At 71.7% G+C, this 57,671-nt stretch carries 46 protein-coding genes, 1 tRNA gene and 3 pseudogenes (2 of these 50 only partly in view); 33 read left to right on the top strand and 17 right to left on the bottom strand.

The features are described 5' to 3' along the window. Positions 1-273: the 5' portion of a S8 family serine peptidase gene (locus ACSU6L_RS06425; protein WP_437054412.1), read on the bottom strand. It extends 1,152 nt beyond the left edge of the window; the window shows 273 of its 1,425 coding nt (coding positions 1-273); its start codon is at positions 271-273; the stop codon falls past the left edge of the window. 282 nt (positions 274-555) lie between these two features. Continuing rightward, on the bottom strand, positions 556-1,419 hold the full coding sequence (locus ACSU6L_RS06420) for a helix-turn-helix domain-containing protein (RefSeq protein WP_437054410.1): 864 nt from the start codon (positions 1,417-1,419) through the stop codon (positions 556-558). A gap of 298 nt (positions 1,420-1,717) precedes the next feature. Between ACSU6L_RS06420 and ACSU6L_RS06415 the strand changes: the two genes are divergently transcribed. Continuing rightward, the gene (locus tag ACSU6L_RS06415; protein ID WP_437054408.1) at positions 1,718-2,140 is read left to right on the top strand and encodes a hypothetical protein; all 423 of its coding nucleotides are present in this window, start codon (positions 1,718-1,720) and stop codon (positions 2,138-2,140) included. A 1-nt stretch (position 2,141) separates the two neighbouring features. On the opposite strand, the gene ACSU6L_RS06410 is transcribed toward ACSU6L_RS06415, so the two are convergent. Then, a complete protein-coding gene (locus ACSU6L_RS06410) occupies positions 2,142-2,972 on the bottom strand; it encodes a helix-turn-helix domain-containing protein (RefSeq protein ID WP_437054406.1) in 831 nt (276 codons plus the stop codon). A 29-nt stretch (positions 2,973-3,001) separates the two neighbouring features. Here ACSU6L_RS06410 and ACSU6L_RS06405 point away from each other — a divergent pair, with 29 nt between their 5' ends. The 5 genes from ACSU6L_RS06405 to ACSU6L_RS06385 all read left to right on the top strand — a co-directional run bounded on the left by ACSU6L_RS06405 (position 3,002) and on the right by ACSU6L_RS06385 (position 8,088). Beyond that, positions 3,002-4,093, top strand: a complete 1,092-nt coding sequence (locus ACSU6L_RS06405; RefSeq protein WP_437054404.1) for an ADP-ribosylglycohydrolase family protein — start codon at positions 3,002-3,004, stop codon at positions 4,091-4,093. A gap of 87 nt (positions 4,094-4,180) precedes the next feature. Beyond that, on the top strand, positions 4,181-4,486 hold the full coding sequence (locus ACSU6L_RS06400) for a 4a-hydroxytetrahydrobiopterin dehydratase (RefSeq protein ID WP_437054402.1): 306 nt from the start codon (positions 4,181-4,183) through the stop codon (positions 4,484-4,486). A 7-nt stretch (positions 4,487-4,493) separates the two neighbouring features. After that, positions 4,494-5,249 carry a class I SAM-dependent methyltransferase gene (locus ACSU6L_RS06395; RefSeq protein WP_437054400.1) on the top strand — a complete coding sequence of 252 codons (756 nt, stop codon included), beginning with the start codon at positions 4,494-4,496 and terminating at the stop codon, positions 5,247-5,249. A gap of 59 nt (positions 5,250-5,308) precedes the next feature. Next, a complete protein-coding gene (locus ACSU6L_RS06390; RefSeq protein WP_437054398.1) occupies positions 5,309-7,273 on the top strand; it encodes a rhamnogalacturonan lyase in 1,965 nt (654 codons plus the stop codon). 146 nt (positions 7,274-7,419) lie between these two features. Then, positions 7,420-8,088: a hypothetical protein gene (locus ACSU6L_RS06385; RefSeq protein WP_437054396.1), complete on the top strand. Its 669-nt coding sequence runs from the start codon at positions 7,420-7,422 to the stop codon at positions 8,086-8,088. A 42-nt stretch (positions 8,089-8,130) separates the two neighbouring features. On the opposite strand, the gene ACSU6L_RS06380 is transcribed toward ACSU6L_RS06385, so the two are convergent. Both ACSU6L_RS06380 and ACSU6L_RS06375 read right to left on the bottom strand, forming a co-directional pair. Next, positions 8,131-10,809: a cellulose binding domain-containing protein gene (locus ACSU6L_RS06380; protein WP_437054394.1), complete on the bottom strand. Its 2,679-nt coding sequence runs from the start codon at positions 10,807-10,809 to the stop codon at positions 8,131-8,133. A gap of 201 nt (positions 10,810-11,010) precedes the next feature. Beyond that, positions 11,011-13,926 carry a glycoside hydrolase family 48 protein gene (locus ACSU6L_RS06375; RefSeq protein ID WP_437054392.1) on the bottom strand — a complete coding sequence of 972 codons (2,916 nt, stop codon included), beginning with the start codon at positions 13,924-13,926 and terminating at the stop codon, positions 11,011-11,013. A 497-nt stretch (positions 13,927-14,423) separates the two neighbouring features. Here ACSU6L_RS06375 and ACSU6L_RS06370 point away from each other — a divergent pair, with 497 nt between their 5' ends. Beyond that, the gene (locus ACSU6L_RS06370; RefSeq protein ID WP_437054390.1) at positions 14,424-16,157 is read left to right on the top strand and encodes a glycoside hydrolase family 6 protein; all 1,734 of its coding nucleotides are present in this window, start codon (positions 14,424-14,426) and stop codon (positions 16,155-16,157) included. A gap of 207 nt (positions 16,158-16,364) precedes the next feature. After that, positions 16,365-17,393 carry a class I SAM-dependent methyltransferase gene (locus ACSU6L_RS06365; protein ID WP_437054388.1) on the top strand — a complete coding sequence of 343 codons (1,029 nt, stop codon included), beginning with the start codon at positions 16,365-16,367 and terminating at the stop codon, positions 17,391-17,393. Between the two features lie 98 nt (positions 17,394-17,491). On the opposite strand, the gene ACSU6L_RS06360 is transcribed toward ACSU6L_RS06365, so the two are convergent. From ACSU6L_RS06360 to ACSU6L_RS06350, 3 genes are all read right to left on the bottom strand, one after another. Next, positions 17,492-18,328: an aldo/keto reductase gene (locus ACSU6L_RS06360; RefSeq protein ID WP_437054386.1), complete on the bottom strand. Its 837-nt coding sequence runs from the start codon at positions 18,326-18,328 to the stop codon at positions 17,492-17,494. A 105-nt stretch (positions 18,329-18,433) separates the two neighbouring features. Next, a complete protein-coding gene (locus ACSU6L_RS06355; protein ID WP_437054384.1) occupies positions 18,434-20,260 on the bottom strand; it encodes an AMP-dependent synthetase/ligase in 1,827 nt (608 codons plus the stop codon). Positions 20,261-20,615: 355 nt separating this feature from the next. Continuing rightward, positions 20,616-21,479, bottom strand: a complete 864-nt coding sequence (locus tag ACSU6L_RS06350; protein WP_073942643.1) for a LysR substrate-binding domain-containing protein — start codon at positions 21,477-21,479, stop codon at positions 20,616-20,618. A gap of 233 nt (positions 21,480-21,712) precedes the next feature. Here ACSU6L_RS06350 and ACSU6L_RS06345 point away from each other — a divergent pair, with 233 nt between their 5' ends. Next, positions 21,713-22,798, top strand: a complete 1,086-nt coding sequence (locus ACSU6L_RS06345; protein WP_437054381.1) for a bile acid:sodium symporter family protein — start codon at positions 21,713-21,715, stop codon at positions 22,796-22,798. Here the strand turns inward: ACSU6L_RS06345 and ACSU6L_RS06340 are convergent. The 8 genes and pseudogenes from ACSU6L_RS06340 to ACSU6L_RS06305 form a co-directional block, all read right to left on the bottom strand. Then, positions 22,734-23,912, bottom strand: a complete 1,179-nt coding sequence (locus tag ACSU6L_RS06340) for a DUF4185 domain-containing protein (RefSeq protein WP_437054379.1) — start codon at positions 23,910-23,912, stop codon at positions 22,734-22,736. The genes ACSU6L_RS06345 and ACSU6L_RS06340 overlap by 65 nt on opposite strands. 121 nt (positions 23,913-24,033) lie before the next feature. After that, positions 24,034-24,351 (bottom strand): LamG domain-containing protein, encoded by a 318-nt coding sequence (locus ACSU6L_RS06335; protein ID WP_437054377.1) that lies wholly within the window; start codon positions 24,349-24,351, stop codon positions 24,034-24,036. 259 nt (positions 24,352-24,610) lie between these two features. Next, positions 24,611-25,459, bottom strand: a complete 849-nt coding sequence (gene fdhD / locus ACSU6L_RS06330) for a formate dehydrogenase accessory sulfurtransferase FdhD (protein ID WP_437054375.1) — start codon at positions 25,457-25,459, stop codon at positions 24,611-24,613. 7 nt (positions 25,460-25,466) lie between these two features. Beyond that, positions 25,467-25,784, bottom strand: a pseudogene (locus tag ACSU6L_RS06325) (4Fe-4S binding protein); the annotation flags it as partial. After that, a complete protein-coding gene (locus tag ACSU6L_RS06320; protein ID WP_437064789.1) occupies positions 25,754-26,098 on the bottom strand; it encodes a hypothetical protein in 345 nt (114 codons plus the stop codon). The pseudogene ACSU6L_RS06325 and the gene ACSU6L_RS06320, both read right to left, overlap by 31 nt. 297 nt (positions 26,099-26,395) lie before the next feature. After that, positions 26,396-26,617, bottom strand: a complete 222-nt coding sequence (locus tag ACSU6L_RS06315) for a hypothetical protein (protein ID WP_437054373.1) — start codon at positions 26,615-26,617, stop codon at positions 26,396-26,398. A gap of 5 nt (positions 26,618-26,622) precedes the next feature. Beyond that, positions 26,623-26,802: a molybdopterin-dependent oxidoreductase gene (locus ACSU6L_RS06310; RefSeq protein WP_437054371.1), complete on the bottom strand. Its 180-nt coding sequence runs from the start codon at positions 26,800-26,802 to the stop codon at positions 26,623-26,625. Next, positions 26,799-27,624: pseudogene (locus tag ACSU6L_RS06305) on the bottom strand (2-dehydropantoate 2-reductase). The gene ACSU6L_RS06310 and the pseudogene ACSU6L_RS06305 overlap by 4 nt, the downstream one beginning before the upstream one ends. Before the next feature lie 233 nt (positions 27,625-27,857). Here ACSU6L_RS06305 and ACSU6L_RS06300 point away from each other — a divergent pair. The 5 genes from ACSU6L_RS06300 to ACSU6L_RS06280 all read left to right on the top strand — a co-directional run bounded on the left by ACSU6L_RS06300 (position 27,858) and on the right by ACSU6L_RS06280 (position 31,322). Beyond that, on the top strand, positions 27,858-29,063 hold the full coding sequence (locus tag ACSU6L_RS06300) for an OFA family MFS transporter (RefSeq protein WP_437054369.1): 1,206 nt from the start codon (positions 27,858-27,860) through the stop codon (positions 29,061-29,063). Next, a complete protein-coding gene (locus ACSU6L_RS06295) occupies positions 29,048-29,266 on the top strand; it encodes a hypothetical protein (protein ID WP_437054367.1) in 219 nt (72 codons plus the stop codon). Before ACSU6L_RS06300 ends, ACSU6L_RS06295 begins: the two co-directional genes overlap by 16 nt. Then, positions 29,235-29,369 (top strand): MFS transporter small subunit, encoded by a 135-nt coding sequence (locus ACSU6L_RS06290; protein ID WP_437054365.1) that lies wholly within the window; start codon positions 29,235-29,237, stop codon positions 29,367-29,369. Before ACSU6L_RS06295 ends, ACSU6L_RS06290 begins: the two co-directional genes overlap by 32 nt. Positions 29,370-29,508: 139 nt before the next feature. Next, positions 29,509-30,456: a beta-ketoacyl-ACP synthase III gene (locus ACSU6L_RS06285; RefSeq protein WP_437054363.1), complete on the top strand. Its 948-nt coding sequence runs from the start codon at positions 29,509-29,511 to the stop codon at positions 30,454-30,456. Between the two features lie 182 nt (positions 30,457-30,638). Beyond that, positions 30,639-31,322, top strand: coding sequence for a GntR family transcriptional regulator (locus tag ACSU6L_RS06280; protein WP_437054361.1), 684 nt, complete (start codon positions 30,639-30,641; stop codon positions 31,320-31,322). A 39-nt stretch (positions 31,323-31,361) separates the two neighbouring features. Here the strand turns inward: ACSU6L_RS06280 and ACSU6L_RS06275 are convergent, their stop codons facing one another. Beyond that, on the bottom strand, positions 31,362-32,204 hold the full coding sequence (locus ACSU6L_RS06275) for an NAD(P)H-binding protein (protein WP_437054359.1): 843 nt from the start codon (positions 32,202-32,204) through the stop codon (positions 31,362-31,364). 281 nt (positions 32,205-32,485) lie between these two features. Between ACSU6L_RS06275 and ACSU6L_RS06270 the strand changes: the two genes are divergently transcribed. The 19 genes and pseudogenes from ACSU6L_RS06270 to ACSU6L_RS06180 form a co-directional block, all read left to right on the top strand. Next, positions 32,486-32,905, top strand: a complete 420-nt coding sequence (locus ACSU6L_RS06270) for a hypothetical protein (protein ID WP_437054357.1) — start codon at positions 32,486-32,488, stop codon at positions 32,903-32,905. After that, on the top strand, positions 32,902-36,747 hold the full coding sequence (locus tag ACSU6L_RS06265; RefSeq protein ID WP_437054355.1) for an nSTAND1 domain-containing NTPase: 3,846 nt from the start codon (positions 32,902-32,904) through the stop codon (positions 36,745-36,747). Before ACSU6L_RS06270 ends, ACSU6L_RS06265 begins: the two co-directional genes overlap by 4 nt. A gap of 260 nt (positions 36,748-37,007) precedes the next feature. Continuing rightward, positions 37,008-38,189, top strand: coding sequence for an ROK family transcriptional regulator (locus tag ACSU6L_RS06260; protein WP_073942651.1), 1,182 nt, complete (start codon positions 37,008-37,010; stop codon positions 38,187-38,189). 172 nt (positions 38,190-38,361) lie between these two features. Further along, a complete protein-coding gene (locus tag ACSU6L_RS06255) occupies positions 38,362-39,879 on the top strand; it encodes a sugar ABC transporter ATP-binding protein (RefSeq protein WP_437054353.1) in 1,518 nt (505 codons plus the stop codon). Further along, positions 39,876-40,895, top strand: a complete 1,020-nt coding sequence (locus ACSU6L_RS06250) for an ABC transporter permease (RefSeq protein WP_437054351.1) — start codon at positions 39,876-39,878, stop codon at positions 40,893-40,895. Before ACSU6L_RS06255 ends, ACSU6L_RS06250 begins: the two co-directional genes overlap by 4 nt. A 17-nt stretch (positions 40,896-40,912) precedes the next feature. Then, the gene (locus ACSU6L_RS06245; RefSeq protein ID WP_073942654.1) at positions 40,913-41,953 is read left to right on the top strand and encodes a substrate-binding domain-containing protein; all 1,041 of its coding nucleotides are present in this window, start codon (positions 40,913-40,915) and stop codon (positions 41,951-41,953) included. Between the two features lie 70 nt (positions 41,954-42,023). Next, positions 42,024-43,238: a Gfo/Idh/MocA family protein gene (locus tag ACSU6L_RS06240; RefSeq protein ID WP_437054348.1), complete on the top strand. Its 1,215-nt coding sequence runs from the start codon at positions 42,024-42,026 to the stop codon at positions 43,236-43,238. Between the two features lie 15 nt (positions 43,239-43,253). After that, entirely contained in the window at positions 43,254-44,252 is a 999-nt protein-coding gene (locus ACSU6L_RS06235) for a sugar phosphate isomerase/epimerase family protein (RefSeq protein ID WP_437054346.1), read from the top strand. Positions 44,253-44,516: 264 nt separating this feature from the next. Continuing rightward, positions 44,517-48,239: a ThuA domain-containing protein gene (locus tag ACSU6L_RS06230; protein WP_437054344.1), complete on the top strand. Its 3,723-nt coding sequence runs from the start codon at positions 44,517-44,519 to the stop codon at positions 48,237-48,239. Positions 48,240-48,337: 98 nt separating this feature from the next. Continuing rightward, entirely contained in the window at positions 48,338-49,504 is a 1,167-nt protein-coding gene (locus ACSU6L_RS06225; RefSeq protein ID WP_437054342.1) for an inositol-3-phosphate synthase, read from the top strand. Positions 49,505-49,788: 284 nt separating this feature from the next. After that, positions 49,789-50,763 (top strand): SCO3242 family prenyltransferase, encoded by a 975-nt coding sequence (locus ACSU6L_RS06220; RefSeq protein WP_437064787.1) that lies wholly within the window; start codon positions 49,789-49,791, stop codon positions 50,761-50,763. Further along, on the top strand, positions 50,760-51,653 hold the full coding sequence (locus tag ACSU6L_RS06215) for a sugar phosphate isomerase/epimerase family protein (RefSeq protein ID WP_437054340.1): 894 nt from the start codon (positions 50,760-50,762) through the stop codon (positions 51,651-51,653). Before ACSU6L_RS06220 ends, ACSU6L_RS06215 begins: the two co-directional genes overlap by 4 nt. Continuing rightward, the gene (locus tag ACSU6L_RS06210) at positions 51,650-52,354 is read left to right on the top strand and encodes an EboA domain-containing protein (RefSeq protein WP_437054338.1); all 705 of its coding nucleotides are present in this window, start codon (positions 51,650-51,652) and stop codon (positions 52,352-52,354) included. Before ACSU6L_RS06215 ends, ACSU6L_RS06210 begins: the two co-directional genes overlap by 4 nt. Further along, entirely contained in the window at positions 52,354-53,202 is an 849-nt protein-coding gene (locus ACSU6L_RS06205; RefSeq protein ID WP_437054336.1) for a TatD family hydrolase, read from the top strand. The genes ACSU6L_RS06210 and ACSU6L_RS06205 overlap by 1 nt, the downstream gene beginning before the upstream one ends. Positions 53,203-53,205: 3 nt before the next feature. Then, entirely contained in the window at positions 53,206-54,375 is a 1,170-nt protein-coding gene (gene eboE, locus ACSU6L_RS06200) for a metabolite traffic protein EboE (protein WP_437054334.1), read from the top strand. Beyond that, complete coding sequence (locus tag ACSU6L_RS06195) at positions 54,372-55,766, top strand: nucleotide pyrophosphatase/phosphodiesterase family protein (protein WP_437054332.1); 1,395 nt, start codon at positions 54,372-54,374, stop codon at positions 55,764-55,766. The genes eboE and ACSU6L_RS06195 overlap by 4 nt, the downstream gene beginning before the upstream one ends. A gap of 60 nt (positions 55,767-55,826) precedes the next feature. Next, positions 55,827-56,867, top strand: a complete 1,041-nt coding sequence (locus tag ACSU6L_RS06190) for a sugar phosphate isomerase/epimerase family protein (RefSeq protein ID WP_437054330.1) — start codon at positions 55,827-55,829, stop codon at positions 56,865-56,867. 104 nt (positions 56,868-56,971) lie between these two features. After that, positions 56,972-57,322: pseudogene (locus ACSU6L_RS06185) on the top strand (aldehyde dehydrogenase family protein); the annotation flags it as partial. A 270-nt stretch (positions 57,323-57,592) separates the two neighbouring features. Further along, positions 57,593-57,671, top strand: a tRNA-Leu gene (locus ACSU6L_RS06180); it runs 6 nt beyond the window's last position.

The following is a 57,671-nucleotide window of genomic DNA, read 5'->3' as shown; positions in this document are numbered from 1 at the left end:
CATGTCGGGGTTGGTCTCCGGGACCGCGAACTCCCGCAGGGCGCGCAGCGGCTCGTGAGCTTCGGCCGCTTCCTGGCGGGGCGTGCTGAACATGGGGACGGGCACGAAGTTCTCGTCCGGTTCGACGCCGAGCCCGGCCACCTGGTCGAGGCCGGGCAGGGCCTGGTCGAACGCCGACGTCTCGGAGGCCACGGCTTCCCGGAAGGCACCGAATCCCTCGGGCTGTTCGGCACGCGACGGTTCGACTTCCAGCAGCACTTTGATCTTGGCCATGGTTCGGCCTTCCTCTCCGTCCGCCGGTGGCCGTGCCGTTGCCCCGGCAGCGGACCGCGCGTCGGACGGTTGTCTGGAGCCCCCCTGCGAATCCCGTCACCGCGACGCGGTGACTACCACAAATCTATGAATATCGCCTGTCCTGCGCAAACGGGTCAGGTGGTTGACGGAGAAACAGTTGATCGGGAGAGCAACCCCGTCGCTCACGGCTTGCGAGCGACCCCCGTGTACCCGTGTACCCGGGCACGATCCCCTCCCGCCCGCGTCGCCACGTCCTCCGGCTCAGAACGCCCCGCGGCACTCCTGAAGGATCTTCTTCGTGCGCCGCGCCGACGCGGCCAGCGCCGTCATGTGGTCCAGCACCTCCAGATGCGCCGAGACCTCCTTGCGGGAGTCCAGGTACAGCGCGCCCGTCAGATACTCGGTGAACACCATGTCCGGCAGCTCCGGCTCCGCGAACCGGAACAGCGCGAACGGCGCGTACGTCCCGGGATGCGGGCCGGTCGTGAACTCGGCGATCTGCAAGGTGATCCGGTCGCTCTCGACGGCCTCCAGCAGCCGGTCCAGCTGGCCGCGCATCACCTCCGGCCGGGTGCTCACCGGGCGCCGCAGCACCGTCTCGTCCATGATCACCCACAGGTGCGGCGGGTTCGGGCGGCGCAGCAGCTCCTGCCGGGCCATCCGCAGCGACACGTGCCGCTCCAGCGACGGCCGGTCCGTCTGCCCGATCGTCCCGGCCTCCAGCACGGCCCGCGCGTACTCCTCGGTCTGCAGCAGACCGGGCACGAAGTGCGGCTCGTAGGAGCGGATCATCCGGGCCGCGCCCTCCAGGCTCACGAACAGGCTGAACCAGTCCGGCAGCACGTCGTGGAACCGCTGCCACCAGCCCGGCTGGTTAGCCTCCTCGGCCAGCGAGACGAACGCGTCCACCTCGTCCTCGGGCACCCCGTACTCGGTCAGCAGCAGCTGTACGTACGGGATCTTCAGCGCGACCTCGGCCATCTCCATCCGGCGTACGGTCGCCGGGGCCACCCGCAGCACCCGCGCGGCGTCCTCCCGGCTGAGACCGGCCGCCTCCCGCAGCTCCTGCAGCCGCTTGCCCAGCACCACCTGGCCCACGGTGGGCGCGGGCCGCCGTTCACTCACGCCACGCCTCCCCTACGCGCCGAAAGTCCCCGAGCAGTCTGTCATGTTCGGGCCGCACTCTCACGGGGTCGGAACGAGACGTTCACCTTGTGAGACACGGCGCGGGCGTCAGCGAGGCGCCGGCGCGTCCCGGGCACCGCCCGCCCGCCCCCCACATGACGTCGCCTTACCTCCCGGGTAATCGACCCGGGCCCGGCTCCGACGCCATGGTGGTCCCACCGGGTCCCGGCGCGGCGCACTCCGCGCCGGAACCCGGCCCTGAAGGCCGTACCCCGACCTCGCCGGAGGATGATCCGCCATGTCCGCCACCCAGCTCGCCGCGCTCGCCCGCACCGCCGACCCGCGCACCATGCTGCGCCGCTTCCTCGCCCTCGACGCGGTCGTCACCGGCACCAACGCCATCGCCTACCTCGCCGCGTCCGGCCCGCTCGGCGACCTGCTCGGCGCAGACCCCGGGCTGCTGCTCGCCCTCGGCGCGTTCCTCGCCGTCTACGCCGCCGCGGTCGGCCTCGTCGCCTCCCGCCCGCACCCGGCCACCCTGCACGTCCGCGTGGTGGTGGAGGCCAACCTCGCCTGGACGGCGGTCAGTTTCGTCGCCCTCGCCCTGTGGCTGACCCCGACCACGACGGGCGCGGTGTGGACCGTGCTCCAGGCGGTCACCGTGGCCGGGTTCGCCGCCCTCCAGCACATGGCGCTGAAGGCGCGTCAGGGCATGAGCTGAGTCAGGGCACGAGTTCCTGAAGGTACTTGACCGTCGCCGGGTCGGCCGGGAGCAACGTCTCGATGGCCAGCTCGGCGACGGTCACGTCCATCGGCGTGTTGAAGGTGGAGATCGACGAGATGAACGACAGGATCCGCCCCCGGTACTCGAGCTGCATCGGCAGCGCGAAGTACGGGACGGGCTCCTCCGGTTCGGCCTCCGGCGCCGTCTCCGGCACCGGGTACGCCGCCACCTCCTCGTACAGCTTCCGCAGCGGCGCCGACCGGTGCAGCGCGATCTGCCGCTGCATCTGCGCCAGCAGATGCCCCCGCCACTCCCGCAGATTGCGGATCCGCGGCGCCAGCCCCTGCGGGTGCAGCGTCAGCCGCATCGCGTTCAGCGGCGGCCCGAGCAGCGACTCGGGCATCTCGTCCAGCAGCATGACGATGCCCCGGTTGGCGGCGACCACGTTGTACAGCGCGTCCACCACCAGCGCCGGATACGGCTCGTAGCCGCGGATCAGCCGCTCCATGCCCGCCCGCAGCGCGCCCATCGCCGGATCGTCCAGCGGGGTCTCCGGGTACCGCGGCGCGTAACCCGCCGCCAGCAGCAGCGCGTTGCGCTCCCGCACCGGCACGTCCAGGTGCTCCGCCAGCCGCAGCACCATCTCCTCGCTCGGCCGGGAACGGCCCGTCTCGACGAAGCTGACGTGCCGCGCCGAGGAACCGGCCTGCAGCGCAAGCTCCAGCTGGCTGATCCGCCGCCGCTCCCGCCAGGCCCGCAGCAGCGGGCCGACACCCTGGTCGGCGGGGGCGGTGGCGGACCCGTCGGACGCGGACATGAGAATGCTCATGGGTACGACCGTAATCCAGGAGGCACCGCGTGAACGAGCCGTGGCAGCAGGCGAACCGGCAGGCGCAGGCACTGTACCGGGCCAGAGTGCGCGGCTGCCTGCTCGGCGGCGCACTCGGCGACGCGCTCGGATACCCGGTCGAGTTCAGCTCCCTGGACGCCATCCGCGCCGCCCACGGCCCGCGCGGCGTGACCTCCCTCGTCCCCGACGGCACCGGCGTCACCGGACGGATCAGCGACGACACCCAGATGACCCTGTTCACCGTCGAAGGCGTCCTCGCCGCCCACCGCCGCGAACGCGAGAAGGGCATCGGCGGCGCCGCCCACCAGCTGCTGCGCGAGGCGTACGACCGCTGGCTCGTCACCCAGCAGCAGCCCGGCCCCGACCCGCGGACGGCGGCGTACACCGGATTCGACCGCCCGCTGCTCGCCGAGCCCTGGCTGTACGCCCGCCGCGCCCCCGGCAACGCCTGCCTGTCCGGCCTGCAGCAGCCCTACACCCCCGACACCGGCACCCCGCTCGGCGTGCCCGGCCCGGTCAACCCCGGCTCCAAGGGCTGCGGCACCGTCATGCGCTCGGCGCCCTTCGGTCTCACCGGCGCCCCCGCCGACCGCGCCTTCGACCTCGCCGCCCGCTGCGCCCGGCTCACCCACGGGCACCCCACCGGCGCCTACGCCGCCGGCGCGCTCGCCGCGATCGTCGCCCGCCTGATCGCCGGGGAGTCCCTGGAGGGCGCCGTCCTGCGCGCCCTGCGGCAGCTCGCCGGCCACCCCGGCCACGAGGAGACCACCGCCGCCCTGGAACACGCCCTCGCGCTGGCCGCCGAGGGCGCGCCGAGCGCCGAGAAGGTGGAGAAGCTGGGCGCCGGCTGGGTCGCCGAGGAGGCCCTGGCGATCGGCGTGTACTGCGCGCTCGCCGAACCGCGCCGCGTGCCGGAGGCGCTGCTGCTGTCCGTCAACCACTCCGGCGACAGCGACTCCACCGGCTCCGTCTGCGGAAACCTCCTCGGCGCCCGGCACGGCGACGTGGGCCTGCCGCACTCCTGGCTCCGGCGGGTCGAGGGCCGCGACCGGATCGCCGCGCTGGCCGACGACCTCGCGGCCGAATGTGTCCGTACATGAACCTCCGGGGGCCCTCCGACCAGGACCGCGGCGGCCCTCCTGTGGCAGGCTGGACGGGGACGTGACACCCCGGGAAGGAGCGCGGTCATGGCCGTCGAACCGCTGTCGCAGAAGGAGATCGAGGACCGGCTGGCCGAACTGCCGGGCTGGTCCGTCGACGAGGACCGCCTCACCCGCTCCTACCGGCTCGGCTCGCATCTCGCGGCCGCCGCGCTGGTCATCCACATCGCCCAGGTGCAGGAGGAGCTGAACCACCACTCCGACCTCACCCTCGGGTACAACACCGTGTCGCTTTCGGTGGCCACGCACAGCGCGGACGGCAAGCTCACCGCCCTCGACTTCGAGCTCGCCCGCAAGGTCCAGGACCTGGCCCCGGCCCACGGCGCGAGCTGAGCGCCCGGTGCTGGACTACGGACAGGAGGCCGAGCGCTACGACGTCTCACGCGGCGGCGAACCCCGCGCCGAGGCCGCCGCCGAAGGCGTCCTCGCATTCGTCCCGGACGGCACCCGCACCCTGCTCGACCTGGCCTGCGGCACCGGCATCGTCACCCGCCGGCTCGCCGCGGCCCGCACCGGGACACGGGTGGTCGGCGTCGACCTCACCGACGAGATGGTCCACCTGGCCGCCGCCCGCCTCCCCGGCGCGGTGCTGCGCGCCGACGCCCGTCGGCTGCCCTTCCCCGACGGCCGGTTCGACGCCGTCACCAGCGTCTGGCTGCTCCACCTGCTCCCGGACACGGACGCCGTCCGCGCCGTCGTCGCCGAGTGCGCGCGCGTCCTGCGCCCCGGCGGCGTCTACGTCACCACCGTCGACAAGGCCGCCGCCCACAACGTCGGCAGCGACATCGACGCCGTCCTCGCCACCCGGCCCCGCGCCCACGCCGTCGACGAGGCCGCCGCCGTCGAGACGTACGCCGCCGAACACGGCCTGCGCGCCGCCGGCCAGGCCCGCTTCCCCGGCCGTGGCCAGGGCCGCAGCCCCCGCCGCACCATCGCCGACCTGCGCCGCGGCTGGTTCGGTACGCTGCCGCCCGGCGACCCCCGGGCCGACGGCTTCGCCGAACGCCTGGCCGCCCTCCCCGACCAGGACCGGCCCCGCCCGGACCCCTGGTTCACCCTGCGCGCGTTCAGAAAAACGGCGGAGGCGGCAACGTAACGCCGACCGGCGGCGACGGACGGGCACAACCCGTCCGTCCTCCCCGGGAGGCACGTCACGTGAAGCACCCGCACCCACAACCGCACGCACAGGCGCGCTCACACGCGCGGCCTCGCCTTCGCCCGCACACGCATCGCAGACGCCGCCGGGCCGTCCTGTCCGGTCTCGCCACCGCCGCCGCGCTGCTCGGCGCCGGGATCGGCGGCCTCGCCCCGGCCACCTCCCCCACGCTCGAACTCACTCGCGCGGGAGGGACCCCCAGGGCGGCGACCGCTCGGCAGGTCGAGGCCCTGGACCGGGGCGTCGTCAGCGTCCACACCGGCAGTGGCAACCTGGTCGGCTGGCGCTGGCTGGGCACCGATCCGGACAATGTCGCCTTCAACGTCTACCGGGCCGGCACGAAGGTCAACGCGACCCCGATCACCGGCTCGACGAACTACTTCCACGCCGGCGCCCCGTCGCACGCCGACTACACGGTCCGCGCGATCGTGAACGGCGTCGAACAGGCCGACTCCGTGCACGCCGTGCAGTTCCGCACCGGCTACAAGGACGTCCCGATCAGCCCCCCGCCCGGCGGCACCACTCCCGACGGCGTCGCCTACGCCTACGAGGCCAACGACGCCTCCGTCGGCGACCTCGACGGCGACGGCGCCCTCGAGTTCGTCCTCAAATGGCAGCCGACCAACGCCAAGGACAACTCGCAGTCGGGATACACCGGACCGACGATCGTCGACGGTATACGGCTGGACGGATCCCGTATGTGGCGCGTCGACCTCGGCCGCAACATCCGCTCCGGCGCCCACTACACCCAGTTCCAGGTGTACGACTACGACGGCGACGGCGAGGCCGAGGTCGCCATGAAGACCGCCGACGGCACCAAGGACGGCACCGGCGCGGTCATCGGCAACGCCTCCGCCGACCACCGCAACTCGAGCGGCTACGTACTGTCCGGCCCCGAGTACCTGACCATGTTCGACGGCCGGACCGGCAAGGCGATGGGCACCGTCGACTACGTCCCGGCCCGCGGCACCGTCTCCTCGTGGGGCGACTCCTACGGCAACCGCGTCGACCGCTTCCTCGCCGGCACGGCCTACCTGGACGGCTCCCGCCCGTCACTGATCATGGCGCGCGGCTACTACACCCGCACGGTCATCGCGGCCTGGGACTGGCGAGGCGGCGCCTTCACCCGCCGCTGGACCTTCGACACCACCTCGTCCACCAACAGCGGCAAGGGCTACGACGGCCAGGGCTCGCACAGCCTCTCCGTGGGCGACGTCGACAACGACGGCAAGGACGAGATCGTCTACGGTTCGATGGCCGTCGACGACAACGGGAACGGACTGTGGACCGCGAAGACCGGCCACGGCGACGCCCAGCACCTCGGCGATCTCGACCCGTCCACCGCGGGCCTGGAGTACTTCAAGGTCTCCGAGTCCACCTCCCAGCCCGCCGAGCTGTACCTGAACCCCGCGAACGGACAGGTCCGCTGGAAGCTCGCCGCCTGCTGCGACAACGGCCGCGGCGTCGCCGGCGACGTCTACGCCGGCAACGACGGCGCCGAGATGTGGTCCGCCTCCGACAGCTCCATCCGCGACGAGGCCGGCGCCGCCAAGGGCCGCGAGCCGTCCTCCGTCAACTTCCTCGCCTGGTGGGACGGCGACACCGTCCGCGAACTCCTGGACGGCACCCGCGTCGACAAGTACGGCACCTCCGCCGACACCCGCCTGCTGACCGGCTCCGGCGTGTCCGCCAACAACGGCACCAAGGCCACCCCGGTCCTCTCCGGCGACATCCTCGGCGACTGGCGCGAGGAGGTCGTCTGGCGCACCAGCGACAACACCGCCCTACGGATCCACTCCACCCCGCACGAGACCGGCACCCGCATCACGACCCTGCTCCACGACACCATGTACCGCACGGGCCTGGCCTGGCAGAACACCGGCTACAACCAGCCCCCGCACCCGAGCTTCTTCCTGGGCAACGGCATGCCGACGGCACCGCGGCCGGTGGTCTACGCACCCTGACGGGCAACCGCGCCCTGCATGCCGTCCCGACGGTCAGCAGGGCGCACTCATCAATGCACCGTCAGCACATTTTGGTCACGCCATCTCCACGTTTCACGGTGCGCCAAGGAAGATTGACCCCTCAACGACGCTTCCCTGGGGGGATCATGAGTCAGCAATTCACGCCGCCGCCCATGCCCGGATACGGGCCGCCGGTCGCGCCCCCGCCGCCGAAGGGGCCTCGCACGGCACTGATCGCCGCGGGCGCCGCCGTGGCCGCGGCGGTGGTCGCCTCCCTCGTCACGGTGGGTGTCAGCGGCGACAGCGAGGCCAAGCCCGCGCCCACGGTCACCGTCACCATGACGGCTCCGGCCGCCGGTGCCGAAGAGGACGCCGGGTCCGGAGCGGACACTGAGTCCGAGCCTGCCACCGACGAGGCCGGCAGCGGCGACGCCTACGGCCTGGCCGACACGGTGGCCTACGAGAACGACGTCGAGGTCAGTCTGTCCGGGTTCACCCGCGGAGTGTCGAACGACTACGCGGCTCCGGAGAACACGCCGTACGTGAAATTCACCATCAAGGTGGTCAACGGGTCCGACGCGACCATCGACGCCAACGAGATGACCGTCAACTGCGCCTACGGCGACGAAGGCAAGGAGGGCGAGGCCATCTACGACGACGGCCTCGACGGCCTCCCCGACACCCGCATCCTGGCCGGCCGCTCCCTCTCCGTCCCCTGGGCCTGCGAGCTGCCGAAGAACGACACCTTCGTCCAGGTGGAGGTGGCGCCCGACTGGGAGTCGGAGGAGGCCGTCTTCGCCGGCGACGTAAAGTGACGTAGCGGGCGCGCGCCGATTACGGCGCGCGCCCCTCCGGGTTCAGAGCACGGTGCAGGACTGGTCACCGACCTTGAACGCGGTCGGTTTGCCGTTCGTACCCGTCCAACTGCCGGTGAAGCCGAAGCTCACCGACGAGCCCGCGGCCACGTTCCCGTTCCAGCCGATGTTCCTCGCCGTCACCGACCCGCCCGACGAGGTGTGTTCGGCGTTCCACATCTGGGACACCGACTGACCGTCGGGGAAGGACCAGTTCAGCGACCAGCCGTTCCACGCGCCGCTCCCGGTGTTGGCGAGCCGCACATCCGCCTGGAAGCCGCCCGACCACTGGTTGGTGACCTTGTACGTCACGGCGCAGGCACCCGTGGGCGTCGGCCCCGGGTCCGTACCGCCACCGCCGTCGTCACCGCCACCGGCGTCGGAGGTGTCGCCGTAGATCACCCCGCGGCCGTTGGTCGCGATGTACACCCGCCCGTACACCCGCGGGTCACCGGTGATCGCCGCGCCGGTCCAGCCCCACTGGTGGGCGTCGTCGTTGATCCGGGTCCAGGTGGCGCCCTTGTCGGTGGAGCGGAAGATGCCGCGGACCCCGCCGATCTCGGCGCTGGTGTACAGCGTCTGGTACGAGGCGCCGGCCGCCGCCTTGCCGAAGCCGATGGTGTCGGCCTGCCCGACGCCGGACAGCTTGGTGAACGTCGCGCCGCCGTCCGTGGAATGCCACAGCCCGTACGCCCCGTCGCTCGCGCCGCCCGCCAGCCACACGTCGCCCTTCGTGCCGGGCAGCGCCTTGAAGCGGACGCTGTCCCCGCTCGGCAGGCCGGTCGCGGCGGACGCGGTGAAGGTGGCGCCGCCGTCCGTGCTGACGTAGAAATTCCCGGACTTGAAGCCGTAGAACCTCTTCGGGTCCACCCGGTCCGACTCCACGATCGCCCCCGCCGGGATACCGCTGGACGCCGACCAGGACGAGCCGAAGCCGGTCGCGTGGTGCACCCCGGCGCCCTGCGGGCTCCACACGAACCGGCTGCCGTCGGCCGCCGCCGCGACCGTGCCGCCGCCGCTCACGCCCGACGGGTCGGTCCCCGCGAACCAGTTGGCGCCGTTGTCCGTCGAGAACGCGATGTGCGGGCCGGAGTCCAGGTTGCCGACCCGGACCACCGTGTCCGGGTTCGACTCGGCGAAGTCCAGGCTGGTGGTGGAGGTGAAGTTGGGGGAGGTGTACATCATCGGCGGGACCTTCGTCAGGTCCGTGTGCCGGAAGCCGCCGATGTCGCCGAGCGCGCTGAGCAGCGGGGCGCCCGACGGGGGAGAGGCGAGGTCGTTGACGGCCGTCTCCTCCAGGCCCCGCACCATCGGCTTGACGGTGAACTTGCCGCCGCCGTCCCAGTCGGTGAGGTTCTCGGTGCCGTAGACCGTCGCGCCCGTGCCGTACATCATCCGGTCGGAGTCGAACGGGTCGATCTCCAGCGCCTCGGTCATCCAGCCCAGCTTCGGCGTCTGCTCGGGCGGCGACGGGTTGGCGCCCCAGGTCAGCCACGGCGACGATGAGACGTCCATCGTGTACCGGTTCTCGCGGTTGGGATACGACGTGTAGTCCCACGCCTTCGTCCAGGTGGCTCCGCTGTCGGTGGAGCGGAAGATCTGGGTGTCCGGCCACCAGGAACTGTATGCGGTAGCCATGACGGTGCCGGGCTTCTGCCGGTCGACCGTCAGTCCGCTGAAGCCGTAGTAGGTGTCGGCCTCGGCGACGGGACTGATGTCCGTCCAGGCGCCGGTCGCGGTGGTGTACCGCCACAGGCGGCCCTTGCCGCCGTCGTACGGGCCGCCCTTGTCGCTGTATGCGATGTACAGATGACCGTTGACGGTGTCCAGTACACCCTTGTGGGCGAGGTGTCCCGTCGGCTGCCCGGCCAGCCGCTGCCAGGTGGCGCCGGCATCCGTCGAGCGGTATACCGCATTCTCCTTGTCGGCCACCCCCACGTAGATCGTCCTCGTCGCGCTCCCGGACGTGCCGGTCGACTCGTCGAAGGTGACCCAGACGATGCCCTGGTTGTCACTGGCGTAGCCCGAGGTGTCGCTCGGATCCTGTACGTAGTCGCCGACGTTGGGGAAGTTCGCCACCTGCGACCAGGTCGCCCCGGAGTCCGTCGACCGCCACAGGCCCTTGCCGCTGGGCGCGCCCAGGTACAGCACGCTGTTCTTGTTCGGGTCGACCGCCAGCCGCTCGCCCATGCCGCGGCCCGGCATGTTGCCGCCCAGCTTGAACGGCAGGTCCGCCTTCTGCCAGCTGGCGCCCCGGTCGACGGAGCGCAGCACCGCCCCGTTCCCGGGATCCCAGCTGTTGGTGTACGTGCCGACGGCCGCGTACACCTTGTCCGGATCCACGCTGTCGGAGGCCAGGCTGACCACGCCCGTGTGCCCCCAGTCGTCCCAGCCGACGTGGTCCAGCAGCGGCGTCCACGTCTTCGTCGGCTCCTGCCAGCGGTAGGCGCCGCCGATGTCGGTGCGGGCGTAGGCGAGGTCCTTCTCCTTGCGGTTGAAGACGATGCCGGGGACGAAACCGCCGCCGTCGATCCGGGCGTTCTTCCAGGTGTAGGTGTCGGCGGCGATCGACACCTCTCGCTCGACGGGCTCGGCGGGCTCGGCGGCCAGCGCGGGCGGGGTGCCCGCGAGCAGTCCGGCCGCGAGCGCCAGCACGGCCGTGAGGATGCGGGTTCTTCGCACGGTGGGGATGTCCTTCCTGCTGCGGAGGTGCTGCGGAGATGCTGCGAAAGCGATCCGGAGGTGCTGCGCCTTGCTGCGGAGTCGCCGTGGGGGGAACACGCGACGGCCGGACGGCCCCCCGTGCGGGTGGGGACCGCCCGGCCTGGACGGGGCCCCGCCGTCAGGTGACGGGGCCCGTGCACGCGGAGCGTTCAGCGGGGACTATTCGAGGAGCTCCGCGTACGAACCCATGGCGAGGGCGATGTCCGCCTGCGCCCAGAACCGGTGGTACGTGAAGACGGGCGCGGCACCGCCCGCGAGGTAGCTCTCGATCTTCGACCAGGCCGGGTCGTCCTCGTAGAACGAGCGGATCGAGTCGAAGGTCGAGGAGGAGTTGATCGCGTCGCCGTTCGGCATGGTGCCGGTCCAGCCGCTCGGGACGTACACGGCGTCGTCGAAGCGGTTGTAGTCGGCGCGGGTCTCCGGGACGGCGATGCCGAGCGCGTCCTGGTGGTTCTCCCACATGCCGTCCAGCAGAGCCTTCGCCACCCGGGCCGCCTCGGTGTCACCGGAGCGGTCGGCGTAGTACGTCAGGGTCTTGGCGTAGGCGGCGGCCACGCCGACGTCGTTGGTGTAGTCGGCGACGGTGACGTGCAGCCCGTTGTTGGCACCCGGGCTCGACGCGTTCCAGGTGTCCGGCTGGCCGGACCACTGGAGGGTGGACGGGATCCGGAAGGTGCCGTCCGGGTTGACGGTGGTCTCGGACAGCGCCCAGTCGACCCACTTGTCGAGGACGACCTTGGCGTCCGCGTCACCGGTCTGCTGGTAGTACTCGGCGACCCGCTCCATCGACCACGCCTGGAAGCCGAACCACTGGTTGGACGGCGGGTCGTGGTAGACGGGCTTCTCGTCGTAGTACATGCCGTAGAACGTCGACTTGCCGGCCGGCGGGGTCGCGTAACGGCCCTGCCAGCTGTTGGTCGCGCCGCCGGCGATGGCGCCCTCCGCCGACTGCAGCCAGCGGTAGAACTCCAGCTGCCGGTCGAGGGACTTCGCCCAGTCCGCCTGGCCCGTCGCCGACTTCGGCTTCAGGTCCGGGTAGTTGGCCAGGGCGTGCGCGGCGAGCGGGTTCTGGTAGCCGCCGTGCGCGTGACTGGAGCCGATGCGCCAGGCCCAGCCCGCCGAGGTGTCGGTGGCGCCGCCCCAGGCGTAGTACCAGGACAGCAGGTAGTGCGAGGAGTCCTTGCCGGTGCCCGCCGGGCAGGCGGTGGTCCCCACGCAGTTGCCGACCTTCTTGAAGTACTTGTCGTACATCGCATACCGCAGGTAGTCGCCCATCTTCGCCGCCTTGGCGACGGTGGCCGACACCTGCGAGCCCTTGCCCTGCTCCTCGGCCCAGATGTCCGCCCAGTACGCGGCCTGCACGGCGCGCGCGTCCGCGTCCGGGGCGTTGGTGAACTTCCACTGCTTGGCGTAGGAGGAGTCCCCGGTGAACAGGTCCAGGTAGCCGTTCCTGCCGCCGTACTTGAAGGCGTCGCAGGTCGGCTGCGGGACTGTCTCCCAGACCGACTCCTGGGCGCCGCGCTGGAAGGTGTTGATGTACGACGGGCCGGTGTCCGCGGGGCCGGCCTCGCACTTGCCGGGGGAGTTGCCGTAGCCGTAGACGTTGTCGACGTCCTGCAGCCAGTGCATACCGTAGACATCGTCCGTACCGTATGCAGTCTTCAGTTCACCGGCGATCGGATCCGGTCCGACCGAGACCGTCCCGTCCAGCTTCGCCGGGTACTCGTTCGGCGTGTCCAGCTCCGGTGCGTACGTCGCCGGCTTGGACGCGTTGTAGAAGGAGTTCGTCGGCTGGTCGGCGTGGGTGGGGATCATGTACTTCTCCATGATCTCCCAGGCGCCGTTGAACTTGGTCCAGTCGCCGGTCACCTTGCCGTACATGGCCTGGAGCCACAGCAGATAGCTGTACGCCTCCGAGGTGGTCTCGTGGCCGTGGTCCGGGGCCTCGACGATCAGCGTCTCCACCGAGTGGTAAGGGATCCCCTCGGGGGAGAAGTAGCCGTTCGCCGGGTCGGTGATCTTCCCGTACAGCTCCAGGAAGCGGGCGTCGTACTCCTTGCTCGCCGCGATCTGGGTGACCGTCACCGACGCCTTGGCGTGCCCGGTCGCGGTCGACTCGAAGGTGGCCGCGCCGGTCCCGGAGGAGTCGGCGGTGACGGTCACCTTCTGCGGGGTGTTCCAGTTCGACGGGGTGAACGTCAGCGAGCCGCCGCCGGTCACGGACAGACCCGAGTTCCCGGAGGCGCGCGCGGTGGTGACGGTGACGTTGCCGGACGGCTGCGTCGACAGCCGCAGCTCGTACGTGCCCGTCTTGCCCTGCTGCACCGGCAGCTGGGTCGGGGTGGCGACCACGGCCGGTCCCGAGGCGACCGTGATGCCGACCGGCGTCGAGGACGCCGAGGCGCCCAGGCTGTCGTACGCCTTCGCCACCAGAGAATGACTGCCCACGGTCAAACCAGAGGCGGAGTGCGTGTAGGGCGCCGTGGTGTCGGTGCCCAGCAGGGTCGTGTCGTCGTAGAACTCGACCTTGGTGATGCTCGCGTCGCCGGCCGCCGCGGCGGTGGCCGCGAGCGGCACCGCGTCGCCCTGCGTGTAGACCGCGCCCGGGGCGGGGCTGGTCAGCACGGTGATCGGCGGCTGGTGGGCGCCGGTGCAGGTGGTGCCGTTCACCGCGAAGGCGGTGGGGGCGGTGTTGGCGCCGCTGTAGGTGAACTGGGCACCGGTCGACACGGCCGCGCCGGCGGCGATCCGGCCGTTGTACGAGGCGTTCTTCACCGTGACCGACTGCCCGGACTGCGACCAGGTGCCGTTCCAGCCGTTGGTCAGCTTCTGGTTGCCGCCGTAGGAATACGTCAGTGTCCAGCCGTCGATCGGATCCGTGCCGCGGTTGGTGAGCGTCAGGTCCGCGGTGAAGCCGGAACCCCAGTCGTTGGTCTTGTAGTCGACGCTGCACTGGACCGCCGCGGCGTGCGCCGGGGCCGGGTTCGCGGCCAGCATCGACAGGGGTACCGCGAGGGCCGCCACCACGGCGGTCCATAGACGCCGCGCGGTGCGGCGTCTGGTTCTGGGGGGCATGAGCTGGTTCCTCCTTGCGGCAACTGAAGGGTTGGAAAAGTCAAGGCTTGAACCAGTGGGAGCGCTCCCATAGTGGGGACGGGCCTAGTGGCGGTCAAGATGTTTGAAGAGTCGAAAAGATTCGACGAACGTGCCGACCGAAAACTCAAGCAACTCCTCTGTTCTTTACGGTCACTTGGCGCTACCTTCGCCATCACCAGTGGGAGCGATTCCGCCAGTCGACGTGTCCGTCAGGGCACGCCCGAGCTGCAAGGAGTCGCTCATGCGACACCCCCCGCGTTCAGGTCTTTTACTCGTCGGCGCAGCCCTCCCCGCCCTCGTCGGGGACCCGGGGCGCCCGCTGCCCTCTGCCCGCGCCGACCTGATGCGGCCCACGCGATTCCCTGCCGCCCGGCCGGACGGACACCCCCGTCGTCCGGCGCCTGGCCGCGCCCTCGCCTGTGCTCCCTGAGGGACCCGCACCTGTCAGAGCAGTCAGAGAAGAGGAACCCGCACTGATGAGCCGTACCCGAACGAGAACCGCACTCTTCGCCGCACTGGCGCTGGTGGGCGGCGCGACCGGCACCGCCATGGCGGCGATCCCCGGCGACATCGGCGCCGCCGCCGTCCCCTGCACCGTGGACTACAAGGTGCAGAACCAGTGGGACACCGGCTTCACCGCCTCCGTCACGGTCACCAACAACGGCGCCGCCAAGTCGGGGTGGTCGGTGAAGTGGTCGTACGCCGGCAACCAGAAGGTCACCAACGCCTGGAACGCCAAGGTCACCCAGAGCGGGGCCGCCGTCACCGCCGCCAACGAGAGCTACAACGGTCAGCTCGCCACCGGCGGTTCGGCCACCTTCGGATTCCAGGGCACCTACAGCGGCACCAACGCGGTCCCCGCCACGTTCACCCTCGACGGCGTCACCTGCAACGTCGACGGTGGTGGCGGCCCGACCGACCCGCCGGACCCGACGGACCCGCCGACCGACCCGGACGGCAAGGCCGACAACCCGTACCAGGGCGCCAAGGTGTACGTGAACCCGGAGTGGTCGGCGAAGGCCGCCGCCGAGCCGGGCGGAAGCCGCATCGCGAACCAGCCCACCGGCGTCTGGCTGGACCGGATCGCCGCGATCAACGGCGTGAACGGCGGCATGGGGCTGCGCGACCACCTCGACGAGGCGCTGGAGCAGAAGGGCTCCGGCGAACTCGTCGTCCAGCTGGTCATCTACAACCTGCCCGGCCGTGACTGTTCCGCCCTCGCCTCCAACGGCGAACTCGGCCCGACGGAGATCGACAAGTACAAGACGCAGTACATCGACCCGATCGCCGCGATCCTCGACGACCCGAAGTACGCGGACCTCAGGATCGTCACCACGGTCGAGATCGACTCGCTGCCCAACCTGGTCACCAACGTCACGCCGCGGCCCACCGCCACCCCCAACTGCGACGTGATGAAGGCCAACGGCAACTACCAGAAGGGCGTCGGCTACGCCCTGAACAAGCTTGGCGACATCGACAACGTCTACAACTACATCGACGCCGGCCACCACGGCTGGCTCGGCTGGGACGACAACTTCGGCCCCTCCGCCGACATGTTCAAGACGGCCGCCACCACCGAGGGCGCGACCGTCGCCGACGTGCACGGCTTCATCGTCAACACCGCCAACTACAGCGCCCTGAAGGAGGACCACTTCAAGATCACGGACACCGTGAACGGGACGTCCGTCCGCCAGTCCAAGTGGGTCGACTGGAACCGCTACACCGACGAGCTGTCCTACGCCCAGGCCATGCGCGACAAGCTGGTCTCGATCGGCTTCGACCAGAACCTCGGCATGCTCATCGACACCTCCCGCAACGGCTGGGGCGGCACGAAGCGGCCCACCGGCCCGGGCGCCACGACCGACGTCAACACCTACGTCGACGGCGGCCGTTACGACCGCCGCATCCACCTCGGCAACTGGTGCAACCAGGACGGAGCCGGCCTCGGCGAGCGTCCGCAGGCCGCACCCGAGCCGGGCATCGACGCCTACGTCTGGATGAAGCCGCCGGGTGAGTCCGACGGCGCCAGCAAGGAGATCCCGAACACCGAGGGCAAGGGCTTCGACCGGATGTGCGACCCGACGTACACCGGCAACCCGCGCAACAACAACAGCATGTCCGGTGCCCTGCCGGACGCCCCGATCTCCGGGCACTGGTTCTCCGCGCAGTTCCAGCAGCTGATGCAGAACGCCTACCCGCCGCTGTCCTGACGGAGGCGGAGCACCGCGGCCTCCGGCGACCGCGGTGACGGGTACCTGATGATCCGCCGGGTCCGGATCCGGTCCGGACCCGGCGGATCGTCCCGCACACCCCCACCGGTTTCCGTTCCACCGCGCTTTGCCGTCCCGGCAACCCGGCTGGCTCGCCCGCGGTGCGTCGGCGCACGCTGACCGCACCCGGAGGAGAGGCTGAGCAGCATGGCGCACCACCACGACCACCAGCAACACCACGAGCGCGAGCGCGAAGACGAGCACACGCACGAGCATGAGCCGCAGCACGAGCATGAACCGCAGCAAGGGCACGAGCCGCAGCAAGGGCACGATTCGCAGCACGGGCACGGGCTGCATCCAAGCGACCAGCACGCGCATTTCCACCACGACCACGGGGACGTCGACTGGGCGGAGATGGGCCCGCTGCTGGAGGCGCAGGCCGAGCTGTTCACACCGCTGTTCGAGCGGGCCCTGGCCTGGCTGGCCAAGCAGCAGACCGACCCGGGCCTGGTCGTCGACGCGGGCAGCGGGCCCGGCGTCGTCTCCTGTCTGCTCGCCGAGACCTTCCCCGGCGCCCGGGTGGTCGCCGTCGACGGCGCCGAGCCGCTGCTGGAGCGGGCCCGCGCCCGCGCCGGCCGACTCGGTGTCGCCGACCGGTTCGGCACCCTCACCGGCGAGCTGCCCGGTGTCCTCGACGACCTCGACTACCCCGCCGACCTGCTGTGGGCCAGCCGCAGCCTGCACCATGTCGGTGACCAGCGGGCCGCCCTCGCCGCCTTCGCCGACCGGCTCGCGCCCGGCGGCACCCTCGCGATCCTGGAGGGCGGACTGCCCGCCCGGTTCCTGCCGCGCGACCTCGGCTTCGGCCGCCCCGGACTGCAGGCCCGGCTGGACGCGCTGCAGGAGGAGTGGTTCGCGGGGATGCGGGCCGGGCTGCCCGGCAGCGTCGCGGAGACGGAGGACTGGCCGGCGCTGCTGGCCGCCGCGGGCCTCGGCCACCCGCACACCCGCAGCTTCCTGCTCGACCTGCCCGCCCCCACCACCGGCCGGGCCCGCGCCTACGTCGCCGCCACCCTGTCCCGCGTGCGCGAGGGCCTCGGAGACCGGCTCGACGCCGACGACCGCGCCACCCTCGACCGGCTGCTCGACCCGGACGACCGGGCGAGCGTGCACCACCGCCCGGACGTGTTCGTCCTGACCGCCCACACCGTGCACACGGCGACCAAGTCCCTCTGAGACCGGCGCCCCGGCAGACGCCGCGGAGCCGTCCCGGCAGACGCCGCGCCCCGGGACCTGGGCGGTCGCGGGGCGCGGTCGCGGAGTCGCGGGGCGGGTCAGACCATGTCGAAGGCGGCCGGGTCGGGACCGATCCGCCGGTCCTCGTTCAGCGCGCTGATCGCGGCCAGGTCCTCGTCGTCCAGGCTGAAGTCGAAGACGTCGATGTTCTCCTTGATCCGGGACGGGGTCACCGACTTCGGGATGACCACGTTGCCCAGCTGGATGTGCCAGCGCAGCACGACCTGGGCCGGGCTGCGGCCGTGCTTCTGCGCGATGGCGACGATCGCCGGCACCTCCAGCAGGCCCTTGCCCTGGCCGAGCGGCGACCAGGCCTCGGTGGCGATGCCCTGCTCCGCGTGGATCTCACGCGAGGCGTGCTGCTGCAGATGCGGGTGCAGCTCGATCTGGTTGACCGCCGGGACGACCGAGGTCTCGCCGATCAGCCGCCGCAGGTGCTCCGGCAGGAAGTTGGAGACGCCGATCGCCTTGATCCGGCCGTCGGCGTACAGCTTCTCGAACGCCCTGTAGGTGTCGACGTACGTGTCCCGGGACGGCAGCGGCCAGTGGATGAGGTACAGGTCCACGTAGTCCAGGCCGAGCTTGGACAGCGAGAGGTCGAAGGCGCGCAGCGTGGAGTCGTACCCCTGGTCGCTGTTCCAGAGCTTGGTGGTGACGAAGAGTTCCTCGCGGGGGACGCCGGAGGCGGCGATGGCCTTGCCGGTGCCCTCCTCGTTGCCGTAGATCGCCGCTGTGTCGATGCTGCGGTACCCGGCCTCCAGCGCGGTGGAGACCGCCTGCTCCGCCTCGTCGTCCGGCACCTGCCAGACGCCGAAGCCCAGCTGGGGCATCTCGACGCCGTTGTTGAGGATGATCGGGGGGACCTTGCTGCTCACGAGCTCTTGATCCTTCGGTTGTCGTCAGGTGGTACTCCCATCGTCAACGATCACGGGCCGCGATGCATTCCTGACGGGAGAATCCGCGTGCGGGGCGCAGGCCCGTCACGTCCGGTACAGGGCCTCCACCTCGTTCACGTACGCCTTCTCGATGGCCTTGCGCTTCAGCTTCAGCGACGGGGTGAGCAGGCCGTGCTCCTCGGTGAACGGCTGGGCGAGGATGCGGAACGTGCGGATCGACTCGGCCTGCGAGACCAGGGTGTTCGCGGCGACCACGGCCCGCCGGATCTCCGTCTCCAGATCCGCGTCGTGCACCAGCTCCGCCGCGGTCATCGACGGCTTGTTGCGCATCTTCAGCCAGTGCTCCACGGCCTCCTGGTCGAGGGTGATCAGCGCGGCGACGTACGGGCGGTCGTTGCCGACGACGATGCACTGCGCCACCAGCGGATGGTCCCGGACGCGTTCCTCCAGCGGCCCCGGCGAAACACTCTTGCCGCCCGACGTGACCAGGATCTCCTTCTTGCGGCCGGTGATGGTGAGATAGCCGTCCTCGTCGAGGACGCCGAGGTCGCCGGTGGCGAGCCAGCCGTCGCGCAGCGTCTCGTCGGTGGCCTTCGGGTTGTTGAGGTAGCCCTGGAAGACGTTGCCGCCGTGCAGCCAGATCTCGCCGTCGTCGGCGATGTGCACGGTCACCCCGGGAATGGGCTGCCCGACCGTGCCGTAGCGGGTGCGCTCCGGCGGGTTCGCGGTGGCGGCCGCCGTGGACTCGGTCAGGCCGTACCCCTCGTAGATGTGCACGCCCGCGCCCGCGAAAAACAGGCCGAGCCGCCGGTCCATCGCCGAACCGCCCGACATCGCGTGCCGCACCCGGCCGCCCATCGCCTCGCGCACCTTGGCGTACACGAGCTTGTCGAAGAACTGGTGCTGCATCCGCAGCCCCGCCGACGGTCCCGGCCCGATGCCCCAGGCCTTCTCCTCCATCGCGTCCGCGTACCGTACGGCGACGTCCACCGCCTTCTCGAACGGCCCCGAGCGGCCCTCGAGCTCCGCCTTGCGGCGGGCGGCGCCGAACACCTTCTCGAAGATGTACGGCACCGCCAGGAAGAAGGTCGGCTTGAAGGCGGCCAGGTCGGGCAGCAGGGCGGCGGCGTTCAGCTGCGGCTGGTGGCCGAAGCGGACCCGGCCGCGGATCGCCGCGACCTGCACCATCCGGCCGAACACGTGCGCGAGCGGCAGGAAGAGCAGGGTGGCCGCCTCGTCGCCCTTGCGGGAGTGGAACACCGGCTCCCAGCGTTCGATGACCGTGTCCGCCTCGAACATGAAGTTGCCGTGCGAGATCACACAGCCCTTGGGGCGGCCCGTGGTGCCCGAGGTGTAGATGACCGTCGCCACGGCCTCCGGGGTGACCGCGTTGCGATGCCGGTGCACCACCTCGTCGTCCAGGTGCGCCCCCGCGTCGTACAGCTCCCGCACCGCCCCGGCGTCCAGCTGCCACAGCTGCCGCAGCCGGGGCAGCCGGTCGATGACGGTGGCGATCGTCATCGCGTGGTCCTCGTGCTCCACGACCGCGGCCGTGACCTCCGCGTCGTACAGCATCCAGAAGCACTGCTCGGCCGAGGAGGTCGGGTAGACCGGCACCACCTGCGCGCCGATTGACCACAGCGCGAAATCGAACAGCGTCCATTCGTAGCGGGTGCGGGACATCACGGCGACCCGGTCGCCGAACCGGACGCCTTGCGCGAGCAGGCCCTTGGCGAGGGCGAGGACCTCGTCGCGGAACTCTGCGGCGGTCACGTCCCGCCACTGCCCCGCCTCGTCCTTGCGGCCGAGCGCGATGTGCCGCGGGTCCTCCTCGGCGTTGCGGTAGACGACATCGGCCAGACCGCCCACCGGGGGTGCCAGTGCGGACGGAGGGTTGGTGAACTCGCGCAAACCCGCTCCCCCGATCTCCGTGACGGCTCCCGGTGACGCCTGGCGCCCCGCACAGGCCGTGAAAGCTACCCCACGCAGAGTCCGGACGGGAGGGGTGCGAAAGCCGAGCGATGTTCAGGTCCGCGCTGGTCAGTGGGGGAAAATGGGCGCACATGGGGAAGGGTCGGACACATTCCTGACGGTGGAGTAAGTTTCGGCGCCGTAATCTCCACGGAATCTGTACGACCCGAACATCGGGCCACGGACGCGCACAGCGTCGCTTCTCTCAGCGTGAATGCCGTGCGATTCGTCACTCCGGTCGGCGCGGGATCATCCGTCACGTGGCCCGGCTGAGCCTGGCTGGGGGCTCGGCTCTTCAGCGGCGGTGCAGCCGGTCCCCGCCCGCCAGGATCGCTGCGGCCAGCGCGTCCGCCGCACCGGCCGCGGACGTACGACGACGCCCGTGCACCAGCACGAAGTCGACCCGGCCGAGCACCGGCAGGCCGAACCGGTCCGGCACCCGGACCAGCCCCGGCGGAACCAGACCCCGCGAGTGCGCCATCACCCCGAGCCCCGCACGGGCCGCCGCGATCAGCCCGTTCAGGCTGCCGCTCGTGCACACGATCCGCCAGGACCGCCCCTGCCGCTCCAGCGCCTCCAGCGCCAGCGCGCGGGTGATGCCCGGCGGGGGATAGACGATCAGCGGCACCGGCCGCTCCGGATCGAGCCGCAGCCGGTCGGCGCCGATCCACACCAGCCGGTCGTGCCAGACCAGCTCCCCGCGCGGATCCTCCGGCCGCCGCTTGGCCAGCACCAGGTCCAGCTTCCCGGCCGCCAACTGCTCGTGCAGCGTGCCCGACAGCTCGACCGTCAGCTCCAGATCGACCTCGGGATGGTCGTGCCGAAACCCCTCCAGGATCTCCGGCAACCGGGTCAGCACGAAGTCCTCCGACGCGCCGAACCTGAGCCGGCCCCGCAGCCGGGTGCCGGCGAAGAACGCCGACGCCTGCTCGTGCACCTCCAGGATGCGCCGGGCGAAACCGAGCATCGCCTCGCCGTCCTCGGTCAGCTCCACCGAGTGCGTGTCCCGGGAGAACAGCGTCCGCGCGGTGGCGTCCTCCAGCCGCCGCACATGCTGGCTGACCGTCGACTGACGCAGCCCCAGCCGCCGCGCGGCCTGCGTGAAGCTCAGGGTCTGCGCGACCGCCAGGAACGTGCGCAGGTGGGAGGGGTCGTACATGGTTCGAGGGTAGCCCGGTCATCGTGATTCGTGATGACAGTCAGAGTGGTATGCCGGATTCCCGATCGCTTGGCGGAGGAGCACGATGGAGAGGGGCCTCCTGGCCCTCTAGTCGTACGACTCGTACGACTCCGCAGGACTCGTACGGCTCCGCAGGATTCGTACAACCGTTCCTGTAACGACTCTCTGTACCGACTTCTCGTACCGACTGTTCACAACCCGTGTGGAGCACCGTGAGACGCCTGCGATGGCCGAGTCGGCCACCGATCGACCCGTACATCCTGCTGCTGCTCGGGACCGTGGGCCTCGCGGCCCTGCTGCCCGCCCGCGGCACGGCCGCTGACGTGGTCTCCGGCGCCTCCACCGCCGCCATCGCCTTCCTCTTCTTCCTCTACGGCGCCCGCCTGTCCACCCGCGAGGCACTCGACGGACTCAGGCACTGGCGGCTCCACATCACCGTCCTGGCCTGCACCTTCGCCGTCTTCCCGCTGCTCGGACTGGCCGCCCGCGGCCTCGTGCCGGTCGTCCTGACCCACTCCCTGTGGCAGGGCCTGCTGTTCCTCACCCTGGTCCCGTCGACGATCCAGTCCTCCATCGCCTTCACCTCGATCGCCCGCGGCAACGTGCCCGCGGCGATCTGCGCCGGATCCTTCTCCTCGCTCGCCGGCATCCTCGTCACCCCGCTGCTCGCCGCATCCCTGCTCGGCGGCGGCACCGGCGGCTTCTCGGCCGACTCGCTGCTGAAGATCGTCCTCCAGCTGCTCGTGCCGTTCCTCGCGGGACAGGTGCTGCGCCCCTGGATCGGCGGCTTCGTCGCCCGCCACAAGAAGATCCTCGGGTACGTCGACCGCGGCTCAATCCTTCTCGTCGTCTACACCGCGTTCAGCGAGGGCATGGTCCAGGGCATCTGGCACCAGGTCAGCCCCGCCCGGCTCGCCGGGCTGCTCGGCGTGGAGGCCGTACTGCTGGCCGTGATGCTCGCGCTGACCTGGTACGGCGCCAAGGCGCTCGGCTTCGGCCGGGCGGACCGGATCACCATCCAGTTCGCCGGGTCGAAGAAGTCCCTCGCCTCCGGCCTGCCCATGGCGAGCGTCCTGTTCGGCGCGCACGCCGCGCTGGCGGTGCTGCCGCTGATGCTCTTCCACCAGATGCAGCTCATGGTCTGCGCGGTGATCGCCAAACGCCGCTCCCACGACCCCGAGGAAGGGGAGGCGGGCGCGGAGGAGGGCGCGGACGACGGTGCGGAGGAGCAGGTCAGCGGGCCGTCCGCAGACGCAGGGTCACGAACCGCGGCCGGTACAGGCCCACGTTCCCGCTGAGGTGCGCGGACGCGTCCGTGGTGCGCAGCCAGTTGACGTCGTAGCTGAGGACGAGCCGCCCGTCCCCGCCCAGCTCCGGATGGGCCTGTGGGTTGTACGCGGCCACCTCGCCCGGCGGCAGCGGCGCGGTGAAGGCGCGCGCCGGGCCGTGCCAGGGTCCGGTGGGCGAGCACGCCCAGTACGACGACACCGTGGACAGGCCTTCGGCGCCTGCCGCCATGGTGAAGAGCACGTACGTGCCGCCCCGCCGTACGACCGAGAACGCGCTGCCCACCCCGGTGTGCCGCTCGTCCCCGAGGACCGCGCCGGGCCGTGCGCCGGCGGCCCATGCCGAGCCCGTCCAGTACTGCCAGGCGGCCGGGTCGGCGAGGGCGCCCTCCGGCACCCTCGCCACGAACGCCGAGGAGGTCGGCCGGGAGGCCGCCTGCCCGTCGTTCCCGCCGAACACATAACTCCAGCCGTCCCGCTCGACCAGCGTCGTCCCGAACAGCACCCGACGGGACGGATCGGCGACCGTCTGCTGACTCAGGACTTGCACGATGCTCTCGACCCGGAAGTCCGGCAGCGACAGTGTGGCGACCTCGGTGGCCAGCGGCACCCCGTAGATCCACGGTGCCTGGCCGGCCGCCCGGGTCCACAGCAGCACCCGCACCACCTGCTCGGCGGAGCCGGGCGAGCGAGGCTCGACCCGGGCGGCGACCGGCCACCTCCACTGCTGCGGCGCCGGGTCGGGGAAGAGCGGGGCGGGCAGGGTGGCGGCCAGCCGGCCGCCCTCGGTCATCACGACCCCGGAGTTGCGGACCATGGGTGCGGTGGCGTCACGCCAGGGGTGCGGCTCACCGGCAGGATTGGGCGGGGCGTGGACGGGGCCGAGGTAGGTGTCGGAGAACAGCCAGAGGAGACGGCCGTCGGGGAGGCGGAGGGAGTGGGTGCCGTCGCCGCCGGTCCAGTCGTCGGTGCGGGTGCCGTCGTTGCCGTAGCGGGTGAACTCGGTGGTGAGGCGGGTGGCGGTCGACCAGGAAGCGACGGTATGCGGTATACAGTCGGCGCTTTTTTGTCGACGGCCGTCCGTATCCCGTACGACGGTCAGCACTATGGCGATGAGTGTCGACACCAGCAGCAGGCCCAAGCCGACGCGGATCGCCGTCCGGCGCCGTGCTCGCGCGTCGCGTCGCCGATCTCCCGGATCCTGTATGCCGTCTCCGTCGCGTCCATCATCGGGCACCCCCGGGACGTTAGCGGGCGGCGCTCCCCCGGTCCATGGGCAGCCACAGCGCCGTGCCCTCGCACGGCGCCCCCAGCGCGCGCACCTCCGCGTCGCTCAGCGCCCGGTTCCACACCTGGACCTCGTCGATCGCGCCGGTGAAGAACGCCCTGCTGTCCATCCGCTGCCCGATGTGCACGCCGAAAGGGGAGTCGCGGCTGAGCGAGCCGGATACGTCGGCCGTGGTCGTCGCCGTACCGTCGACGACCAGGCTCAACCGTCCTCCGCCACGCCGCGGCACCACATGGTGCCAACGGCCGTCGGCGCGGGCGCCGGCCGCGTCCACCATGGCCGTACGGACGGTCCTGGGCCCCTCCCGCACGGTGATCAGGCCGAGCAGCCGGTCGTGCGCTGGCTCGGCGTAGACCCGGATCTGCGGCTGGAAACCGCCGATGCCGCCCAGCGAGAACCTGATGCCGTGTCAACAATGCGCGTATGCGGTATGCCGTATGCGGTATGCGGTGTACGGCGGACTGAGGCGGGGCCCCTGCGGGGCAGGGGGCGCTTCGCGCCGGTCGGGGCCCCACCGCCGTGTCGCGGCGAGCCGGTCAGCCCTGGGCGGCCGCGGCCCGCAGGGCGAGCCGGTGTTCGCCCGCGTACACGTTCATCGAACCGCCCCGCAGGAAGCCGACCAGAGTCAGCCCCGTCTCCGCCGCCAGGTCGACGGCGAGCGAGGACGGCGCGGAGACCGCCGCCAGCACCGGGATGCCCGCCATGACCGCCTTCTGCGCCAGCTCGAAGGAGGCCCGGCCCGAGACGAGGAGGATCGTGCGGGACAGGGGCAGGTCGCCGTTCTGCAGGGCGCGGCCGACCAGCTTGTCGACCGCGTTGTGCCGGCCCACGTCCTCCCGTATGTCAAGGAGCTCGCCGTGCTCGTCGAACAGGGCCGCCGCGTGCAGACCGCCGGTGCGGTCGAAGACACGCTGGGCCGCGCGCAGCCGGTCGGGGAGGCTCACCAGCAGTTCCGGGGTGATCCGCAGCGGGGGAGTGTCGGCGATCGGCCAGCGGGCCGTCGTACGGACCGCGTCGAGGCTCGCCTTCCCGCAGAGCCCGCAGGACGAGGTCGTGTACACGTTGCGTTCGAGAGTGATGTCGGGGACGGACACGCCGGGGGCCGTCTTCACGTCGACGACGTTGTAGGTGTTGGAACCGTCGACGGTCGCCCCCGCGCAGTACACGATGTTCTGCAGATCGTATGCAGTCGCCAGCACACCCTCGCTCACCAGAAAGCCGGCGGCCAGCGCGAAGTCGTCGCCCGGCGTCCGCATCGTGATCGCCAGCGGCTTGCCGTTCAGTCGGATCTCCATGGGCTCCTCGGCGACGAGCGTGTCCGGGCGGGACGAGACCGCCCCGTCGCGGATGCGGATCACCTTGCGTCGTTCCGTGACTCGTCCCATGTCCTGATCAGCCCCGGTTCTGTACGTGCTGGTAGCCGAATCGGCCCTTGATGCAGAGGTTGCCGTGGGTCACCGGGTTGTCGTGCGGGGAGGTGACCTTCACGATCTCATTGTCCCGCACGTGGAGGGTGAGGTTGCAGCCCACTCCGCAGTACGCGCATACCGTCGTCGTAGTGGTCTGTGCTGATTCATCCCGTGTGCCCGCCGCTCGCATGTCGAACTCCGACTTGAACGACAGCGCGCCGGTCGGGCACACCTCGATGCAATTGCCGCAATACGCACACGCCGAATCGGTCAGCGGCGCGTCGTGCTCCACCGCGATGCGCAGCAGCAGCCGGGGCAGCGGCACGGTGTCGTCGAAGGCCATGACGACCCCGGAGACGAGGGTCGTGCCCGCTTCCCGGGTCCCTTCGAAGGTGAGCGGGATGTCCAGTTCCTCGGCGCGGAGGAAACCGCCTGCCGCGCCGCCCAGCAACACCGCGCGCAACCCGTCCCACACTTCGGCGAGCCGCAGCAGGTCGCCCAGGGTCGCGTCGTCGTGCCGTCGGTCTCCGCCCAGCCGGCCGTGGCGGGCAGGACCACGTGCGCCAGCTCGGCCGTCCTGGTGAGGAAGATGTCCTGCATGACCAGGAAATCCAGGGCCGGGAGTCGTCGTACGGCCTGCTCGCTGTCCGCCTCCGACTGCGCGGGGACTCGCCGACGCAGTAGACGGCCTGAGGGTGCCCTCCTCCATCGCCTCGAACATCTCGGTCAGGTTCAGTCCGTCGTGCGGCTGGATGACGGTGTCCCAGGCCGGGTCGAGGATGTCCTGGAAGCCGGGCAGCAGGTTGGGGATGGCGCCCATGTCGCCGCCGCCCTGCACATTGTTCTGGCCGCGCAGCGGCTGGAGTCCGGAGCCGTAGCGGCCCACGTGGCCGGTCAGCAGGGCCAGGTTGATCAGGCGCGGACGTTGTCGGTGCCGTTGTGGTGCTCGGTGATGCCGAGGTCCAGCACAGCTGGGCGCGCTCGGCGCGGGCGTAGGCGTGCGACGTACGACGACGTCCCGCCGCCCGACCCGAACACCGCGCTCAACCCCGCCACGCTCGGCGCGTGACATGTCCGGTTGCAGGAGTCGACGTTGTTCGTACCCATCACCAGGCGGGCGAACTTCTGCGCCACGTAGTTCATCTCGTTGTCGCCCCGGCGCAGGAGAACATCCCGAACGCGCCGCGCGCCGCCCGCAACCCCTCGGCCGCTCGGTCCAGGGCCTCCTCCCAGGTCGCCCGGCGGAACGGCTCGTCACGCGAGTCCCGCACCAGCGGATGCGTCAGCCGGGTGTACGTCCTCGGTTCGCGTTTCCTCATGCGGCGCTCCTCGACGCGAGCAGGTCCGAGATGGCGTGCACGGTGCGCAGCGTGGGCACCTCCACGCCGGTGATCTCCGCCAGCTCGACGACCGCGGCGAGCAGCACGTCGAGCTCGAGCGGTTTCCCGCGCTCCAGATCCTGGAGCGTGGAGGTGCGGTGGTCGCCGACCCGTTCGGCGCCGGCCAGCCGGCGTTCGATGGACACCCCTACCTCGCAGCCCAGCGCCTCGGCGACGGCCAGCGTCTCGGTCATCGTGATCTCGATGACCCGGCCTCGCTGAAGGCGAGACAGCGCGCCGACACGTTGCGGTCGGGCTCGCCGACGGAGAACCGGGTGCCTTCCAAGTGGCCTACGGCGCACGGAGCTTCGAGTTCGGTGGCGGCGTAGACCACGCAGCCGACGGCCCGTTCGGGCGCGAGCACCGCACTGACCGTGCCGCGACCCGGGTCGACGCTCTCCACGCGGTGGCCGTGTAGGGACCGCCGTGGCGGTGGAAGTACCACCAGGGGATGCCGTTCTGCGCGGCGACCACCGCCGTGGTGTCGTGCAGCAGCGGCTCGATCAGTGGCCCGCACGCCGCGTACGCGTTGGCCTTCAGGCCCAGGAAAACGAAGTCGACCGGGCCGATTTCGGCGGGGTCGCCGGTGGTGTGGGGGTGCGCGGTGAAATCGCCGCGCGGACTGAGAACGCGCACCCCGTTCCGCCTCATGGCCGCCAGATGCGGTCCACGGGCGACGAGATGCACCTCGGCGCCGGCCCGGTTAAGCGCGGCACCGACATAGGCGCCGATCGCGCCGGTGCCGAGAACTGCGACTTTCACTTCGGGAACGCTCCGTTCGGTCGAGGGAGTACCGCGGAGGTGGTTCGCGTCGACGGTCCCAAGCATGCTGTCGACGAAATATTGTCTACAGTATGGAGAGTTGGTCAGCAAGGGGTAGCGCGGCAACGTGAAACCGGTCGGTCGACCGTTCACCGCATCCTGCATACCGTTCATCGCATACGGTCGACGCCGCGACTTTCCAACTCCCGTGCCCCTCCCTACCGTTCGGGCTCATGAGTCCCCCGCTCGCACCCCCGGGATGGAGCCGCTGGCTCGTCCCGCCGGCCGCGCTCTCCGTCCACCTGTCCATCGGCCAGGCCTACGCCTGGAGCGTGTTCAAACCGCCCCTGGAATCCGCGCTCGGCCTCAGCGGCACACAGAGCGCGCTGCCCTTCCAGCTCGGCATCGTGATGCTCGGCCTGTCGGCCGCGTTCGGCGGCACGCTGGTGGAGCGCAACGGTCCGCGCTGGGCGATGACCGTCGCGCTGGTGTGCTTCTCGTCCGGCTTCCTGCTCTCCGCGCTCGGCGCGGCCACCGAGCAGTACTGGCTGATCGTCCTCGGCTACGGCTTCGTCGGCGGTATCGGGCTCGGCGTCGGGTACATCTCGCCCGTCTCCACGCTGATCAAGTGGTTCCCGGACCGCCCCGGCATGGCCACCGGCATCGCCATCATGGGCTTCGGCGGCGGCGCGCTGATCGCCTCACCCTGGTCGGCGCGGATGCTCGAGGCGTTCGGCGCCGACAGCTCCGGGATCGCGCTCGCGTTTCTCGTCCACGGTCTTTCGTATGCGGTATTCATGCTGCTGGGCGTGCTGCTCGTACGGGTACCGCGCGCCACCGGCAATCCGGCGGGGCAACCGGTCGCCACGGACCCGGGCCCCCGCCCGCACCCGGATCCGGAGCGGCACCCGCACCCGGACCCAGCCCCCCACTCGACCGCACCCCCCGAAGCCATCCGCGTCTCCGCCCGCGACGCGGTCCGCACTCCCCAGTTCTGGTGCCTGTGGATCGTGCTCTGTATGAACGTCACCGCGGGCATCGGCATCCTGGAGAAGGCCGCCCCGATGATCACCGACTTCTTCGCCGACACCTCCGCCCCGGTCTCGGCGACCGCCGCGGCCGGCTTCGTCGCGCTGCTGTCGGCGGCCAACATGGCGGGCCGGATCGGCTGGTCGACCACCTCCGACCTGATCGGCCGCAAGAACATCTACCGCGTCTACCTCGGTGTCGGCGCGCTGATGTACCTCCTCATCGCCCTCCTCGGCGACTCCTCGAAGCCGCTGTTCGTCCTCTGCGCGCTGGTCGTCCTCTCCTTCTACGGCGGCGGCTTCGCGACGATCCCCGCCTATCTGAAGGACCTGTTCGGCACCTACCAGGTCGGCGCGATCCACGGCCGGCTGCTCACCGCCTGGTCGACCGCCGGGTGCTCGGCCCGCTGATCGTCAACTGGATCGCCGACCGCCAGGAGGAGGCGGGCCGGCAGGGCGCGTCGTTGTACGGGCTGTCGTTCGGCATCATGATCGGGCTGCTCGTCGTCGGCTTCCTCGCGAACGAGTTCGTCCGCCCCGTCCATCCGCGTCATCATGTCCCCGCGCCGAGGGAGGCCGCCGATGTCCGACGACAGCAGCCAGAGTCCGCCTGACCGGCGGTGGCTGATCGCCCTGGCCTGGCTGTGGGTCGGTGTGCCGCTCGCCTACGGACTGTACGAACTCGTACAAAAGGTGACCCAGCTGTTCACCGGGTGAGTGCTCGGGCGTCCGAGGGTCTGATGGAAGCCGACAATCCGGGTGCCGGATTCCTGTGGCTTCACCTGCCGCCCTACCCGTGAGTCACTGATCAGACTGGTGAACCCCGCTACCCGAGGCACGAGGGGGAACACCATCCATGAACGGCTCACGCATCACCGCCGTCGGCCACTACCAGCCCGCCAGGGTCCTCACCAACGAGGACCTCGCGGGCATGGTCGACACCAGTGACGAGTGGATCAGGTCCCGGGTAGGCATCCGGACGCGGCACATCGCCGGTCCCGACGAGCCCGTCGACGAGCTGGCCGCGCACGCCGCCGCCAAGGCGCTCGCGGCGGCCGGACTCACCCCCGCTGACATCGACCTGGTGCTCGTCGCCACCTCGACGGCCGTCGACCGTTCCCCGAACATGGCCGCCCGCGTCGCCGCCCGGCTGGGCATCCCGCAGCCCGCCGCGATGGACGTCAACGTGGTGTGTGCCGGCTTCACCCATGCCCTGGCTACCGCCGACCACACCGTGCGCGCCGGAGCGGCGACCCGGGCCCTGGTCATCGGCGCCGACAAGATGTCCGACGTCACCGACTGGACCGACCGCACCACCTGCGTGCTCGTCGGCGACGGGGCGGGGGCCGCCGTCGTGGAGGCCTGCGCCCCGGGCGAGGAGCCCGGGATCGGGCCGGTGCTGTGGGGGTCGGTGCCGGAGATGGGGCACGCCGTCCGCATCGAGGGCACGCCCGCGCGGTTCGCCCAGGAGGGGCAGAGCGTCTATCGCTGGGCCACCACCCAGCTGCCGCCGCTCGCCCGCGCCGCCTGCGAGCGCGCCGGGCTCGCCCCCGAGGACCTGGCCGCGGTCGTGCTGCACCAGGCCAACCTGCGCATCATCGACCCCCTCGCCGTACGCATCGGCGCCGTCAACGCGGTGATCGCGCGCGATGTCACCGAATCGGGCAACACCTCGGCGGCCAGCATCCCCCTCGCGTTCTCCAAGCTGGTCGAGCAGGGCGCCGTGACGAGCGGGGATCCGGTGCTGCTGTTCGGGTTCGGCGGCAACCTGTCGTATGCCGGCCAGGTCGTCCGGTGTCCGTGACGCCACGCTCGTAGGGCGAGACTTCGGGGAGAGGCGGGGGGTGTGACGGGGCCAACTCCCCGGTCTGCTGGCCTTTGTGCACCGTAGACTGTAGACGGTAGACAATTGATACTGTCTTTCCGCAGGCTTTCCGGTGTCTTTACGGCCGCTGCGCAGGGCCCTGCCGAGGAGGGGGACCGACGATGTTGTCGACAGGACTGCCACAGGGAGCGGTGCCCAGGCTGGAACGTCCGGGTCCGCTGCGCGAGCGGGTGTACGAGGCGCTGCTCGAACTCATCACCACCCGCGCCCTCCAGCCCGGCCAGCACCTGGTGGAGAGCGAACTCGCCGGCCACCTCGGCGTCTCCCGTCAGCCGGTGCGCGAGGCGCTGCAGCGGCTGAACACCGAGGGCTGGGTCGACCTCCGCCCCGCGCAGGGCGCGTTCGTGCACGTCCCCACCGAGGAAGAGGCCGACCACCTGCTGACCGTCCGTACGCTCCTGGAGGCCGAGGCCGCCCGGCTCGCGGCCCGGAACGCGACCAGCGACGGCATCGACGCCCTCGACGAGATCGTCGCCAAGGGGCTGCTGGCCGTCGCCTCCGACGACGTGGACGCCGCCGTGGCCCTCAACGCCCGCTTCCACGCCAAGATCATGGAGCTGGCCGGAAACGCGGTCCTCGCCGAACTCGCCGCGCAGGTCGACCGCCGGGTGCGCTGGTACTACACGCCGGTCGCCAAGCTGAGGGGCGGGCAGTCCTGGGCCGAGCACCGGGAACTGATCGCCGCGATCGCCGACCGGGACGAGCAGGAGGCCGCCCGCCTGATGCGGGAGCACACGGAACACACCCGCATGTCGTACCACGCGCACGCCCGCCAACAGGACTGAGGACCAGCGGACTTCAGCGAGGAACCCGAGGGAGGGACCTCAGGAGCCGGCCCCTCGGAAGGCGTCCGCGTGCGCGCGCGCCCACTGCTCGAACGTGCGGGGCTCCCGCCCCGTGACCTCCCGCACCGTCGGCAGCACCACCGACTCGTCGATGGTGCCGTCGACGAAGAAGCTGAAGAACGCGTCGACGTAAGGCTTCGGCATCTGCGCCTCCATCTCGGCCCGCGCCTCCTCGTTCCCGAGGCCGACGGCGCGCAGGTCCCGGCCCAGCACCTCGCCGAGGACGCGCACCCGGTCGGCGGGCAACAGCGCGACAGGTCCGGTGAGTTCGAGGACGCGGCCCGCGTACTTGTCGGTGAGCAGGGCGTGCAGCGCGCACTGGGCGATGTCGTACGGGTCGATGTCGGTGGTGTACACGTCCGGGAACGGCACCCGGACCGTGTCGCCCGCGCGGATCTGGTCCAGCAGGCGCAGCGCGTTCGACATGAAGCTCGTCGGGCGCAGGAACGTCCAGGGCAGCCCCGAGGCGCGCACCGACTCCTCGGCTTCGGTCAGATAGGCGACGATCGCGTTGTCCATGTCGTCGGCCCCGGCCGACCCGCCGGACAGCAGCACCACCCGCTCGACCCCGGCGGCCCGCGCGTCCTCGAGGACCTGCCGCTGCCCCTCGTAGCCGGGCATCAGGAAAAGGGCGCGTACTCCGTCCAGGGCGGGCCGCACCGTCTCCGGCCGGTTCAGGTCGCCGGCCACGGCCTGCGCTCCCGGCGGCAGCCCGTCCGCCCGGCCGGCCCGGCTCAGCGCCCGCACCGGCTCCCCGGCCTCGGCCAGTGCCTGGACCAGCTCGGCGCCGACGTTCCCCGTGGCGCCCGTCACTAAGATCACGAAAGTGTCCTCTCCCGGTGCCGCTCGGACTCGCTCGTGTCCGAGCGGACGGCATCGAAGCGATGTCCGGCCTCATCGGCGGGCCGGTGCGTCACACCCTAGGCGCTGCCCGGGATCAAGTGCCCCCAGATGTCCACTTGTCCGGTCTTTCAGGCTTCAACTTGTCCGGTCTTCTGGACTTTCGAGCTTCAACAACTGAAGGCCGCAACGGCTGCAACGACCCCGTAGCGTCGCAAATGGGTACATTAGTAAGTAGGCAGCGCATATCGGGGTTGACGGTGATGGACGCGATCGTAACGTCGGCGGCCACGGCGTTGGTCGGAGCGATGGTCACGGACGCATGGCAGCAGGCGCGAGCCGTTCTCGTCGCCTGGTGGCGGCGTATACGTCCGCGGCAGGCGGACCTGGTGGACGCCGCGTTCGTGGAGTCCCGCGACCGCGCGCTGACCGCCCGCCGGGAACGGGACGAGGACGCGGAGACGGAGCTCGTCGCGGCGTGGGAGGGCCGCCTGACCGCGCTGCTGCGGGACGACCCCGCGCTCGAGGACGAGCTGCGGCGGCTGATCGACGAGAAGGTCACCCCGCTGCTGACGGGCCGGGAGGACGGCACGCGCACCGCGTCACACGAGTTCCGTGCCAGGGCGTCCGGACACGGCAGGGTGTACCAGGCCGGGCGTGACCAGAACATCCACGGGCCATGACCTCCGCCGACGGGCAGCCCCCGGACGGAGCGGAGATCCGGCTGGAGGCCCATGCGGCGGACCGGGCCAGGATCTATCAGGCGCGCCGGGATCTGTACCTGTCGGAGCGGGACCTGCACCTGCACTTCGAGGACGGGGTGCGCGCCGCCCACCGCCACCACACCGCCGACCTGTCCCAGGTGTGCCCCTATCCGGGGCTGGCCCCGTTCGACGCGGGCCAGGCCCAGTGGTTCTTCGGCCGGGACGCGCTGATCGCGAAGCTGCTGGTCCGGCTGGACGCCTGCCTCGCGGTGGGCGGCGCGCTGGTCGTCGTCGCGCCTTCCGGAGCCGGCAAGTCGTCGCTGCTCAGGGCGGGACTCCTGCCCGAGCTCGCCCGGGGCGCCCTGCCGGGCTCGGCGCACTGGTGCCGTCTGTGGCTGACCCCGACCGCGCATCCGATGGCGGCGCTCGGAGCCCGCCTGGCGGAGGCGGCGTACGGCAGTCGCGGAGTGGCCGGCGACGGCGCGCGGGGGCCGGTGTGGCATCCGGCCGTCCTGCGCCGCGCGCTCACGGCGGCCGGCGGCGACACCGGCGCGGAACGCCGGCTCGTGCTGGTCGTGGACCAGTTGGAGGAACTGTTCACGCTGTGCGCCGACGAGCGGGAGCGGCGGCGCTTCCTCGACGCGGTCCTGCGCCTGGCCGAGCCGGGCCCCGCGGGCGAACCGCCCGTCGGACTGGTCGTGTTCGGCCTGCGCTCGGACTTCTACACACACTGCGCCACCCACCCGGGCCTCCTCGACGCGGTGGAACGCAACCAGGTGATCGTGGGACCGCTGTCCCGGACCGGCGTGCGCGAGGCGATCCTCCATCCCGCCCGCGCGGTCGGCATGGACGTCGAACCGGGCCTCGTACAGGTCCTGTTGCGCGACCTGGGCACGGAAGACGCCGACGCCGGTGCCAGCGCCGACGCCGACAGCGGCGCCTACGAGATCGGCAGGCTTCCGCTGCTCGCCCACGCGCTGCGGGCCACCTGGCTGTGCCGGTCGGGCCACGTCCTCACCGTGGACGGCTACGAGTCCACCGGCGGCATCGCGCACAGCGTGACGGCCGAAGCGGACCGTTGCTTCGACCGTCTGGACCCGAGGGCGCGACGGACGGCGCGGTCCGTGTTCCTCCGTCTCGTCAAGTTCGGTGACGGCACCCATGACACCCGCCGCCCGGCGCGGTACGCCGAACTGCTGGACCTCGGCGCGCCCGCCGACGAGACCGCCGAGGTCGTCGAGACGTTCACCCGGGGACGGCTGCTGACCCGGGAGCAGGAAACCGTCACCATCACCCACGAGGCGCTGCTGCGGGCCTGGCCGCGCCTGCGGCAGTGGATCGACGCCCATCGCGCCCGGTACATGGCCCGCCAGCGGCTGGAGGACGCCACCTGCGCGTGGCAGGAGGCCGACCGCGACCCGGCGTTGCTGTACCGCGGCCACCGGCTGGACGAGGCCCGCGCCCTGGCCGACGACAAGGACACGGGCGAGTGCGGTCCGGCCGTGTCCGCGTTCCTGGCCGCCTCGCTGCGGCAGCGGCACCGCGCACGCCGGATCCGCCGGGCAGTCGTCGCCGGGCTGACGGCGCTGGCCGTGCTCGCCGCCGTCTCCGCCGCCCTCGCCCTCCACCAGCGCGACACGGCACAGCGGGAACGCAACACCGCGATACTCGGCGAGACACGGGCACAGGCCGACCTGGTGCGCCTGAACGACGCCTCGCTGGCCGCCCAGCTGGACCTGGTGGCGCACCGGATGTCACCGGCCGCGTCGACGGAGACCCGGCTGCTCGGCGCCCGGAACGTTCCGCTGGCCACCGTGCTGCGCGGCCACACGGACCGGGTGAACGCCGTGGACTTCAGTCCGGACGGGCACACGCTGGCCAGCGCCGGCGGAGACGGCACGATCCGGCTGTGGAACACGGCTCGCGCGGGCGCGGGCCCTCCGGCGCCGCTCGGCCCCCCGCTGCACGGGCCCCGGGGCGCGGTACGGGCGCTCGCCTTCAGCCCGCGGGGACACCTGCTGGCCGCCACCGGCGACGACGGCACCGTACACATGTGGGACGTCCGCGACCCGCGCCGGCCGGCCGCCCTCGACGCGCCCGTGCGGGCCGGCGCCGGCGCCCAGCGGGCGCTGGCCTTCAGTCCGGACGGACGCGTCCTGGCCACCGCGGGGCACGGCGGCCGCGTCCACCTGTGGGACACCGGTGGCGCAGGGCAGCGCCCACGGCCTCTCGCCGAGCCGTTGCGGGCCTCCGCGGGCGAGGTGCGGGGGCTGGCCTTCAGCCCGGACGGCGAGCTGCTGGCGTCCGGCGGGAGCGAGGCGACGGTGCGGCTGTGGAAGGTGGCGGACCCGCGCCGTCCGTCCGCCGCCGGACGGACGCCCGGCATCCCGTTCAAGGCCGGGAACCCCGGCACCGCCCAAGCGGTCGCCTTCAGCCCGGACGGCCGCACCCTCACCGCGGCCGGCAGCGACCAGACCGCCCACCTGTGGGACGTCACGGACCCCTCCGAACCGAAGACGCTGGAGGGCCCGGCCGCCAACAACGTCGTCAACGCCGTGGCCTTCTCCGACCGCGGCCGGCTCATGGCGTACGGCGGGGACGACAACACCATCCGGCTGGAGAACGTGATGGCCCCGGACAACGTCGGGGACCTCACCCAGGCCCTGACCGGTCACACCGGCCACGTACTGGGCCTGGCCTTCGACCCGGACGGCACCATGCTGGCCAGCGCCGGGGCCGACCGCACCGTCCGGCTGTGGACCATCCCGCGCACCGTCCTGAGGGGGCACACGAGTTACGTCGACACGGTGGACGTCAGCCCGGACGGAAGGCTGCTCGCCTCGGGCTCCGAGGACAACTCCGTCCGGCTCTGGGACGTCGGGGACCCCACACGTCCCCGCCCGCTGGGCGCGTCGATCCGCGGCCGCACCCCGTACGTCAACTGGGTCGCCTTCAGCCCCCGCGGACGGACACTGGCCGTCGCTGCCGGCCCCGGCATCCAGTTGTGGGACGTGACCGTACCGGCCAGGCCCAAGCCCCTGGGCGGAGCGCTCCGCAACCCGGCCGAGAACTTCCTGGCCGTCGAGTTCACCCCGGACGGGCGGACCCTCGCGGGGGCCAACGCCGACGGCACGGTCGCGCTGTGGGACGTCTCCGACCCGGCCCGCCCGGCCCCACTCGGGGCACCGCTGGACCCCTCCGCCGCCGACCGGCTCAACCGCCTGGCCGTCAGCCCGGACGGCCGTACCCTCGCCGCCGCGGCGCACAACGGCACCGTCCATCTGTGGGACATCACCGAACCCGCGCGGCCGAGACCTCTCGGCGCGCCCCTGCGTGCCGGCGCGGACCCCGTCAACACCATCGTCTTCAGCCCGGACGGCCGTACCCTCGCAGCCTCCGGCAACGACGGCGCTATCCGCCTGTGGAACCTCACCGACCGCACCCACCCCGCACCGACGGCCGCGCCCCTCACCGGCGTGCACAAGGACACCGTCTACACACTGGCCTTCAGCCCGGACGGACGGACGCTGGTCAGCGGCAGCTTCGACGGAACCCTGCGGCTGTGGGACGTCGACGAACAGGGGCGCGCGCGGGCCCACGGCCTGCCGGTGACCGGCGTCGTCGGCTACGTGAACGACGTGACGTTCTCCCCGGACGGGCGGTTCCTCTACATCGGCGCCGGAGAGGCCACCGTGCACGTCCTGCCGCTCTCCGCGCGGGCCGCCGCCGACCACGTGTGCCGGACGACCGGGAACCTGCTGACACGCGGCCTCTGGGAGACGTACGTCCCGCAACTGCCCTACGAGCCGCCGTGTTCCTGACGGGCCGGCCGTGTCCCTGACGGTCGCGGTGCCCCTGGCGGGCCGGCCTTGTCCCTGGCGGTCGCCCTGTTCCTGGCGGCCCGCCGTGCCCGCGGCGCCGGCACCAGCACCGGCCCCCGGCACGCCTTTGTCCTGTGAGTGGAAAAAGTAGTGGGCAATTCCTGCGAGACTTCTTCCCAGCTGTGGCAGCCACTGCTACGTTCCCCTCGAAAGCCCGACAGCGATGGCCGAAACGAGGCGGGGAGGGGCACGTGAGACGCATGACAGCGCGACCCGCGAACGCCCATCAGGCCAGGCTCCTCAAGCTGCTGCGCGACGGCGGGCCCAACTCCCGGGCCCAGCTGGGCGACCAGGTCGACCTGTCGCGGTCCAAGCTGGCCGTGGAGGTGGACCGGCTGCTGGAGACGGGCCTGGTCGTGGCCGACGGACTCGCCGCCTCGCGTGGCGGCCGCCGCTCCCACAACATCCGCCTCGCCCCCGGCCTGCGCTTCCTCGGCGTCGACATCGGCGCCACCTCCGTCGACGTCGCCGTCACCAACGCCGAACTGGAGATCCTGGGACACATCACCCAGCCCATGGAGGTGCGCGAGGGACCGGTCGCGGTCTTCGAGCAAGTCCTGGCCATGGCCGCCAAGCTGCGGGCCTCCGGACTCGCCGAGGGCTTCGACGGCGCGGGCATCGGCGTCCCCGGTCCGGTCCGCTTCCCCGAGGGTGTCCCCGTGGCGCCCCCGATCATGCCGGGCTGGGACGGCTTCCCGGTCCGGGAGGCGCTGAGCCAGGAACTCGGCTGCCCCGTCATGGTCGACAACGACGTGAACCTGATGGCCATGGGGGAGCAGCACGCCGGGGTCGCCCGCTCCGTCGGCGACTTCCTCTGCGTCAAGATCGGCACCGGCATCGGCTGCGGCATCGTCGCAGGCGGGGAGGTACACCGCGGTACGACGGGCAGCGCCGGCGACATCGGCCACATCCAGGCCGTGCCCGACGGCCGCCCGTGCGCCTGCGGCAACCGGGGCTGCCTGGAGGCCCACTTCAGCGGCGCCGCCCTCGCCCGCGACGCGCTGGAGGCCGCCCAGCAGGGCCGGTCGGCCGAACTGGCCACGCGGCTGGAGGCGAACGGCGCCCTCACCGCCGTGGACGTCGCCGCCGCGGCCGCCGCGGGCGACCCCGTCAGCCTCGACCTGATCCGCGAGGGCGGCACCCGCACCGGGCAGGTCATCGCCGGCCTGGTCAGCTTCTTCAACCCCGGTCTGGTGGTGATCGGCGGCGGGGTGACCGGCCTCGGCCACACCCTGCTCGCCGCGATCCGCACCCAGGTCTACCGCCAGTCGCTCCCGCTCGCGACCGGCAACCTGCCCATCGTGCTGGGGGAGTTGGGCCCCACCGCCGGTGTCATCGGCGCGGCCCGCCTCATCAGCGACCACCTGTTCTCACCCGCGTAAGCGTCACCGAACGGCTCAGCCTCAGCAGTACGCACCTCTGTCACGTCCGTACGCCCCCCCCGAGTACCGAACCCCAGTACCCGCACCGCCGCTCCGCCCTGCCAGAAAAACGTTTGTTCCGCTGACGGAACCGCCCTGACACCGGCCCGCACGCCCGCCGAGGGGAACCCACATGGCACCAGAACCACCGCTGCTCAGCATGTCCGGCATCACCAAGTCGTTCCCCGGAGTCCGGGCCCTGGACGGCGTCGACCTCGACGTCCAAGCCGGTGAAGTGCACTGCCTGCTCGGCCAGAACGGGGCGGGCAAGTCCACCCTCATCAAGGTCCTCGCCGGCGCCCACCAGCCCGACGGCGGCACCATCCGCTGGCGCGGCGAACCCGTCACCCTGCGCTCGCCGATCGCCGCCATGCGGCTCGGCATCGCCACCATCTACCAGGAACTCGACCTGGTGGAACACCTGTCGGTGGCCGAGAACGTCCACCTCGGCCACGAACCCACGACCGCCGGGTTCGTCGTACGGCGCGGAACGGCGCGAGCCTCGACCGCCGCGCTCCTGAGGCGGCTCGGACACCCGGAGATCGACCCGGCGCGGCTGGTGGGGGAGTTGTCGGCGGCGCAGCAGCAGATCGTGTCCATGGCGCGGGCGCTCTCCCACGACGTACGGCTGATCGTGATGGACGAGCCGTCCGCCGCGCTCGACCCGGACGAGGTGGACAACCTGTTCCGGATCGTCGGCGATCTGACCGCGGACGGCGTGGCGGTGGTCTACATCTCGCACCGGCTGGAGGAGATCCGCCGCATCGGCGACCGGGTGACCGTCCTCAAGGACGGGCGGGCGGTGGCGGGCGGACTGCCCGCGAAGACGACTCCGACGCGTGACGTCGTGGCGCTGATGACGGGCCGGAACGTGGAGTACGTCTTCCCGGAGCGGCCCGCGGCGCGGGAGCCGGGACGGCCCGTGCTGGAGGTGCGGGGGCTGGCGCGGGAGGGGGAGTTCGCGCCGCTGGATCTGACCGTGCACGCGGGGGAGATCGTGGGGCTGGCCGGGCTGGTCGGCTCCGGGCGATCCGAAATACTGGAGACTGTATACGGTGCACGGAAGCCGGTATCCGGTCAGGTGCTGGTCGACGGTCGACCGTTGAAAGTCGGCAGTGTACGAGCCGCCGTCCGCGCCGGCCTCGGCCTCGCCCCCGAGGAACGCAAGGCACAGGCCCTGCTGATGCTGGAGTCCGTCACGCGCAACGTCTCGGTCTCCTCCCTGTCCCGCTTCTCCCGGATCGGCTGGATCGACCGGGGCGCCGAGCTCGCCGCGGCCCGCGCCGCGACCCGCGAGCTGTCGCTCCGCCCCGACAACCCCGCCGTACCGGTCCGCACCCTCTCCGGCGGAAACCAGCAGAAGGCCGTCCTGGCGCGCTGGCTGCTGCGCGGCTGCCGGGTGCTGCTGCTCGACGAACCCACGCGTGGTGTCGACGTCGGCGCCCGCGCCGAACTGTATGCGGTCGTCCGTCGACTGGCGGACGAAGGCCTCGCGGTCCTCCTCGTCTCCAGCGAGGTCCCCGAGGTGCTGGGCCTGGCCGACCGTGTCCTGGTGCTGCGCGAGGGCCGGGTCGTCCACACCGCGCCCGCCGCCGAACTCGACGAACACCGCGTACTCGACCTCGTGATGGAAGGAAGCCCGGCGTCATGACGCAGCCCGTCTCCCCGCCGCGGGGCGCCACCGACAAGGCGCCGCCGGCCGTCCCCCGCCCCGCCTGGCGCACCCTCGTGTTCCGCGCCGACGTGCGCACCCTCTCCCTGCTGGGGGTGCTGGCCGCACTGGTCGTCATCGGCGGCATCACCAAGCCCGACGAGTTCCTGGACACCCGCAACCTGCAACTCGTCCTCACCCAGGCCTCGGTGATCGGCGTCGTCACCGTCGGCATGACCTTCGTGATCACCTCCGGCGGCATCGACCTGTCCGTCGGCGCGATCGTCGCCCTCGCCTCGGTGTGGGCGACCACGGTCGCCACCCAGGAGTACGGCTTCGGTGGGATCCTGTTCACCGCGGTGCTCGTCGGCGTCGGCTGCGGACTGGTCAACGGACTGCTGATCGCCTACGGCGGGATGGTCCCGTTCATCGCCACCCTCGCCATGCTGGCCTCCGCGCGCGGCCTCGCCCTGCAGATCACCGACGGCAAGACGCAGATCGTCACGGTCGACGGGATACTGGATCTCGGCGAACGCGACGCGTATGTATTCGGTATACCGCCGCTCGTCCTCGTCTTCGCCGCCGTCACCGTCGTCGGCTGGCTGGTGCTGAACCGCACCACCTTCGGCCGCCGCACGGTGGCCGTCGGCGGCAACGCGGAGGCCGCCCGGCTGGCCGGCATCGACGTCCGCCGCCAGCGGCTCTACCTCTATCTGCTGTCCGGGCTGTGCTGCGGCATCGCCGCCTTCCTGCTGATCATCCTGTCCGGCTCCGGTCAGAACACCAACGGCAACCTCTACGAACTCGACGCCATCGCCGCCGCGATCATCGGCGGCACCCTCCTCAGCGGCGGCCGCGGCACCATCACCGGCTCCGTGCTCGGCGTCCTGATCTTCACCACGATCACCAACATCTTCGCCCTGAACAACCTGCAGAGCGACGTCCAGCAGATCGCCAAGGGCGCGATCATCGTCGCCGCCGTGCTGGTCCAGCGCCGTACCGCAAGCACGACCTGAGGAAAGGGTTCACCGCCATGTCGCACCTCACCAGTCGCAGAGGACTGCTCTTCGGGACCGCCGCCGTCTCCGCCGGTGCCCTTCTCGCGGGTTGCACGAGTAACGAGAAGAAGGACGACGAGCCCGCGGCGGGCGACCAGCCCGCCGCCGACGACAAGCCGGGCAAGCCGGTCACCATCGGCTTCGCCGGCCCGCAGGCCGACCACGGCTGGCTCAACGCCATCAACGAGAACGCCAAGAGCCGCGCCGAGAAGTACCAGGACGTCACCCTGGAGATCACCGAGGGCTCCAACGACACCGCCGCGCAGATCGGGCAGATCGAAACCCTGATCAACAAGAAGGTCGACGTCCTGGTCGTCCTGCCCGCCGACGGCAAGGCCCTCACCCAGGTCGGCCTCAAGGCGATGCGCGCGGGCATCCCCGTCGTCAACCTCGACCGGGTCTTCAACACCCCGCAGGCCTACCGCTGCTGGATCGGCGGCGACAACTACGGCATGGGCCTCAACGCCGGGCACTACATCGGCGAGAAACTCAAGGACAAGCCGAACGCCCGCGTCATCGAACTCGCCGGTCTGGACAACCTCGAACTGACCAAGCAGCGCACCCAGGGCTTCGACGACGCCCTGAAGAACTACCCCAACATCAAGAAGGTGGCCCGCCAGGCCGCCGACTTCACCGTCGAGTCCGGACAGGCCAAGATGGCCCAGCTGCTCCAGGCCCAGTCCGAGTTCGACGCCCTGTGGAACCACGACGACGACCAGGGCGTGGGCGCGCTGCGCGCCATCGAACAGGCCGGCCGCGACGGCTTCCTGATGGTCGGCGGAGCCGGCGCGCTCTCCGCCTTCCAGGCCATCAAGCAGGACGACGGTGTCCTCAAGGCGACCGTCCTCTACCCGCCCACCATGGCCGCGTCCGCGATCGACCTCGCCCGCGCCCTCGGCCAGGGCAAAGGCGTCGGCGGCCTCGCCGAGTTCGAGATCCCGGCGTCCATCACGCTCTACTCGGCCGTCGTCGACAAGACGAACGTCGACCAGTACATGCCCACCGGCTTCGAGTGAGCCGTCCGCACCCCCCACCGCGCACGGCACGGGCCGCCCCGGCGGCCCACCAGACGAGGAGGACATCTGCATGCAAGAGCCGGAGCAGTCAGCAGCGCCGGAGCCCGGGACCGACAAGCCCCCGCTGCGCATCGGCATGGTCGGATACGCCTTCATGGGCGCCGCCCACTCCCAGGGCTGGCGCACCGCCGGCCGCGTCTTCGACCTGCCCCGGCGCCCGGTCATGGCCGCGATCTGCGGCCGGGACGCGGACGCGGTGCGCGCGGCGGCCGACCGGCACGGCTGGGCCACGGCCGAGACGGACTGGCGGGCGCTGATCGCCCGGGACGACGTCGACCTCGTCGACATCTGCACCCCCGGCGACAGCCACGCCGAGATCGCGCTCGCCGCGCTCGCCGCCGGCAAGCACGTGCTGTGCGAGAAGCCCCTCGCGAACACCGTCGAGGAGGCCGAGGCCATGGCCACGGCCGCGGAAGCCGCGTACGGGCGCGGACAGCTGGCGATGGTCGGCTTCAACTACCGCCGTGTCCCCGCCACCGCGCTGGCCCGGCGGATGGTCGCCGAGGGCCGCCTCGGCACCCTGCGGCACGTCAGGGTGACGTATCTCCAGGACTGGCTGGTCGACCCGGAGTTCCCGCTCACCTGGCGGCTGCGCAAGGAGCTGGCCGGCTCCGGCTCGCTCGGTGACCTCGGCGCGCACATCGTCGACCTCGCCCAGTACCTGGCCGGCGAGCCGCTGGCCGGGGTCTCCGCGCTCACCGAGACGTTCGTACGGCAGCGGCCGCTGCCCGGCGGACCCACCTCGGGCCTGGCCGCCGTCTCGTCGAACGGCACCGGAACCGTCACCGTCGACGACGCCGCCCTGTTCACCGGCCGGTTCGCCTCCGGTGCCCTCGCCTCCTTCGAGGCCACCCGGTACGCCACCGGCCGCAAGAACGCCCTGCGTCTGGAACTCAACGGCGAACACGGCTCGCTCGCCTTCGACCTGGAACGGCTGAACGAGCTCTGGTACCACGACGCGACCGAGCCCGGCACGCACGCCGGCTTCCGCCGCATCCTCGTCACCGAACCCGACCACCCCTACCTGGACGCCTGGTGGCCGCCGGGCCATGGCCTCGGCTACGAGCACACCTTCGTCCACCAGGCCCGCGACCTGGTCCACGCGGTCGCCGAGGGCCGCCGCCCCGAGCCCTCGTTCGCCGACGGACTGCAGGTGCAGCGCGTGCTCGCCGCGGTGGAGGAGAGCGCCGAGAAGAACTCCGTCTACACGCCGATAGCAGCCTGAGGAGGAGACAGCGGTATGCCGCGCAGATTCACGCTCTTCACCGGTCAGTGGGCCGACCTCCCGCTCGAGGAGGTCTGCCGCCTCGCCCGCGACTTCGGCTACGACGGCCTGGAACTCGCCTGCTGGGGGGACCACTTCGAGGTCGACAAGGCGCTCGCCGACCCGTCGTACGTCGCCTCCCGGCACCAGCTGCTCGACAAGTACGGGCTGAAATGCTGGGCCGTCTCCAACCACCTGGTCGGCCAGGCGGTCTGCGACGCCATCATCGACGAACGCCACCAGGCGATCCTGCCCGGCGACGTATGGGGCGACGGCGACCCGGAAGGGGTGCGGCAGCGTGCGGCGGAGCGTATGAAGGACACCGCCCGCGCCGCGGCCGCCTTCGGCGTCGACACCGTCATCGGGTTCACCGGCTCCGCGATCTGGCACCTGGTCGCCATGTTCCCGCCCGCTCCCGAGTCGATGATCGAGCGCGGCTACGAGGACTTCGCCGAACGGTGGAACCCGATCCTCGACGTCTTCGACGCGGAGGGCGTGCGGTTCGCGCACGAGGTCCACCCCAGTGAGATCGCATACGATTACTGGACGACTGTACGCGCGCTGGACGCGGTCGACCGTCGACCGGCCTTCGGCCTCAACTTCGACCCCTCCCACTTCGTGTGGCAGGACCTCGACCCGGTCGGCTTCCTGTGGGACTTCCGCGACCGGATCTACCACGTCGACTGCAAGGAGGCCCGCAGGCGCCTCGACGGCCGCAACGGCCGCCTCGGCTCCCACCTGCCCTGGGGCGATCCCCGCCGCGGCTGGGACTTCGTGTCGGCCGGGCACGGCGACGTGCCCTGGGAGGACGTCTTCCGGATGCTGCGCTCCATCGACTACGCCGGCCCGGTCTCGGTCGAGTGGGAGGACGCAGGCATGGACCGGCTCCAGGGCGCCCCGGAGGCCCTGACCCGGCTCAAGGCGTACGACTTCGAGCCGCCCAGCGCGTCCTTCGACGCCGCGTTCAACAGCTGATCCACCCGCCCGGCAGCAGGTCGGGGCCGGGGACCGGAACAGCCGCCGGTCCCCCCTCCGACCTGCCCGGATACTGCTTTGTCCTGTGGTGGGAGAAAGTTCAACCGATCCTGGCGCAAGGGGTGTTCGCCCCGGACGGACACGGTTACCGTCCTTGAAGTGTTCAGGACACACACGCCTCCGGGGTGACGGCGCACCCCGGCGCCCGCACCGCACGTCTTCGCACCCATCCCGTACGGCCCACCCCGTTCCCGGAGGGACTTCGTGCACAGAACCAGACTCAGAAGCACCCGCGCTCCCAGGCGGCCCAGGCTTCGCACCAGCCTCGCCCTGTTCACCGGCCTGCTCCTGGCCGTGGGCACCCCGGCCACCGTCGCCGGCGCCCACCCCGGCCACCCGGAACACGACGAAGCGGCCGCCGCCGAGGGGCAGTTCCAGCAGGTGCCCCTCGCCAAGGGCGAACCCGAGATGGGCGAGCCCATGTCGCTCGCCGTGCTCCCGGACCGCAGCGTCCTGCACACCTCACGCGACGGCACCCTGCGCCTCACCGACCAGGGCGGTGTCACCAAGATCGCCGGCAAGCTCGACGTCTACAGCCACGACGAGGAAGGCCTGCAGGGCGTCGGCATCGACCCGGACTTCGAGAACAACCGCGCGATCTACCTCTACTACGCCCCGCCGCTGGACACCCCCGCGGGCGACGCCCCGGAGACCGGCACCGCCGAGGACTTCAAGAAGTTCGACGGGGTCAACCGCCTGTCCCGGTTCGTGCTGAACGCCAACGGCACGCTGAACCTGGCCAGCGAGAAGAAGGTCATCGACGTCGCGGCCTCCCGCGGCACCTGCTGCCACGTCGGCGGCGACATCGACTTCGACGCGGACGGCAACCTCTACCTGTCGACCGGCGACGACACCAACCCCTTCGCCTCCGACGGCTACACGCCGATCGACGACCGGCCGAACCGCAACCCGGCCTTCGACGCCCGCCGCAGTTCCGGCAACACCAACGACCTGCGCGGCAAGATCCTGCGCATCAAGGTCGCCGAGGACGGCTCGTACACCATCCCGGAGGGCAACCTCTTCGCCCCGGGCACGCAGAAGACCCGCCCCGAGATCTACGCGATGGGCTTCCGCAACCCGTTCCGGATGAGCGTCGACGACAAGACCGGCATCGTCTACGTCGGTGACTACGGCCCCGACGCGGGCGCCGCCGACCCGAACCGCGGCCCGGCGGGACAGGTCGAGTTCGCCAAGGTGACCAAGGCGGCCAACTTCGGCTGGCCGTTCTGCACCGGCGACAACGACGCCTACCGCGACTACGACTTCGCCACCAAGGAGTCCGGCGAGAAGTTCGACTGCGCCGCCCCGAAGAACACCTCCCCGCACAACACGGGCCTGGTCGACCTGCCGCCCGCGCAGGCCGCCTGGATCCCGTACGACGGCGGCTCCGTGCCCGAGTTCGGCACCGGCTCCGAGTCCCCGATGGCCGGCCCGGTCTACCGCTACGACCCCGACCTCGACTCCAGCGTGAAGTTCCCCGAGGCGTACGACGGCGACTTCTTCGCGGGTGAGTTCGGCCGCCGCTGGATCAAGCGGATCGAGCAGAACGCGGACGGCTCCGTCGCGAAGATCAACGACTTCCCGTGGACCGGCACCCAGATCATGGACATGGAGTTCGGCCCCGACGGCGCGCTCTACGTCCTCGACTACGGCGTCTCCTGGTTCCAGGGCGACGAGCACTCCGCGCTGTACCGGATCGAGAACGCCGAGGACGGCTTCTCCCCGATCGCCGAGGTCAGCGCCGACAAGACGTCCGGAGCGGCCGGCCTGAAGGTCACGTTCACCGGCTCCGCCAAGGACGCCGACTCCACGGACCTCACCTACAGCTGGGACTTCGGCGACGGCACCAAGGGCGAGGGCCTCAACCCCACCCACCGGTACAAGAAGGCCGGCACCTACAGCGCCACCTTCACCGCCAAGGACCCCGAGGGCAACACCGGCAACGCCAGCGTCCGGATCGTGGTCGGCAACACCGAGCCCAAGGTGCGGATCGACGTCCCGGGCAACGGAAGCCTGGCCGCCTTCGGCCAACCCGTTCCGTTCAAGGTGACCGTCACCGACCCCGAGGAGACCATCGACTGCTCCAAGGTCAAGGTCGCTTACAGCCTCGGCCACGACTCCCACGCCCACGAGCTGACCAGCGAGATGGGCTGCGAGGGCACCCTGAAGCCGCCTGCCGGTGACGGCGGCCACGACCCCAACGCCAACATCTACGGCGTCGTCGGCGCCAGCTACACCGACGGCGGGGCGAACGGCCAGGAGGCGCTGACCGGCACCGCCCGCACCGTGCTGCAGCCGCTGCACCGCCAGGGCGAGCACTTCTCCACCCAGTCGGGCGTGTCGGTCATCGACAAGACCGGCGCCAACGGCGGCAGGACCGTCGGCGACGTGCACGACGGTGACTGGATCTCCTTCACCCCCTACCGGTTCGACGGGCAGAAGAAGATGACCGTGCGGGCCTCCTCCGGTGGCGCGGGCGGCTTCATCGAGCTGCGCACCGGCTCGCCCGAGGGGCCGCTGCACGGTTCGGCGTACATCCCGCCGACCGGCGGCTGGGAGACGTTCCAGAACGTCGACGTGCCGCTGCGGTCGCTGCCGAAGAAGACCACGGACATCTACCTGGTCTTCGAGGGCGGCGAGGGCGCGCTGTTCGACGTCGACGACTTCGAGTTCTCCAAGGAGCCGTTCAAGGGCGGCAAGAAGGTCCTGGTCTTCTCCAAGACCGCCGGTTTCCGCCACGACTCCATCCCGGCCGGCATCGCCGCCCTGAAGGAGCTTGGCGCCCCGGCCGGCATCACGGTCGACGCGACCGAGGAGGCCCGGCAGTTCACCACCACCAACCTCGCCAAGTACGACGCGGTGGCCTTCCTGTCCACCACCGGTGACGTGCTCGACGCCGAGCAGCAGAAGGCGTTCGAGGACTACGTGGCGGGTGGCGGTGGCTACATGGGCATCCACGCCGCGGCCGACACCGAGTACGACTGGGAGTTCTACGGCGGCCTCGTCGGCGCCTACTTCACCTCGCACCCGGCCATCCAGCAGGCCACCGTACGCGTCGAGGACCACGGCCACCCGTCCACCGCGCACCTGGACGACGCCTGGCAGCGCACCGACGAGTGGTACAACTACCGCACCAACCCGCGCGAGCAGGCCAAGGTCCTCGCCACCCTCGACGAGACCACCTACCAGGGCGGCACCATGAAGGGCGACCACCCGATCGCCTGGTGCCAGAGCTACGGCGGCGGCCGCTCCTTCTACACCGGCGGCGGCCACACCAAGGAGTCCTACGCCGAGGAGGCCTTCCGGGCGCATCTGCTCGGCGGTCTCCAGTACGCCACCGGGCAGGTCAAGGCCGACTGCAAGCCGGGCAAGGGCTACCGCGAGATCTTCAACGGCCAGACCCTGGACGGCTGGAAGCAGGCCGGCCCCGGCAAGTTCAACGTCAAGGACGGCACCCTGGAGACCGAGGGCGGCATGGGTCTGCTCTGGTACCAGGCCAAGGAGCTGAAGTCCTACTCGCTCAAGCTCGACTGGAAGATGCAGGGCGACGACAACTCCGGGATCTTCGTGGGCTTCCCGGCCTCCGACGACCCCTGGTCCGCGGTGAACAAGGGCTACGAGATCCAGATCGACGCCACGGACGCCCCCGACCGCACCACGGGCTCCGTCTACTCGTTCAAGTCGGCGAACATCAAGGCCCGTGACCAGGTCCTGCGGCCGCCCGGCCAGTGGAACTCCTACGAGATCAAGGTCCAGGGCGAACGCCTCCAGGTGTTCCTCAACGGAGTCAAGATCAACGACTTCACCAACAAGGACCCACAGCGGAGCCTGACCGACGGTCACATCGGCCTGCAGAACCACGGCGCCGACGACCAGGTCTCCTTCCGGAACATCCAGCTGAAGGAACTGCCCGTCACGGGCGACTGAACGGCGGCGGGCGGGGACGCCGGACCCCCGCCCGCCGTCTCCCGGCCACCGCAACGGGGACGACATCCGGCCATCACTTGGGGACAAGGAGGCTGCCCATGTCCGCGTCCGTTTCCCAGCCGCGCGTCGGCGTCTGGCTGATCGGAGCCCGCGGTTCCGTCGCCACCACCGTCGTCGCGGGCTGCGCCGCCGTCACGGCGGGCCTGCACCCGCCCACGGGCATGGTCACCGAGACCCCACCGTTCGAGGACAGCGGCCTGCCGCCGCTGTCGTCACTCGTCTTCGGCGGCCACGACATCGTGGACTACCCCCTGCCCAAACGCGCCGAGGCCCTGGCGGCGGGCGGCGTCCTGCCAGCGGGCCTGCCGGCCGCCGTCGCCGCCGACCTGGCCGCCGCCGATCACGAGATCCGGCCGGGCGGCCCGGTTCCGGGACACACCGGTGACACCCGGAGCGCAGAGGACCTGATCACCGTCTTCGCCTCCGACATACGAGACTTCATACGCCGGAACGGGCTGGCCCGGGCCGTCGTGGTGAACGTCGCCTCGACGGAGCCGGCCCCGACCGCGGCGGAGCCGCCGACCAGCTCCCTGTACGCGGCGGCGGCCGTGCGCGCGGGCTGCCCGTACGTCAACTTCACGCCCTCCACCGGCCTGCACCACCCGGGACTCGCCGCCGAGGCCGAGGCCGCGGGTCTGCCGTACGCGGGCCGCGACGGCAAGACCGGGCAGACGCTGCTGCGGTCGGTGCTCGGCCCGATGTTCGCCCAGCGGGCCCTCTCGGTGCGGGCCTGGTCCGGCACCAACCTCCTGGGCGGCGGCGACGGCGCGGCACTCGCCGACCCGGCCGCGGCGGCGGCGAAGAACGCCGGCAAGGAACGCGTCCTCGCCGACACGCTCGGCGCCGCCCCCGAGGGCGAGGTCCACATCGACGACGTGCCCGCGCTCGGCGACTGGAAGACCGCCTGGGACCACATCGCCTTCGACGGCTTCCTCGGCACCCGCATGATCCTCCAGACCATCTGGCAGGGCTGCGACTCCGCCCTCGCCGCCCCCCTGGTCCTGGACCTGGCCCGGCTCACCGCCCGCGCCCACGAGGCGGGCCTGTCCGGCCCCCTCGGCGAGCTGGGCTTCTACTTCAAGGACCCGGTGGGCGACGGGCCGTCGTCCCTGGGCGAGCAGTACGCGGCCCTGATCGCGTTCGCGGACCGGCTGAGGCGCGGCGCGCGGGACACCGCGGCGGATCCCACCGGGGAGCAGCGGTGAGCGCGCGCCGTCCCGGGGAGTCCGGACCGGCTGCCTCGGACGCCGGCGGTATCCGGCGGGGGTTGGGCACCGGCACCGCCGTAGTCAGCGGCGCGGGTACCGGCACCGGCACCGGCACCGGCACGGACACAGTCACAGACACCGGCACCGGCAGGGACACGGACAGCGACACCGGCACCGGCACCGGCAGCGACACCGCCACGGCCACCGGCACAGACACCGCCACCGGCACCGGCGCGGGCACCGAGGCGGAGCTCGGCACCGACACGGCCTCCGGCACGGTCATCGGCGCCCGCACGGGCACGGCTTCCGACACCTCCCACCCTGCCCCTTCTCTCTCCCCTGCCCCTTCCCCCTCCCGCCCCCGTGCCTGGGCCGAACTCCTCCGCCTCCCCGCCCTCTTCACCGTCCCCGGCGACGCCCTGGCGGGAGCCGCCGCGACCGGTGTGCGTCCCGGCCCGCGCACTCTGCTCGCCATCGGCTCCTCCCTGTGCCTTTACGAGGCCGGCATGGCCCTGAACGACTGGGCGGACCGGGCCGAGGACGCTCGGGACAGGCCGCACCGGCCGCTCCCGTCCGGCCGAGTCCGACCGGCGGCGGCTCTCGCCGCGGCCTGTGCCCTGACCGGCGCCGGGCTCGCCCTCGCGGCCTGCGCCGGCCGCCCCGCGCTCGCCGTGGCCGCGCCCCTCGCCACCACGGTCTGGGCGTACGACCTGGTCCTGAAGCGCACGCCGGCCGGGCCAGCCGCGATGGCCGCCGCCCGCGGCCTCGACCTGCTCCTCGGGGCCGCCGCCACCGGCGCCGGTACCCGCAGCGCCCTCCCGTCCGCCGCGCTCCTCGGCACCCACACCCTCGCCGTCACCACCGTCTCCCGCCGGGAGACCCAGGGCGGCTCTCCTCTCGTCCCCCTCGCCGCGCTCACCACCTCCGCCGTGCTGACGCGGCTGATCACCTCCGGCCGTCCGACCGCATCCGGGCAGCCGCGAGAAACCGGGCAGCCGGGCGGAACCGGTCCGGCGGCCGTCCTGCGCACCGCCCTCGGCGCCGCCTACGCCGCGACCGTCGCCCGCCCCTATCTCCACGCCGCCCTCAACCCGTCACCTCCTCTCACCCAACGCGCCGTCGGCGGAGGCATCCGCGCCACCATCCCGTTGCAGGCCGCGCTCGCCGCCCGCTCGGGAGCCCGCGTCACCGCCCTCGCCGTCGCCGCGCTCGCCCCGATCGGACGCAAGTACGCGAGGAAGGTGAGCGTCACATGAGCCCGCACGCCCCCGGCCCCGGCTCCCCGTCGCCGCTCCGCTTCGGCTACGGCACCAACGGTCTCGCCGACCTCCGCCTCGACGACGCCCTCGCCCTGCTCGCCGACCTCGGCTACGACGGTGTCGGTCTGACCCTCGACCACATGCACCTCGACCCCCTCGCCCCCGACCTCGCCGCCCGCACCCGCCGTGTCGCGGAGCGCCTCCAGGCACTGGGGCTGTCGGTGACCGTCGAGACGGGCGCCCGCTACGTCCTCGACTCGCGCCGCAAGCACGGACCCTCGCTGCTGGACGCCGCCCCCGACGACCGGGCCCGCCGCGTCGACCTGCTGCTGCGGGCGGTGCGCGTCGCCGCCGACCTCGGCGCGCACGCCGTGCACTGCTTCAGCGGCATCACCCCGGTCGGCACCGACCCGGACTCGGAGTGGAAGCGCCTCGCCGACGGGCTCACCACCGTCCTGGACGCCGCCGCGACCGCCGGAGTCCCCCTCGCCGTCGAACCCGAACCGGGCCACCTCGTCGCCACCCTCGCCGACTTCCACCACCTGCGCCGCCTCCTGGGCGACCCCGAACCGCTCGGGCTCACCCTGGACATCGGCCACTGCCAGTGCCTCGAACCGCTCCCTCCCGCCGACTGCGTCCGCACCGCCGCACCCTGGCTGCGCCACGTCCAGATCGAGGACATGCGCCGAGGCGTCCACGAACACCTTCCCTTCGGGGACGGCGAGATCGACTTCCCGCCGGTCCTCGCGGCCCTGGCCGCCACCGGCTACCAGGGGCTCACCGTCGTCGAACTGCCCCGCCACTCGCACGCGGGCCCGCACCTCGCCGAGTTGTCCCTGCCCTTCCTCCGTCACGCGGCGCCAACCCCACAAGGGAGCACCCCATGACCCACGCACAGCCCGACCGGGGCGGTCCGACCGCGGGCACCACCCTCGCCCGCACCCCACCGCACGACCTCCACGCCCGCGTCGCCGCCGAACTGTCCGGAGCCGCCCGCGCCTGGCTCGACCAGGCCCTCGCCGAGGCCACCGCGCATCCGGGTACGCACGGCCCGATCTCGGTGTGGGAACTGCGGCTCGCCGAGGCCGGCCGCCGGTGCGGCGCCGTGCACGCCGACGCCGCCCGGGTGCTGATCCTGCACGCCGCCCGCGCCGACCCGGCCGCGCTGAGCCGTGTCTACGCACAGGGCACGGCCGCGGAACGCCGCGCCGTCCTGCACGCCTTGAGCCACCTGGTCCCGGGCCCGGAGGCGCTGCCGCTCGTCGAGGACGCCCTGCGCACCAACGACACCCGGCTGCTGGCCGCCGCCGTCGGCCCGTACGCCGCCCGGCACCTCGACGCCCACAGCTGGCGCCACGCCGTCCTGAAGTGCCTGTTCACCGGCGTGCCCGTCGACGAGGTGGCCGACCTGGAGGACCGCGCCCGCGCCGACCGCGAACTCGCCCGCATGCTCGGCGACTACGCCGCCGAACGCACCGCCGCGGGCCGCCCCGTCCCCGCGGACCTGCACCGCGTGCTGGCGCTGACCGAGAGCGTGCCCCCGCCCCCGTCGCACGGACCGGACGTCCCCCACGGCAAGGAGTCCTGATGCGCATCTTCGACCCCCACATCCACATGACCTCCCGGACCACCGACGACTACGAGGCCATGCACGCGGCCGGTGTCCGCGCCGTCGTGGAGCCGTCCTTCTGGCTGGGCCAGCCCCGCACCTCGCCCGCCTCCTTCCTCGACTACTTCGACTCCCTCCTCGGCTGGGAGCCGTACCGCGCCGCCCAGTACGGCATCGCCCACCACTGCACGATCGCCCTCAACCCGAAGGAGGCCAACGACCCGCGCTGCCGTCCCGTCCTCGACGAGCTGCCCCGCTATCTCGTCAAGGACCAGGTGGTCGCCGTCGGCGAGATCGGCTACGACTCGATGACCCCGGCCGAGGACACCGCCCTCGCCGCCCAGCTCCAGCTCGCCGCCGACCACGGCCTGCCGGCCCTGGTGCACACCCCGCACCGCGACAAGCTCGCCGGTCTGCGCCGCACCCTCGACGTGGTCCGCGAGTCGGCCCTGCCCCCGGAGCGGGTGCTGCTCGACCACCTCAACGAGACCACCGTCAAGGAGGCCAAGGACAGCGGCTGCTGGCTCGGTTTCTCCGTCTATCCCGACACCAAGATGGACGAGGCGCGGATGGTCGCCCTGCTGCGCGCCCACGGCCCCGAGCAGGTCCTGGTGAACTCCGCCGCCGACTGGGGGAGAAGTGACCCGCTGAAGACCCGCAAGGTCGGCGACCTGATGCTCGCCGAGGGCTTCGACGAGGACGACGTCGACCGGGTGCTGTGGCGCAACCCCGTCGCCTTCTACGGGCTCAGCGGCCGGCTCACCCTCGACGTGGGCACGACCGACGCCACCCACGAGGGCAACTCCATCCTGCGCGGCGGGGAGTGATCGATGCGCTTCCGCCACCCCGACGGCACCACCGTCCACCTCGCGTACTGCACCAACGTGCACCCCGCGGAGACCCTCGACGGCGTTCTCGCCCAGCTCCGCGACCACTGCGAACCAGTGCGTCGCCGCCTCGGACGCGACCGCCTCGGCATCGGCCTGTGGCTCGCCAGGGACGCCGCCCGCGCGTTGGAAGGCGACCCGTCCGCGCTGCGCGCCCTGCGCACCGAGCTGGACCGGCGCGGCCTGGAGGTGGTCACCCTCAACGGCTTCCCGTACGATGGGTTCGGCGCGGAGCAGGTCAAGTACCGCGTCTACCGCCCGGACTGGGCCGACCCGGAACGGCTCGACCACACCACCGCCCTGGCCCGCGTGCTCGCCGGACTGCTCCCCGACGACGTCACCGAGGGCAGTATCTCCACCCTGCCGCTCGCCTGGCGAACCGCCGTCGACGACGAACGCGCCACCGCAGCCCGCACCGCGCTGGTCACCCTCGGCGAACGCCTCGACGCCCTCGCCGAGCTCACCGGCCGCTCGCTGCGCGTCGGCCTGGAGCCGGAGCCGGGCTGCGTCGTCGAGACCACCGGCGACGCCCTCGCCCCGCTGACCGCGATCGACCACCCGCGCATCGGCATCTGTGTCGACACCTGCCATCTCGCCACCTCCTTCGAGGACCCGCACACCGCCCTGGACGCCCTCGCCCGGGCCGGTGTCCCCGTCGTCAAGTCGCAGCTCTCCGCCGCCCTGCACGCCGAACAACCCCATCTCCCCGAGGTCCGGGAAGCCCTCGCCACCTTCGACGAGCCCCGCTTCCTGCACCAGACCCGCACCTCCACCGCCGCCGGCCTGCGCGGCACCGACGACCTCGGCGAGGCCATCGAGGGCGACGCCCTGCCGGACGGCGCACCCTGGCGGTCCCACTTCCACGTCCCGCTGCACGCGGCTCCCGCCGCACCCCTCACCTCGACCCTCCCCGTCCTGAAGACCGCCCTGACCCGGCTCGTCGGCGGCCCGCACCCGCTCACCCGCCATCTGGAGGTCGAGACCTACACCTGGCAGGCCCTCCCGCCCGAGCTGCGGCCCCACACCCGCGCCCAGCTCGCCGACGGCATCGCCGCCGAACTCACCCTGGCCCGCGACCTGCTCACCGACCTCGGCCTGAAGGAGCTGCCGTGACCGCCCACGCCCCGGCGCGTCCCACCCCGCTCCTCGTACTCGACGTCGTCGGCCTCACCCCCCGTCTCCTCGACCACATGCCGCACCTGAAGGCCCTCGCCCGGTCCGGCTCCCACGCGCCCCTCGGCACCGTGCTGCCAGCCGTCACCTGCGCCGCCCAGTCCACCTTCCTCACCGGTACGACGCCGTCGGAGCACGGCATCGTCGGCAACGGCTGGTACTTCCGCGAACTCGGCGACGTCCTGCTGTGGCGCCAGCACAACGGCCTGGTCGCCGGCGACAAACTGTGGGACGCCGCCCGCCGCGCCCACCCCGGCTACACGGTCGCCAACATCTGCTGGTGGTACGCCATGGGCGCCGACACCGACATCACCGTCACCCCCCGTCCGATCTACTACGCCGACGGCCGCAAGGAACCCGACTGCTACACCCGTCCCGCCGCCCTGCACGACGAACTCACCCGGAAGTTCGGCACGTTCCCGCTCTTCCACTTCTGGGGACCCGGCGCCGACCTCGTCTCCAGCCGCTGGATCATCGACGCCACGCGCCACATCCAGCGCACCCGCCGCCCCGACCTGACCCTCTGCTACCTCCCTCACCTCGACTACGACCTCCAGCGTTTCGGACCCGACGACCCGCGCTCCCTGCAGGCGGCCGCCGACCTGGACGCGGCGCTCGCCCCGCTGCTCGACGACGCCCGCGCCGAGGGCCGTACCGTCGTCGCGCTGTCCGAGTACGGCATCACCCGCGTGTCCCGGCCCGTCGACATCAACCGGGCCCTGCGCCGCGCCGGACTGCTGGAGGTGCACACCCAGGACGGCATGGAATACCTGGACCCGATGGCGTCCCGCGCCTTCGCCGTGGCCGACCACCAGATCGCCCATGTGTACGTGCGCCGCCCCGAGGACCTGGAGGCGACCCGAGCCGCGCTGACCGGGCTCCCCGGCATCGGGAGGCTTCTCGACGACGAGGGCAAGAAGGCCCACCACCTCGATCACCCGCGCTCCGGCGAACTCGTCGCCGTCGCGGAGCCGGACGCCTGGTTCACGTACTACTACTGGCTCGACGACGCCCGAGCGCCCGACTTCGCGCAGCTCGTCGAGATCCACCGCAAACCCGGCTACGACCCGGTGGAACTCTTCATGGATCCCCTGGACCCCTACGTCAAGGTGAAGGCGGCCACGGCTCTGGCCCGCAAGAAACTGGGCCTGCGCTACCGCATGGCGGTCGTGCCCCTGGACCCCTCACCTATTCGAGGCAGCCACGGCCGCCTCCCGGCGAGCGACGACGACGGTCCGCTCCTCATCTGCTCCACCCCCCGCGCTGTCGGCGACCGCGTCGCGGCCACCGACGTGAAAGCACTCCTGCTCGAACTGGCCGGTCTTTCCTGACTGGTCACCAGTGAAGCACCCACCACTGACAACGGCCCTCGACCCACAGGAGTTCCAGGCATGAGCCGCTTCTCCCAGCCCGACCCCGAACTCGGCCACCGCATCAGCAGACGAGGCATGCTCGGCGTCGCCGCAGGCGCCACCGCCGCCGCCCTGCTCGGCGCCGCCACCACCCCCGCGACGGCCGCCACCGGGGCCGCGAGCGCCCCGCACGGCCGCGGCCGCCCCGTGCTGCCCCCCGGCCGCCTCGGCATCCAGCTCTACAGCCTGCGCGACAAGGTCTCCACCCTCGGCTTCGGCCCCGTCTTCGCCGAGCTGGAACGGTACGGCTACGACGAGGTCGAGTTCGCCGGCTACACCCAGGGCTCGGCCGGCCCCATCACACTCGCCCAGCTCAAGCGGCTGGCGCGGAGCCACGGCCTGAACCCGATCGGCAGCCATGTCGGCTACTACTCCAGCGACCCGAACGCCTACACCTTCGCCACCAACCTCGCCAAGGTCCTCGACGACGCCGAGGCCCTCGGACTGAAGCACATCGGCACCGCCTCCGGCCCGTTCCGCTACGGCTCCACCGTCGACGCCTGGAAGCGGGCCGCCGAGGACTTCAACACCTACGGCGCGGCGGCCAGGGCACGCGGCATGAAGTTCTACCAGCACAACCACTCCGAGGAGTTCTCCTTCGCCACCGACAAGCCGCACGTGCGTCTCTACGACGTGCTGCTCGCCGAGACCGACCCGGACCTGGTGTACCTGGAGATGGACATCTACTGGGCGTACGTCGGCCAGTTCCGCTTCTCCAAGCGGCCCGACGGCACCCCCGCGCCGTTCGAGCCGCTCGACTACGTCCAGCGCGACCCCGACCGCTATCCGCTCTTCCACGTCAAGGACGGCGTCAGCGACCCGTCGACGGAGCACGGCTACCGCATGACCGACGTCGGCGACGGCGACATCGACTACCAGCGGTTCATCTCCGGCGTGACCCGGCTGCGCGGGCAGCGGCTCGCCCACCACTGGCAGGCCGAGCACGACAACCCCGTCGAGTCCTTCGCCTTCGCCCGCAAGTCCAGCGCGCATCTGCACTCGCTGCGGGAGGACTGCTGACCGTAGGCGCGCACACCGGGAAGGACCCCTCCCGGAACCGGAACTCCGGGAGGGGCTCTTCGACTACGGCAAGCAGCGCTGCACGGCCTACCCGTGCTTCGTCGTCCTCCCCGCTGCACCACGCGGAACCCTTCGGCCCGGTCGACACCATCGTCCTGGTCGACACCGAGGCGGGGCTGCTGGCCGCCATGAACGCGTCCAACGGCGCGCTGGTCGCCACGCTGGCCACGGACGACCGGGCGACGTACGACCGGCTGGCCCCGCAGATCCGCGCGTTCAAGGTCGGCCACGGAACACCGCGCTCCCGCGGCGACCGCGACGAGCTGTTCGGCGGCCTCGGCGCGTCCTGACGCGGTGCCTTCGTCGGCGGCGAGCTGCTGGTCCGCGCCGTCACCCGGGGCCCGGCGGGGGAAAGGCTGCCCGGCAACTTCCCGGACTACCACTTGATGCCGTGACGTCCGTGTCATGCCCTGACGCCGCATGCCCTGAGGCCACATGCCCTCACGCCACATGCCCTGACCACATGCCCTGACGTCTGACGCCCGCCGTCTGCGCTCGCATCGTGACCGCGCCGTCACCTGGGGTGACCCCGTGTCCGCGGGTTTCGGGCGGCCCGCCCCGGGGTGGCCCAGGGGTACGGATACGCAGGTGAAAGGCACTCCGAAACCTTGGTATTGTTGTCCATGTCGCCGCGGGGAACACCCCCGAAAGGCGACAGACACCTAGTCCGGGTGGCGGAATGGCAGACGCGCTAGCTTGAGGTGCTAGTGCCCTTTATCGGGCGTGGGGGTTCAAGTCCCCCCT

The organism is Streptomyces sp. enrichment culture, from assembly GCF_964272855.1.
Lineage (GTDB): Bacteria > Actinomycetota > Actinomycetes > Streptomycetales > Streptomycetaceae > Streptomyces.
This window is presented reverse-complemented; position numbering and strand designations above follow the sequence as displayed.

Bases quoted from the DNA above. Each gene is read 5' to 3' on its own strand.
- ACSU6L_RS06415 (WP_437054408.1), top strand. From the start codon at position 1,718: ATGTCCGCCACCCAGCTCGCCGCGCTCGCCCGCACCGCCGACCCGCGC.
- ACSU6L_RS06410 (WP_437054406.1), bottom strand. From the start codon at position 2,972: ATGAGCATTCTCATGTCCGCGTCCGACGGGTCCGCCACCGCCCCCGCC.
- ACSU6L_RS06400 (WP_437054402.1), top strand. From the start codon at position 4,181: ATGGCCGTCGAACCGCTGTCGCAGAAGGAGATCGAGGACCGGCTGGCC.
- ACSU6L_RS06385 (WP_437054396.1), top strand. From the start codon at position 7,420: ATGAGTCAGCAATTCACGCCGCCGCCCATGCCCGGATACGGGCCGCCG.
- ACSU6L_RS06375 (WP_437054392.1), bottom strand. From the start codon at position 13,926: ATGCCCCCCAGAACCAGACGCCGCACCGCGCGGCGTCTATGGACCGCC.
- ACSU6L_RS06370 (WP_437054390.1), top strand. From the start codon at position 14,424: ATGAGCCGTACCCGAACGAGAACCGCACTCTTCGCCGCACTGGCGCTG.
- ACSU6L_RS06365 (WP_437054388.1), top strand. From the start codon at position 16,365: ATGGCGCACCACCACGACCACCAGCAACACCACGAGCGCGAGCGCGAA.
- ACSU6L_RS06350 (WP_073942643.1), bottom strand. From the start codon at position 21,479: ATGTACGACCCCTCCCACCTGCGCACGTTCCTGGCGGTCGCGCAGACC.
- ACSU6L_RS06335 (WP_437054377.1), bottom strand. From the start codon at position 24,351: ATGGTGGACGCGGCCGGCGCCCGCGCCGACGGCCGTTGGCACCATGTG.
- fdhD (WP_437054375.1), bottom strand. From the start codon at position 25,459: ATGGGACGAGTCACGGAACGACGCAAGGTGATCCGCATCCGCGACGGG.
- ACSU6L_RS06310 (WP_437054371.1), bottom strand. From the start codon at position 26,802: ATGAGGAAACGCGAACCGAGGACGTACACCCGGCTGACGCATCCGCTG.
- ACSU6L_RS06300 (WP_437054369.1), top strand. From the start codon at position 27,858: ATGAGTCCCCCGCTCGCACCCCCGGGATGGAGCCGCTGGCTCGTCCCG.
- ACSU6L_RS06290 (WP_437054365.1), top strand. From the start codon at position 29,235: ATGTCCGACGACAGCAGCCAGAGTCCGCCTGACCGGCGGTGGCTGATC.
- ACSU6L_RS06285 (WP_437054363.1), top strand. From the start codon at position 29,509: ATGAACGGCTCACGCATCACCGCCGTCGGCCACTACCAGCCCGCCAGG.
- ACSU6L_RS06280 (WP_437054361.1), top strand. From the start codon at position 30,639: ATGTTGTCGACAGGACTGCCACAGGGAGCGGTGCCCAGGCTGGAACGT.
- ACSU6L_RS06270 (WP_437054357.1), top strand. From the start codon at position 32,486: ATGGACGCGATCGTAACGTCGGCGGCCACGGCGTTGGTCGGAGCGATG.
- ACSU6L_RS06265 (WP_437054355.1), top strand. From the start codon at position 32,902: ATGACCTCCGCCGACGGGCAGCCCCCGGACGGAGCGGAGATCCGGCTG.
- ACSU6L_RS06260 (WP_073942651.1), top strand. From the start codon at position 37,008: ATGACAGCGCGACCCGCGAACGCCCATCAGGCCAGGCTCCTCAAGCTG.
- ACSU6L_RS06255 (WP_437054353.1), top strand. From the start codon at position 38,362: ATGGCACCAGAACCACCGCTGCTCAGCATGTCCGGCATCACCAAGTCG.
- ACSU6L_RS06250 (WP_437054351.1), top strand. From the start codon at position 39,876: ATGACGCAGCCCGTCTCCCCGCCGCGGGGCGCCACCGACAAGGCGCCG.
- ACSU6L_RS06245 (WP_073942654.1), top strand. From the start codon at position 40,913: ATGTCGCACCTCACCAGTCGCAGAGGACTGCTCTTCGGGACCGCCGCC.
- ACSU6L_RS06240 (WP_437054348.1), top strand. From the start codon at position 42,024: ATGCAAGAGCCGGAGCAGTCAGCAGCGCCGGAGCCCGGGACCGACAAG.
- ACSU6L_RS06235 (WP_437054346.1), top strand. From the start codon at position 43,254: ATGCCGCGCAGATTCACGCTCTTCACCGGTCAGTGGGCCGACCTCCCG.
- ACSU6L_RS06225 (WP_437054342.1), top strand. From the start codon at position 48,338: ATGTCCGCGTCCGTTTCCCAGCCGCGCGTCGGCGTCTGGCTGATCGGA.
- ACSU6L_RS06215 (WP_437054340.1), top strand. From the start codon at position 50,760: ATGAGCCCGCACGCCCCCGGCCCCGGCTCCCCGTCGCCGCTCCGCTTC.
- ACSU6L_RS06210 (WP_437054338.1), top strand. From the start codon at position 51,650: ATGACCCACGCACAGCCCGACCGGGGCGGTCCGACCGCGGGCACCACC.
- ACSU6L_RS06205 (WP_437054336.1), top strand. From the start codon at position 52,354: ATGCGCATCTTCGACCCCCACATCCACATGACCTCCCGGACCACCGAC.
- eboE (WP_437054334.1), top strand. From the start codon at position 53,206: ATGCGCTTCCGCCACCCCGACGGCACCACCGTCCACCTCGCGTACTGC.
- ACSU6L_RS06190 (WP_437054330.1), top strand. From the start codon at position 55,827: ATGAGCCGCTTCTCCCAGCCCGACCCCGAACTCGGCCACCGCATCAGC.